Origin of the sequence: Barnesiella intestinihominis YIT 11860 (assembly GCF_000296465.1) — a bacterium.
GTDB classification, from domain to species: Bacteria; Bacteroidota; Bacteroidia; order Bacteroidales; family Barnesiellaceae; genus Barnesiella; species Barnesiella intestinihominis.
In genome coordinates this window covers 853,015-898,589 of the sequence record NZ_JH815203.1, presented here as the reverse complement: position 1 = coordinate 898,589, position 45,575 = coordinate 853,015, and the positions used below count along the sequence as shown (strand labels likewise).

The following is a 45,575-nucleotide window of genomic DNA, read 5'->3' as shown; positions in this document are numbered from 1 at the left end:
ACTCCATAGGAGGAAGACATCAAGGGGTATTATGGATTTTTGTTTATAATAAAAACTCTTTTTTATACGATTAAATTTGTTCTATCGGTAAAAGATAAGCTATGAGGACACGATTAAATAAAACGCTTTGTATGATCTTGATGGTGACATTGCCTATTGTAGCGCATGCGCAGGACGAGGAATATTTAGTAAATAAGATGCCCGATATAAGTATGACGTCGCCATTGTCTTCCCAGTTCAACAGATTTGAGTTCTATCCGGTGTCCAAAGCGACAGGGGTAGTGGATATCAGCATTCCTTTATTCTCGATACCTATGCCGGACGGCGGTTCACTGCCGTTCAGTATAGCCTATCACGCATCGGGAATCAAAGTGGAGGATCCAGTGGGGATTCTCGGTTACGGGTGGAGTTTGTTGCCGGGACTGCGAGTTACACGAAAGAGTTTCGGGAAAATAGACGAAATGTGTAAACCGGAGAAAATACCGGATAATCCCTATTTGATACACCCTGATTCTGTCGCTTATTGGGCTTCACCGACAACGGATTTTGAATGGTCGTGGGGCTATGACGGCGAGCATGATATCTTTACTGTAAATACATTGAGCGGGAGTTGCAGTTTCATTATCGAGACGAAAGCCAATGGTTACAGCGTACGTCAAATTAAACAATCACCGTTGCGGATAGAGGTCATCGGGTTAAAACACAGGCCGATCGTGGGATTTAAAGTGACCGATACAAACGGGGTGGTTTATTGGTATGGTGATAGGGTGAACGAGCCTCGAAATTTTGTGGTTTGTACGATCACCGAGAATCCGTTAGATGTAGCTTATGTGTTGCGGAAAATAACTTATCCCACGGGGCAGGAGATATTGTTTCATTATAAACCGGTAACAATAAAGTCATTTGCCCGATATCACAACGCTACATTTGTTAAGGCTGAACTTAGTTTTGATTTTGAACATAAGAGTATAAGTGAATTTCAACATGTTGAAAATTATAGGATGAGTTATGACAAGGGTTTGACATCGATCGAGTTCCCTTTGGGGCGTGTGGAATTCAGTTATAATAATAACCCTTCGCGAGCTGAGATATTGAAGCAAATAAAGGTCTTGAACAAGGATGCGAAAGTTATCCGTCGGGTTGATTTTTATTCCGACCTGACAACCGATTTGTTGGGTTCGGTTTCGGTAACCGGCGATGGGACTTATCGATTCAGCTACAATACGCAGTCTTTTGAGAATGTTTATGCGCAAGACAAATTCGGATATTATACCGGGGAGGTGAATGCTGGGATAAATAATTTGTTCCCTCGGTATATTGTACAATTATTAGATAGTATCCAAAGTGTCGGTTGTGGAGATGGGCATTCCGAAGAATCAGCTATGAAAGCGAAGATATTGGAGAAAATTGTTTACCCGACAGGCGGTTATACGACTTTCGAGTACGAAATGAATCGAGCATTGAGCGTGTCGGAAATGACTGGCGATTCGACCGATATCACTTGCGGTTTACGTATCAAACGATTGAGTCAATATGATCCGAGTTCGGGTCAAGAGATAACCAAAAGTTACAAATATGGCTCCAATGAATCGGGATATGGAAGTATTATCGTGAATACATCGGACTGGGGATATGTCTCGGAAAGGACTCAGAAAGTGATCAATATAGTTGATCCTATCGAGAATCCGGAAGGATCGGGAGAGCCTTCTGTATTAGACGCTCATTGGGTAATCGTGAGTGAGAAAAATGCCAATATTACATTGTTTAACGATAATTGCATGGTGTGGTATGACGAGGTGGCGGAATATACGAGTACCGGAGGGAAAACTGTCGAACGGTATGATTATTTATACGACCAATCCAATGCATCGGGAAATAAGGCCATTTATTGGAGTGCTCTGATCGATACTCCGCATCTGATAGACCGCAAAATATACAAGGGAGATCGATTGCAGGAACACACTATTTATAAATACGCCGATAATAACCAGTATATACAGGGTATTCTGGTGAATACAAAAACTTTGTTCGTGGGTAGAACAGGTAAATGTGGGAGTGGACATAATGTATATTGTTTTTCGAAGGCGGCATTTACCGATATATTTAAACCGAGTGTGCTTTATGAAAATACTTCGAGCTCTCAACAGATAGATTATGAAGTGATTGCGTATCCTATTTATGTGGGGTTACAGCATTTGGATTGGACGATAACCAAGCGTTATGACGATAGCGGCGGAACGTTTTTCGAAACGGCGGAATTATATACGTATGACGATCGGGAACGGTTGTTCAACGTGCGGGAAAAACGGGTATATACCAGCGAGGGAGACAGTGTCGCATCGAGGTATTATTATTCATCGGATAATTATGCTGGATATCCACAGCTTGTGAGAGAAGCGATGGAAGCCGGCAATTGCATCACTTCGCCTATTGTGCGAGAATATGTGAAATACAAAGGCGATATCGAGTATGATAAAATCTATACCGAACAGATTCTATACGGAAAAGTAAACAACGATACGTCTGTTGTGCGTCCTGTATCGTATTTTTATCGTGATGGAGGGAACAATGCGTTTGAGAAACAGAGTGATTATACCTATTATGATTCGGGAAAGCTGAAATCAAAAACGGGATTGGATAATCTCACTACCATTTACTTGTGGGGATATAGTTATCAATACCCGGTGGCAGAAATCAAGAATGCCTCTTGGGAGCAAGTAGAGAGTATCATAGGGGATGCCGAGGCTTTCGCTGCGGCTGAAATTCCAGACGGAATGTTGCTGGCCCGATTGCGTACGGAACTGCCGTCGGCACAGGTAACCGTTTATACGTATGAGCCGCTGGTGGGAATTACCTCTTCGACCGATCCTCGGGGGCATACGACTTATTATGAGTATGATGATGTGGGGCGATTGGTGCGTGTGAAAGAGGGGGAGAAAACTACGACATTGTATAAGTACCATTATCGGAATGAATAGAGCGATGAAACGGATAAAGAGAAATGTTATGAATATACGTGTTTTATTATGTACGGCCGGTATTGCAGCTGTACAAGTTTTGTCGGCAATAGAATTGACAGCCGACAGCAACCGGCTGGAAGCCGGGGAGGCATTCGTCAAAATGCTGGTCGAGTACCAAGAACCGGGCAGGGCCGGAACGAAATGCCGGTGGGATTTCCGAGGAATGCAAATCCTTTCGGAGCAACTTCCCGTGGAGTATTTTATTCCGGACAGTTCCCATATGGATATTCTTTGTGGTCGCGAGGGGCGTAACCGTTATTATTACCGGCAAGGAAGCGATAGCCTGTGGTGTGTGGGACATGAGAATGCGACTTTCTATATCGATTATGCTCGTCCCGAACTTTTGTTGCGTTATCCTTTCGCTTATGGCGATTCTCTGACGAGTCGTTTCGAAGGAGCAGGACGGTATGGGCAGCGTATTCCTCTTTTCGTCGGGGGAACGACGACTGTCATAGCCGATGCCGAGGGTGAATTGAGGTTACCGGGAGAGACTTTTGGAAACGCCCTGCGGGTACATACCGCCCGCCGATATGTGAGGATATGTGAAGACAGCTTGTCAGTGAGTGTGGATACGTATGCTTGGTATGTGCCGCAGAATCGTTATCCGGTGTTCGAGAGCGAGACTTCCACGCTGCATGGTACACAGGCCGATACGATACTCTCGGCTGTATCGTTTTACTATCCGCCCGATTATCTGAGTGGGGAGAGTGACCGTAGTGTCGACGATGAATCGATTGAGGAGGAGATCCTACCGATCGAGAGTGTTTTTACCGAGGCGGAGTATCTGCCCAATCCGGTGGAAAGTGACTTGACGATAAAATATAAACTTACTCGTTCGGCTTCGGTGTGGTTCACTTTGCACAGTAGCGCGGGAATTTGTCTGAGACGGACACCGAGTCGTGAGGAAGATGAGGGAGAGTATTCTGTGCTGGTTCCTATGTCGGGGTTAATGCCGGGGGTGTACACATTGTATGTTCATGTGGACGATAAGGTACTTTCTGTAAATATTATCAAGGGGTAGTTTGGGCGGTTGTCGTAAAAATGAGATACTATTTTTGTAAAAACTTTCGTCGAACCCGAAAAATGTATTATATTTGCCACCGTTTTTACGGGATCGACCCGAGGGAGTGATGCTCGAGTGGTTGAAGAGGCACGCCTGGAAAGCGTGTATACGTCAAAAGCGTATCGGGGGTTCGAATCCCCCTTACTCCGCTGGAAAGCCGTTGCAAGTTTTTTGCAGCGGCTTTTTTTGTAAGAGGAACTGGTTTGTTGCGGTGGTAGAAAATGGATCAGTCGATAATTAGTGGGGCTTCTTCTTTTATATACTCTCCCCTTTGTTTCTTCGGTAGTTTTCTTATATTGCTTCGCAACACGGGGAAGAAAGATTAAAGGTATTCAATATCGCTTCTTGAAATCAATTAACTAATATCTTAACCCCTCCGTCACTTCGTGCCACCTCCCCTATCGCACATACGTGCGCAGAGGAGGAGGTTAATGCCTTTCTGTTGAATTGTCTTTGCTTTTTGCTCCTGCTTCGATTTTATGTGCAACACTCCCGTAATGCTACGGGACACGGCAGAGGAGGAGGGGAAATACTTTTAACGAATATCTTAACTCTTCAATATATATCTTTTGGGGTGGTGGGAGCTTGAACATCTATTAAACTAAAACGGGCAGGGAGCTGTTCTTTTTGGATAGATGGGGATTTTAATGTCCCGGTTTGTATGGAATGGAAGATATTTGTGTATATTTGATTTTTCGAATATAGGATATGACTCGATGTGAGGAATAGGAATATCGGTTTTGTCTTGTTTCTATTTTTCCCTTGTCGGGTTTTGAGGTAGGAAATCGAATAAAGAAAATTAAATTTTGAAGATATGAGAACATTATTATTGTCTTTTGCAATCGTGGGATTACTGTGCGGTTGTTCGTCCAAGTCGGATTATGGTGAAGCTAGGGGAATTGTATGTGATGCTACCATGAATACGGTTACTATTGTTACCGACGACAATGACACGTTGTCGTTCAGTACGGTCGCTACCGATAAAAGCGGGGTCGACGGATTGCTGCTGGGCGATACGGCCGAGATTACTTACCGGGGAAAGTATGAAAAGGGAATGGGGGCTTTGAAAATGGTGTCTTATCCGCAAAGAGCGTTACTCGGTGGCGACCGAGACGAGCATGGTTGCATAGGCTCTGCCGGATATGTGTGGAGTGAGGTGTCGCAGGATTGTATACGGGTGTTCGAGAAGGGTATCCGCACGGAGTCGGTTCGAGGGGATAACCGTTCGGTCTATATCGTCTTTTCTCCCGATTCGTCCCAAGTGGAATTGTTTTTCTCCGACGGGCAACCGAATGAGATTTTGGAGCGGCGGACGTTGCCTTCGGGTGGTTTTGCTTGGAATGTGGAGGACGACGATACGAAGAATGTGCGTTTCATAAATGGTTTGTGGACGATCGAACAGCGGGGTGAGGTCATATATTGGGAAGATAGTGCAGCTGCCGACTCGTCGTTGGGCGATTGGCAGGAGCGGACTTATGAGGGGGTACTGCCGGCAGCCGATACACCGGGTATACGTTACACTCTGACGGTGCGTAATCGCGAGTATAGCGGGGACGGGACATTCGTGCTTGCAATGACTTATTTGGAGGCCGAAAACGGGAAGGACGAGACCGTGACTTATACCGGTAGGCGGTTCACTCAACGCGGTTCGGCCGATGACAAGGATGCCGTAGTGTGGCAACTGGTTGCCGACGATGGTACTGTTTTTAATTTCCTTGTGTCAAAAGAGGGTACAAGTCTTACTTTGTTGAATGATAAATTTGAGAAGCCGCAGAGCGGATTGAATTATACGCTTCGGTTGGTGCAGTGATGAATCGGGCTTCATGCCCGATAAAGACGGAATCCCTTTTTCCCGTTTTTATTCAACCCCTCTCCTCAGAAACAACAGTTTCTGAGGTGTCTCCCCTATATTGCTCCGCAACACAGGGGAGAAGTGTTAATGCCTTTCTATTGAATTGTCTTTGCTTTTTGCCTCCTGTTTCGATTTTATGTGCGACGCCCTGTAATACGGGACACGGCTGGGGGAAAGGGGGAATAACCAACTAATGTCTCATTGCATGTACAAAAGGGGGCAATGATTTTTTATCATGCTCTCTTTTTGTTTTATTATATTCTTCTTTAAATATTGTTGAAATATGAAAAGTTCGTTATCTTAGCGACACTTAAACTTGTGCGATGAGGCGATTGAAAATATACGAGGAGAATCCCAACGCTACGGAGATAGGAAAAGCGGTGGAGGTGTTGCGCGAAGGGGGTATTGTGATTTATCCTACCGATACGATTTATGCGTTGGGCTGTGATGCTTTGAACGTGCGTGCTGTGGAGCGGATTTGCCGGATTAAGGGAATCAATCCTCAAAAAGTCAATCTGTCGATTATTTGTCGGGAATTGAGTTGGGTGAGTGAATATGCCAAACTGAATAATTTGTATTTCAAGCTGTTGAAACGTAATTTGCCGGGGGCTTTCACTTTTATATTGCCTACGAGCTCGTCCCTGCCTAAGATTTATAAAAACCGCAAGACGGTGGGGGTGCGTATTCCCGACCATGCCATTACGTTGGCGTTGGTCGAGGCGTTGGGCAATCCGTTATTGACGACGTCGGTGTCTGTTGACGATGAGGAGCCTGAATATGGGACGGATCCGGAGTTGATAGCTGAACGTTATGAGTCGGTCGCCGATTTGATTATCGACGGAGGCGAGGGTGGTACGATACCGTCGACTACGGTCGATTGTACGGGAGACGAGCCTGTGGTGTTGCGCGAAGGTAAGGGCGATTTGCAAGAATAATCTATGTGGATTTGTTAATTTGTTGGCTATTAGATGTATAGCTGTTTTTAAATTTTGCTTAAAAGAATATGCAAAGTTTATACAATTTTAATTGAGGAAATTTTTCCATAATATGGAAATAGTTGTAAATTTGCGAAACATAGAGAACAAGAAAGGTATTATCATATATTAATTTTAAAATCAAACAATTATGTCAAAAGTATCGGTTATCGGAGCTGGAAACGTTGGCGCTACTTGTGCAAACGTGTTAGCATTCAGAGAAATTGCAGACGAAGTCGTTTTGCTCGATATTAAAGAAGGTGTATCGGAAGGCAAGGCTATGGATATGATGCAGGCTGCTGTAACGGCAGGTTTCGCATCGCGTATCAAAGGTGTGACCAACAACTATGAGGCTACCGCCAATTCGGATATGGTTGTTATCACTTCGGGTATTCCCCGTAAACCGGGTATGACTCGCGAGGAGTTGATCGGAGTAAATGCCGGCATTGTGAAGTCGGTCGTAGAGAATGTTTTGAAATATTCTCCCAATGCTGTTATCTTGTGTGTAAGTAACCCGATGGATACGATGACTTATTTGATTCATAAAGTATCGGGTCTTCCCAAAAACCGTATTATCGGTATGGGTGGTGCTTTGGATAGCTCTCGTTTCAAATATTATCTGAGCCAAGCGTTGAATGCCAATCTGTCGGAGGTAGAAGGTTTCGTAATCGGTGGTCACGGCGACACGACTATGATTCCTGTTACTCGTTTCGCTACTTACAAGGGTATTCCTGTTACCGAATTCCTGAGCGAAGAGGCTTTGCAAAAAGTTGCTGCTGACACGATGGTGGGTGGCGCTACATTGACCGGATTGCTGGGAACGTCGGCATGGTATGCTCCGGGTGCTGCTGCCGCTTCGGTGGTAGAAGCCGTATTGGGCGACCAGAAACGTATGGTTCCTTGCAGCGCTTTGCTGGAAGGCGAGTACGGGGAGAAAGACCTCTGCATAGGCGTACCTTGTGTATTGGGTAAAAACGGTATTGAAAAAGTGGTTGAGTTGAAATTGAACGCTGCCGAGAAAGAGGCTTTTGCCAAGAGTGCTGCTGCCGTTCATAAAACTAATGCTGCTCTTGCCGACGCTTTGAAATAAAATTCGATCTGTTTGAATATAGAATGCCGCTCGATATGAACGTATATCGGGCGGCATTTTTTTTGCATGACTTCGAGAGAGGATACTCTTATATCGCTTTATGACACCCCGTAATGCTGCGGGACACGGTAGGGGAGGAGTGTAGAAATCTTTTGACACTATCTTCTTCTGTTTTTTAACCCCTCCGTCACTTCGTGCCACCTCCCCTATCGCACATACGTGCGCAGAGGAGGAGGTTAATGCCTTTCTATTGAATTGTCTTTGCTTTTTGCTCCTGCTTCGATTTATGTGCAACACCTCGTGGTGCTGTGGGGAAGAAGTGTAAAATCTATCCTTCTACCTCAAAAGGAGAATGCCCTTTAACTCCCTCACCTATACCCTGCGGTATGTAGGGCATTCACACACTCCTCCCCTGTGTTTTGCAACGCAAAATATAGGGGAGGAGTGTGTGACGTGACGGAGGGGTTAGATTTTATTAAGAATCTATTAAACAGTGTTTTCAACCCCTTACCGAAGAGTCTGAAATGTGGTTGTCGAACAAGAAATTCATCGCTAAACTTTATCGCCAATCTTCCCTAATTTCTTGCCGAATCCCTTCAATACCTTTTATTCAGTTTACTGTATCATCACTTTCTGTACAATGCGTTCGCCCCGGTCGTTCGATAGGGTGACGATATACGCTCCGGGCGAAAGGGTGGCGGTGGGAATCGTTACTTCTCCCGCCTCGCCGTCCAAGTAGGCGCACCACGCCAAGCGGCCGGTCATCTCGGTGAGCTCGGCCAATCGATAGCCTGTGCCCGGCAAGGTCACAATCAGGGCATCGGAGGTATGGGCGATACGCAGAGAAGAAGATTTATTTTCGACGATACCGCTTACACATGGATCGGGCGTAAAATCATGTTCTGCCAACACTTCGTAGGAATATTCTCCATTTACTTTCTGATACAATAGGTAAAACGGAGGTGTTATACATGTCGTATAGTCCATATAGAATTGAGCCAAAGGATATTCATTGATTTCACCCAATCCGACTACCCATGTGTTGCCGTTGTTCCAAGTGATAGCCTTTCGTTTTTGCCCGTCCACGACTATCGAGTCTATACCTATTACTTCAAATCCCGAATAGGGATCGAGTTCTCCATAAGGGTCGTTTTTCCGGTACATGCGGTCGCCACACCGTTTCCGACCCGGTATTGCATTCCAGTCATCGCCATCTTCGGGTCGGTGATAATACGACCCTTCGTCCATGCGCAGGGTGTCGCCTACTTCCAGCGTAAAATCATACAGGAGTTTATCTACATATTTCCCATCTATACTATCGAGCACGTAGACTTTTTGGTTTTCCTCCCGCACCAGTACCAACTTTTGTCGTGAAACGGATTCATCGAAATCGCAACCTTCGTAACGATACAGCCAGTAATAGACGTTATCGTTCATATAAACGCCTTCGGAATTGAAAACATTTGCAGCTAAATGATATCGGGGAAATATCGTTGTCCCGCTTGGGGCTGCATCGTAATAGGTCCAATCGGCTTCTTTGATAAAGGGAATGTAATTGCCGTCTATAAACGGGTCTACTATGGGGAGTCCCCAATAAGTAGATGCCTTAAAAACAAAGTCTCCGTTCACTCGATAGTAATGCATATCATTTCCACAGGGACAGGTAGGTATGCCATAAAAGGTATGAAAAGGCAGGCTTTCCATATCTCCTAATCCTTCCACCCACGAATAATAGCCTTGAAACGATATGCGTTTCCGAGATTTTCCTCCTATGGTTATCGTATCTACATTCGAAACGACGACTTCTATTTTCTCCCCATGCCGAGAGAGCGGAGACTCGGCCTCGATTGTCCATGTATCGCCTTTCTCCAAAGTGAAATCATACCACGGCCATTCTTTCTCGCCGTCCATAAAATAGACTTTTTTATTTTCTTCCCGCACAAAAGCTATGAGGGTCTGTTCCGAAGATGCAGAAGAATCTCCGGTGAGGGAATACAGACCTTTGTAAGTCTTCCCGTTCATGTTCGTTTCGCCTTGTATCCTATAATGGGTAAATCCCGAAACACTGCCCCAGTTATAATTATAATAACCAAAATCACAATCTTTCACGTAAGGGTCATATGCATAGGTGTCGCCACAAGCCCCCTTGTTCCCGTACTCATATTCGCCGGTGACAAGATTTTTCACATAGGACAAATATATCCAGACATTGCAATCTGGAACACATGGCGCTATGGTGAAGGCGGCGACCAGCCAATCATTTTTCAAACCGCCGATCCCTTCTATTACGTCATGAATAAGATATTCTAACCTTTTACGATAGGTCGAACCCACTTGTATTGTATCTACATAACGGACATCTATCTGCATATAATCCAAAGCCGAACGGCTATATAAGATAGACATATCTCCTTTTTCAAGAGAAAAGTCATAGATTAATCGTTCTTCACGGTTATCGCCGGTTATTTCCCGATAGTACACTTTTTTGTCATTTTCCCTTACTACCACGTAGCAGGGGGTATTCTTTTGCAATCCGCAGGTCGTGTACCTATAAAATTTTTTATATGTCGTTCCATCGATTATCGTGTCGCCTTTTATCTGACAGCGGTAGTCGCCCAGATCGCCGGTGTATCCCCATTCCACTCCTTCACGAACCAAAGGGACATATTCATATTTATCATCTAAATTATCATTCGGTCTTTGCCATTCATTTTTACCGGTGGCAGTATTTTTTACGTATTCGAGTTTATTCTTGGTCTTTTCGTCAAACTCCGAAGTGATTTGATAGAACGGATACAAAATGTTATATCCGGTTTCGGTACTTCCGATTCCCTCGATACATTCTCCTCTTTGGTTTTCCAGTTTTATCATTTTCCTGTATTTCCCGTTTACTAAAATAGAATCGAGGCTTTCTACTTTCATGCCGAAATACCCCGGTTCTGTATGCCATGCCTGCATAATGTCGCCTACTTGTTTTACATTAAAATCATAAATGGGAACTTCTTCGGCATCTTTCGAGTACAAGCGATAAACAACCTTATTCTCTTCCCGGGCATAACCGGCAATTTTATAACTATCCGGATAATCACGGCTACTATTCCCCAGTTGCTTATATACTTTACCATTTATAATTTCCTCGCCAATGAACCGATAAATCTCACCATTTTTATACCCCCACTCTATTCCCTCCCGTACCAAAGGGACATACTCGTATTCCTGTGCTTGCAAGACGCTACCGCTCCATACTATCGACACGGCAATCAACAATAATAGTCTTTTCATATTTCGGTTCCTCCCTATATTATTTAAATTCTACATTTGCCCCAATTTTTGCTTCGAAGCCTTTTTGTATCATTATCTCTCCCCCGGCATCGATTCGCAACGAGCCACCGCGCTCCACTGTTCCACCGGAGATTGTTACATTTCCTTTACACTCGATTATCAATGTCGCACCGTTCTCTATGATTACCCCTTCGTCTATCCATACATCTCCACCGGATTCCAACGTGAGAGTTCCCGATTTTAAAACAACGTCTCCCTCCGTCCGGTTCGTATCTACCGCTTGGCCGATGTGGACGTTGTTCACGTGTAAATATTGTGAAGAACGTAGCGTGTCGTTTTGCAGGTATAGCGGGGCAATGTATGGTATGGCATTGTGCTTGTAAACCGTCACTACACTGTTGGGAGAGACTCCATTGAAGGTTACGCTTGCTCCCGTCACAGTTTTTATTTCGGGTAATCCGTTTATTCCAGAGGTTATTGCCACTTTACTGCCGTTCAGTCCATTACCGGCTACTGTAATCGAACTGTTCGAACGTGTAACCGAGATATCATCATATACCGAAGGGATATCGGTCCACATCTCGAATTCGGGACAGCCGATTAAACTGTGGGTCAAACTACACCAACGTGAATATTTGTTATACGCAAAACTTACTTTTGAAAAAGCCTCCGCTACACCTATTTGATTATTACCTTCTTTTATTTGTTCTACGAATTTTTTTTCTAATCTCACAGAGGAACCAATCCAACCGCTTCGAGTATTACCCAAAAAGGCAGGACCTCCATATAAGCCGGCTACCGTAAAGGAACTGCCTATGTTATATGTTACATTATATTGTTCATATATGTCGAATGGTGTCACATCGCAGGCTGTTGAGTAGGCTATGGCCGGATAGTCTTGATTCGTTAAATTATTTAATCCATTGCTTTCTTCAAAAACATGATGACAAGTTACCCCTTGTACTGCAAGAATCCCCCAATAAGGATATTCATGGTTTTTATGAGACTTTGTACCGATACCGCCGGGATTACCGTGTCCATGCCAACTGAAAAAACCGTATCTCTCATTCATTTCCGTTATTACTTCCGAACCGCTCGGAAATGTAGGATTTTCCGTATTATATGAAGGTTTTTCTTCAAAAATAGTATATTGCGGGAAAATCGGGCTAAAATTAGAAGATACAGAATCCGCTTCATGTATACCTTGTAATTCATCACATTGATGATAAAAAGCCTTTTGCAGATAACTGTAATCGCCATTGCCGGGGTTGCGCTCATACCGTATCAGTTTTTCGGTATAGTTTGCAATCTCCTGCCGATTGGTGCATAACAATCTACCCACAAAAATCTCCGGAGCATAATCCATAGTATACATTTCACTACTTTCAAATTCCCCATACAAAGAATCTCCATCGACATTCCAATTTCCATTAAAATCACTAAAATACAAATCAGAAGGAATAGGCCAATCAACATAAATACTAGAATCTTGATTTTGTGAATCCTTTATTGTTATGCTCCGTCTTCCCGTTCCATATCGAATGGGCAATACGGTATAATCGCCCGCTAACAAGGCGTAGCGGAGAGAGCCGGAGTCGTAGGTATATTTCAGATAGGCTCGCAGTTTACCGGCATCATCGTCGATGTTAGAGACCAAATCTCCCCCTTGAAAATCGGGACACGCTAAGATATCCTCGATACAAACTACTCCTGCCGAGTATCCTTTTTGCCGTTTCCACCCGATGAGGCGATCGAAAGCCGGAGCTAATTCCCGATTTGTCACAACGGTATATTCGAAGTCGGGTAAAGTAGTAACCGTGCGGGGCGAGGCTGAACGGGTCGCTGTCGCAGGGGCGAACCCATCGATCTGAGCGGGGTTGACGACTATTCGTTTCGCCTCCTCTCTTCCCCATCGAACGTTATTTCTGCCGGTTGCTCTGCGGGATATCGCCCGAAGGCGCGATGGGTTTTCGGAACCTGCGTTTTTCACCGAATAATCGAGACGAACGGTCACGGAATTACGAAAGAGGATTTCACCATCGGTCGGAGCGTAACTTATCGGCCATACAGCAACGGTGACGATGTGGTTGTCACCGTCGAGAAATCCTTCGTCTACCACTTGTACCGGAACAGCCGGCCAATATCGGTTGTTGCTATATACCGTGCTGTCGGGGGAAACGAACAGTTGCTCGCTTGTATTCCTGTCGGAGGGAATAGGCGGCTGGGTCGGATAAACCGGTAGCGTATACCGAGTCGCAGTTGTGGTCTCTCCCGTAACGGAAACCGTGAAATCGGTAGCATCACAAGGAACGGAAAATCGCAAATAGTGTACAGGCAGCTCGGGCGTACCGGCTGCGGACTGTGTCCACAAGTCGGGATATCTGAGTCGAAGGTAAGAGTCGCCATTTTCACTAACCGTGTCGGTTGTCAAAAGGTGTTGGTCGAATGTCGCCGTATAGCTGATTTGCGCATTGGCTGCCGAGATGGAGAGGGCAAACAACAGGGCGACGACCGTATGCCTCAATCGTGATATTATCGGTTTCATGAGTGTTGCCTCTATTTGGTCAATATCATACGTTTACTGTCTATCTCTTTCCCATCGGCCACGAGGGAGTAGATGTACATTCCTGCCGAGAGCTCCGAGCCTTGCAAGGTTACTTTTCCTTCACCTCGGTCGGCGATTTCCATGCGGCGTATCTGCTCGCCTTGCAGATTGTAGATATATAGATCGGCCTGTTGTGTCTCGTAGGGTAGGGCAAAACGTATGACGGTGGTTGCACTGAACGGATTGGGATTGTTCTGATAGAGGGCGGGAACAATAGCACTTTCCGACTCGACTGCGGTATTGCGTCGCTCGGACTTGCGGAGTGCGCCGCCTATGGGTGTTCCGTCCCGCAAGGCTGCCAGATCTTTTTGCAATTCGGTGATGACAGTTTCTTGCGAGTCGACTTTTGCCTGTATTTCATTTAAGGAGTTAACAATCAGTGGAATCATGCCTATATAGTCGACATACATGTATCCTGCTGAATCGGTACGCACTAATTCTGGATAAACCTCTTTTACCTCTTGTGCCAAGAATCCGAAATGGGTACGGGCATTTTCTTTTTTGTTTATTTTTATGTTGTTTGTTCCGACAGGAGTTTCCTTGTTCAACTGATAACTGATTCCCGAGAGTCGGAGTAATCCCGAGAGTGTGTTGTTTAGCGGTTGTATGTTTTTTTTGAAACGACTGTCAGATGGTGAATAAAAATAACCGATAACATCAACATTTAAGAATTGTATCATCGAACCATAATTGGCATTGTCATAGAGAACTACGTCTCCCTCGGAACTTGAAAAGCAGAATCCTTCACGGCCATATAAATGGAATAACGATGGATTTTCCGAAGTTATATATCGTCCGATATAAACATCATTTACAGGGTTACTTACCGAATTATAAAATGAAATACGGGCAGGGGCTTTTTCGTTTTTGGGGAAAAGGTTCAAAGTAGAGGAGCCCATAGAATTTGAACCATATCCACCTATTGAAATTTGTCCATCGTTTTGGATTTTCATTTGTCCCATTACGCAGAAAGAAAAACTGTATACTGCTATTACAAAAAAGAGGCGATTTGTTTTCATGATATTTTCGATTAAGTATTAAATTTTAGTTTATTCCAATGAGGTTATTTCGTTTAGAAACGATGTAAATATAATTGATTTATTTTTGATTTATTGTGTTTTTTATTATGAAAATATATGTTGTTAACAATAATTATATATAGAACTTTTAAGGGAGAGTATTGTGTATTTAGGAGTTGTGATTGTAGGGTTTACCCTCTTGCCTTGCGGGTACTCCACACCTATATATTGTGTGGCAAAACATAGGGGAGGAGGGTGAGATGTATTTCCCTTTCGCTTCTGCTCCGATTCTATATGTGACACCCCGTAATGCTGCGGGGTACGGCAGGGGGAGAAGTGAAAATCTATCTTTATGCCGAAACGAGAAGTACCACTTTCAATTCTCTCCCCTCCTTATCTCATTTGTGATGAGCTGTGGGAGAGGGGGAGGTCTCATTCTGTTTTCGTTATTGAGGGATTGGAAGTAAAGATAATTCTTACTGATTTCTTATTGTGTCGAGGTGGTGGGCCTGTTGCGGTGTTATGAAAAAAGCGAGGCCGCCCTAAAAGTTTTATGGACGATCTCGCTTCGCTGCTCCGCATGAGCGGTTGTCTTGTTGTGGACAGCCGTTTGAAATTTTTTCAAACGGTTGTGTTTTACGTTTTTATATTTCGTGTTTTTTCCCGAATGTGAAATTTATGCCGAAACAGAAATTGGCTCGGGCATGATTGATGGGAATGAACTGTTTGGAATATTTGGTGGCAAAATAGTCTGTGCCGAAAAACAGGTTGAAGCCGGGTGCGCATACGTTGAGAATGGCTCCCACGGAGCTACCCATATTGGAAACGGAGCCGTTGAGGGTGATGTGGAGCGCCGATAACGGGCGGAAGTTCACGGCGGCCATACCTTCGGCATAGGTGCGATGTCCGCCGAAGCGAGTCGTGGAAAGTAGTCCGAAAGAGATGTGATTGTCCAGAATGCTATATTCTGCGCCAATGCGCATGGTCGTGCGTAACGAATTGGTAACGGATTGGCTATCGGATTTATAGAATTTTGCCAGCGCTTCCAAATCGTCTCCTAACTCGTCGGCTTTATCGTCGAACGGGTTGTTTCCTTCTTCGTCGTCTTCGGCTCCGATATTGTCGAATCCTGTGTATCGGAATTCTTTGGTGGGATCGGTTTCTCCACGAGTGAGGTTGTTCCATTGCATGAATCCGATGTCGGTAAGGGCCGCAGATAAGGTGAGGTTATCGATCAGCTCGTAAGTCGCCCCTAAATCGAATCCCAGTCCGAAGCCTGCCACACCGAAATCTCCGGTGTCGTAGTCGGTGATTTCTCCGGTCTCGGGATCGGTCTCTAATTTCAGGAGGGAAGAGGCTTGTATATGTCCGGCTTGTTTGATGAACCATTCGTCTTGGGACATGGATATATCCATGCGATCTATCCTTGCTTCGGCATGTGCCGCACCTACCAGCACTTTTACTTTGGCTCCAACTCCCAATTTGTCGTTAATGTCCCGAGCGTGTCCTAATGCGAGTTCCACGTAATTGTCGGTCGAAACCGTGATGTTACTCATGTCGTAACGGGTAATCCCGGTTTCTTTTTGTCCGGTTTTGAGAAATTGGAATATTTCTTTGGGCATATATGCTCCCGAATAACTTTTGAGGGCGAGGTTGAACGTGTTTTGTCCACCCCATGCCCAGAATCCAAAAGAGATGATGTCTAATCCCAAATCGAGTTCGACGGTATTGTTGGGAGTGAGTTTGCCGAGAAAGTCGTCGGCGGGGACACTGGGGTGGAGGAATGTGACCAATTCGTTGCCTCTCGGATAGAGGAATGTCCCAAGTCCTAAATTGGAGTTCACTCCTAAATAGAAATTGCCGAGTGCAGGAAAACTGACGTATCCGTTGGGCGTTTTCAGGGCTGGATTAAGCTGGTTGCGTTTCGTCATCTTTTCCATGAAATAGGAAGAGTTGAGCGTTTGAGCCGACAATCCCATTGTCAAAGCGATGCCTATGCATACGCTCAGTATGTATTTTATATTGTGTTTCATTGCTTTCTGGTTTTAATCTATTACAAATCGTCTAAATCCATTTGTGCTCCATCGGGAAGTTTCGCCGACATGCGCACAACGATGAATTGGTCGGGGCGGAGGGTGACATCGTTATTGCCATCACTGTTGACTCCTTCGATTTTTATCGATAGTTTGTCGAGTTCTTGAAGGGCTTTATCTCGCTCTTCTTTGATGGTGATTTTTACGGCTGTGGATTGTATCGTGCCGTTTCCATTCGGAGCCGCTTCGATTTTTACGGATTCGGGTAACGTAATGCCTGATATAATTTCCCCGGCTTCGTTGCGAGGTTCGACAGAAAGCGTGAGATCCACGGGAATGGCGTTGTCGACAACGGCAGAGATTTCGAGGTGTTTGACTTTATCGGTGATATCGGCCAAGTCGCTGCTGAGGTCTTCTATCGTGTCGTTATAGAAAATTCGAAGGTTTTCAAATTCTAACGGAACGTTTATGTTGTAATCGATGTTTATGTTGTAATCGTTTTTCCCTAATGAGATGGCTTGGTCGTCGTTTTCACTTTCCACTTCTACTTCGGTTACTTCTATGTCGATCTTGTCGGGAATCGTGTGGAGCAGGGCCGTGAGGGAGCCCGATGTAATTTCGGGAGAGTTCTTGGTGATCGTGAAGTCGCTTTTTTGTCCTCCGGCTATTTTTAATGCCAGACTCACCACGTTGTCATTTACCACGTCTCCGTTTTCGTTCAACGGTGAAATTCGGAATTTCGTGGATATAGGCGCTTCGATGGGGTTCTGTACAGAGAGGCCGAGAGAAAGATCTTTTACTTCCAATGCTGTTCCTTCTTCTTTGAGGAAATCGGGTAGGTCGGATAGGGATACCGATGTATTTATGTCTACATTGGGCACTATGGTTCCTGCGACTTTATCCACCCGTATTTGCGGAGTCGGCAAAGTGAGATTGGGTTGGATATTGATTGTCGTGTTTTCGAGATCGTCGGCTCCTACGGTTTGTTTGTCGGCATAAATTTTTCCATTGATTGCAATTTCGTCGGTCAGAATCAAAGTCCCGTTTTCTACTATGGGATTTGAGAATCCATAGACGGTAATGGGAATGGATATTTTACCGCTACCTTGACTTAGTTCGACTGTCTTGGAGATGAAAATGGAAGAGCCGTCGCGAACGATTTCGTTACTAGCTTCTATGTCGAAATCGAGTACCTGAGGAAATTTCAATTCGACACCTACTAAGTAAAGTCGAGGTAAGAAAACGGGCATTCCCGATATTGTAATGTCGAGTGTCGTGTGAAGTGTTTGTCCGTTATTATCGGTGACTTTTATACTTTTTACCGCTTTTACCTCTGTCGGTATTTCGGTGTTGATGTTGAAGTTCTCTGTCGTGTGTATATCTGCTTCGAATTCCACTTCTATATCCGGGACTTCCAATCCGGGTATATCGGGTATTTCACCGGTCTGGGTTTCGAAACGTCTTGTATAAGGCTTAAAGTCGGGAGCGAAGTCGTCTATCACGACGGGATCGATAGCGTCGATATTTTCGGAAATATTATCCGCTTTGTTAATTACGTATTTTCCGTCGATGACATGGAGAACGTCCCCTTCTTCAATCATACGGCTGAGCCGTATCGTGTCGGTTTTGCCGATGGGCAAACTCAGATTACCTCCTACACTGATTTCCAAATTGATGTCTTTGTTTAAGTCATAATCGTTATCGATACACGAGAAAAGACCTAACAGTAACCCGGAAATCAAGCTACTTGTAGCAAATTTTGTAAATTTCATAAAGTGTATTAAATCGATAGTTTATTATATTTTAACATATTAACCCCTTTCTTTCCGTCGCAAATGTATCGCTTTTTTCTCAATATTCTATATATTTTTACAGAAAATAGTTATTATATTCTATTTATAGAATATTCGTAAATTTTTGATAGCCCTTTCACTGTCTGGTTTTTACTCTTTTCCTCTGTGCTGCGTTAGCGGTATGGGGAGGGGTGGAAAGGGGGCATAAGATTTTTGACTTGTAAGGTTTAATTCTGTCACTACCGTTGCCGGTATTTTCTAACCCCTCCGTCCTTGCGGACACCTCCCCTATATTTTGCAGGACAAAACACAGGGGAGGAGTTTAAAAGTAGCCCTCTATTCATTGCAGATAGGCAGTGGAGTGTCACCACCTCTATATTTTGCTGGGTAAAACACCCCGCAATGCTACGGGGCACGGCAAGGGAGGAGTTTTAAGTATCTCCGATAATGGAAACTGAAATACCACGTAAGGCTACGGGAAACGGCAGGGGAAGAGAATAAAAATGTCTCTGCGAATGTTCTTTTTCCTCCCTACCTGCGGCAAGAGTTAAAAGACTATTCCCACTAAGAAGCTGTTTTAAATTTATAGAGAAATAATATTATCATTGCAAGCAGGTATGTTCCGGCCATATTGCGCCCCTGTCTCGCATCTTGAATTCCTTGATTTTTGTCAATAACCCGCTATTGACTACATATCTCGGACTCCAATCAGCTTCAACATAGGTCTCAATCTGTTTCGGAATAAATTTAAAATAGCTTCTAATTCTCGACTGGTTTCCATGTCCCTTTTCGACACTTTGTCTCATATCGCGTGTTCAGGCGTTGAGACGGCTTTAAAAAAACAGGGCTGTTTCAACAGTAGAATGAAACAGCCCTGCGCGGAACAAGCAAAAGGATTATTTGATTATGATCGTTTGTGCCGGTGTTCTCGCAATTATTTGCGGAGCATACAGACATTGTATCGTGGATAGTCCTTGTGTATATTCTCCGGGTCGGTCGACATCGAGCTCATAGGAGATAACATAGGTCCCTTTCGGTAAGAAGTCGAAATAGAACCGAGTTTCGGTATTTTTTACTTCTTCGTAATAACAGATACGTTCCCTGCATTTATATCCCGAAAGTTGTTCTGTCGGTTCGAAACAAGCCGCTCTCGAATCGGTGAGGCATACGAATTGCATATCTCGTCCGACGGAGATGGTGAGCCGTATGGCTATGCGATCGCCTGTTTTGAGCGTGACGCGGTTGAGCGGTACATAGGTCGCCGATTGCACTCCTTGTTGTCTTACCACGATTTGCCGTGAGAGCGCGAGGTCTTCGACCGATGCGGAAGTTACGTTTTTGACATCGTCGTAGTATTGCCAGTACATTGCGCCCCACGAGGGTTGTTCATGATCGGTGGAAATAACAGCTTTGGCGGCAGCCGCAGAGATTTCGTTACCGGACAATGTGTATTCCGTCAGTCCCAAAAAAGGTTCTTCGGGACTGTTTTTCATTTCCTGTCCCCCCCAAACGATCGATGTTTTATTCTCGTCGGGAGCAAGCCAGTCTGTTCCGCCTTCGAGCAGAGCGTATATGGCTTCGAGCGTAGAGGGTACGGCTCCCCAGTCGTTGGTTTGTTTTTGGGAGAGCAGCCATTGCCGCATGGCATCCAGTTCGGAGGTTACGGGCTCGATTTCGGAGAATGCGTTGAATAGGGCACATTGTTCTTGTACAGCACTGTTGTTGTAGTAATAATGAGAGCGATTGTTGGGCCAGTACATGCCTTTGGCTGGCTGACTGACGGCATATTGCCGCAGGGACTTCAAGATGTCTTTTGCGTCTTCGACAAAGCCATATCTATAAAGGGCTGTGGCGGCATAGGCTTTTTCTATCGTAGAGAGGTTGACCCAATATCTTAGTTTTTCGACCATCTTTTTATGCAGGTCGAGGGTTTCCCCGGCCAAAGGTATATCTCTGTATGAAGAGCGTACATAGAGGTAGCAGATATCCTCATAAGAGAGGTTTTTATCTGGGTTCTTTTTTTTCTGATTTACAATCATTTTGTCGAGGTATGCGACGGCAGAAATTTGCATTTCTTTTATTTCACTTTCATCAAGAGGAATACCTAATTTTCGCAGTCTCGAAAAGCCTTCCAATGTATTTATAGAAACTAAGAAATTAGTTTTCATACCACTAAACCAGCTCCAACCGCCTTCGGTAGTTTGCAGATTGTGGAGTTTGAGTATCGCCTCTCGGGTGAGTCGTTCCGCCCGGTTTTTGTCGAAGAGCGTGGACAACTGTTGCATTCGTTCGGTTTGGTTGTCTGCCTCCAATACCCACGGGGTGGCCGAGAGCAATACTTGTTTCAGTTCTTCGTTTTGAGCCAACAGCGACGAGAGATTCTTTCCTCCCGTGGCTTTCCATGATTCGATGGCTTGTGCAATGCGGGGGTTGGAGTTCGCGAGCATTACTGCCACGCTGTTGGAGAAGAGCGAAGCCATTGCCGAAATCGCATCATCGCCGGTTAAATCGGCCAACGGCGGCAGGGCTTGTACCGCATACCACACCGGATTATCACAATATTGCAGAACCATGCGATAGTTTTCTACCGTCGGTGATTTCATTTTTTTGTCCATGCCGGACCATGTGATCGAGGTCGAGTGTTTGCCTCCGGGGATATAGAACGGCTTACTGTCGGTTACCAGCACTTTTGCGGGCAATACGGGCAGTATCTGTTGTTCTCCATCGCTGTGTTGCAGGGTGGATGCTTTTGTGCGGAAGCCTAATACTTCGATTCCTTCGGGAACGGAGAAGCTGTAATCGACCGTGCGGCTTTCTCCGGCATCGACGATGAAGGCGAATTTTCGAGAGTCGGAGATTTTCTCGGTATAAGGATCGAACAATTCGAAAAGAATGGTTCCTTCCTGCACCTTGTCCGTGCGGTTTTGTATGGCTGTCGATACGGTGACTTCGTCTCCCTGTCTGACAAATCGCGGCAGATTGGGCGATACCATAAGCGGTTTACTCGATATGGTTTGTGCTTCGTATCGTCCCGTGAAAAGGTCGCTTGTGTATGCCAGCGCATAGAATTGCCAAGTCGCATTTTCATTGGGTACAGTGAAGGAAACGGAGACGTTGCCGAGAGAATCGGACATCAGGGTGGGATAGAAGAATGCCGTACCTACCTCGCTTGTGCGATAGGAGTCGGCAGCAGATTCTTCTGTCCCGGCGACATCGGCGATAGAAATAGCCTCATTTTCGACAGCAACTTCTTTTCGGGCTGAACTTAGTTCCGTTACGACACTTTCTTCCAATACCGGTTGTTCTCCAATTACTTCACGGAAATCTGCAATATCGTATCCCTCGCTTTGTGCCGCGCTTCGTGCCATCAGAGGCCTTGCTTTACCGTACCACAGCAATCCGAAGTTGAGAAACTCGGTGGAGCTTTCGATCGGACAATAGGAGGACTCAGCAAAGTCGTAGACACGAATCGAGTAATTGTGGGTATATTCTGTTCGGGGAATGGTGGAGATACGCAATGAGGGGATCGGTGTCGGCACATTGAAATTCCAGCGATGGGTGCGAATGGCCTGCATGGAAGCGTCGAACATCTCGGTCATGAATCGTGCGCTCACGGGATTCCCTTTGGAATCGGTTATCGAGAAGGTCCAGTTTTCAAGGCTGCCGGGTAGCAATTTATCCCTGAAAGAGGAGGTCTTGATGTCGAGTTTTTTATCGGGAGCGGCCGTGCGTATAGTCGCTTGGGCGGTTGTCATTTCCCCTTCTTTGATCGTGAGCAGACTGATCGTCGCCAATCCGCCGAAAGAATCGTCGAATTTGAAATCGATTGTTTTGCAGCGATTGTCGAGCTTTATCATTTTGGTTTCGATCAAGCTGTCGGGTGTATAAACGGAATAAAAGACATAGGCATTTTTGAAAGAGCTTCCTATGGGAATTTTTACCGTTTCGCCTACTTCGGCGGTCAGTTCGGTGCGGGGAAGCCATAATCCGGCAAAGCGGGGAGGCCGTTTGTCTTTATCGCTGTACAGCACGAAATTAGTTTCATTGCGAATGATACGCCCTGTTTCATCGTCGCTAAATGCCACGATACGGTAGGGCCCCGATTGCCATTTGGTAAAATCGGGATAGACAGCTGTCCCGTCGGCTGCGATGAGAACTTCGCCGACTTGCATTTTTATTTTGAGGCTGTCGAGATTTTCTTCGTCGGAGTCGTATAATGAATAGAATACGAGGCGGCAGGCCCGTTGTATGGTCTGTCCGTTGAGCGTATGAATTTCGGCCTTGATTTGTCCTGCCGATTTATATTTGTCGATGTATTGCGGTGCGGAAATAGAAATGAAATAGGGGGAATCGCCCACTTGTACCGAAACGGATTGCTCTACCGTTTCGCCCGTAGGTGCGGTTATGGTCGCTGTGACGGTGTAGATATAGGCTTGTTCCTTATTGATATTTTCTTCCGAAGACTCTCGTTTCGGGGTGAACGTGATGGCAAAGTTACCCGCTTTGTCAACTACCGAGGAACCAGAAGCGATTTGTTCATGGGGGAGATAAAGCCGGAAGAACGGGTTCGTTCGGCGGGAAATCGTGTATTCGACTTCTGCCCCGTCTTGTGGAACTCCGCTGTAACTGACTGCGCTACCTTTTATCGTGAGCGGTTTCCCAAAACTCGTTCCCTCTTTTACGGGGTCGAATTCGACCTTGAACATCGGTAACTTGTATTCGGCTACCGAAATGCTGAGCGCATTGGCCCAAGACCCATCGACTTGTATGGTATAATTCCCAAGCATGTTACCTTGCGGTACTACGAACGAGCCGTTGAACTGTCCGTATTCATCGGTGGTCACTTCGAGAGTGGACAGTGTCCGTGAAGAAGGATCGATGAATCGTACCGTACATTTCTCACGAGGTATCACGCGACTTTCTTCCGTATTGTTGACGTATCGTATTCCCGAGAAATAGACAGTCTGCCCCGGACGATAGAGCGAGCGATCGGAGAAAAGAGCGGTCTTTTTCTCTTTGTCGTATCGGTCCCAATAGCCTGTGTAAGATAAGTCTGCAAGAGGTGAATAACCGTCTGTCGGAGTGGATATTTGGGCGAACGCATAATATCGGGTATCGTTCGTGTCGATTATACAGAGTCCATTCTTATCGGTTTTGAGCCGGCTTGTCTCTTTGACTTGCTCATAGCTTCTGTTTTTTGCTGTATAAACCGTGACATCGGCATTTTGTATGGGTTTACCGGTTTGGGCATCGACAGCGAGCAGTTCCACGCTTTTTTCACCTGCACTGCGGACAATGGTTTTTATGCCCGATACCGTGTAGTTTACAGTCGAACTACCGGGTTTCCCGTCGATGAGTATTTCCACGACGTAGTATCCGGGAGCAAGATGGGGAAAGGCGATCTTTTTTTTGTCGGGAATCAAAGAGAGTGGCCGGTTCAGTCCGTATTTGTGGGTATAAACGCAGTTACTGCGATCCCAGTCGTTTTGTTGCGGCCGGTATTGTTCTCTGGCATAGAACGACAGCGTGTCGGGTTGCCGATAGATATTTACGGTGAGTGTATCGACGTTGCGGAATGAGAGTTCTACGCTATCTGTTTGACCCGGATAAGAGATGTTGGGCAGATTGAAAGATGCTTCTTTCCCGGTGAGTCCGTTGCGTTGATTTTTGAGTGCGTTTATTCGGCGATATTTCGGAAAGTCTTTTATCCATCGGTCGCAAATGTCGAGGGCTTGTTTGGCGTCGTCGTATTTCCCGGATTCCCGTAGTTTCGAGACCAGAACGGTGGCGATTTCGACCGAGTAGGGTTTCGCCCGGTAAGCGTCCAGAATCGTTTTTAATTGACCGATGTAGTCGTAATAGGCCGAACTTTCATCGTAAAAATAGATATTTTCGCCGAGGTATTCGAGCCGATTCAGATCCCACATCATAAATGGAGCGGATAGTTCATCGGCGGCATGGAATTTCAAGGCATCGGCGTAGAGTTGCAAAATGCGATTGTCCTTGACCGTTTTGCCAGAAGATACAGCGGTTGTAAATTCTTTTGCCGGGGAAAGAAGTTTTTGGCGGACAAGCGGTTGTATTCTGCTATATTCGTCCATTCCCTCGTATATTTCTATGGCTTCGTTCAGCACGAAGTCGTAAAGTGTAGGGCGGAAGAGCGAGTCGGTTCCTATGGAAAGCGCCTCTCGGTAACTCTCGACCAGCGTGTTTTGTAAGGCTTCGGCCGGGGCCGTGGCTTGTGCGAGGAGCGTATCTATTTTTTCGGTAAACATGTTTTTGCTCCAAGACTCGACGGGTAACGAGAAATCGTCGATTTCGTCCCGCCAGCGTATCTGGTAATTTCTGTCGAGATAGAGATTGTACATCTGAGCTGTTAACAGCCGTAGCAAACTTTGTTCGACAGGGTTCCCGGAACGATCGGCGAGAGCGGTTGTCTTATCGATAATCGCCGGAAGGCTGTCTCTGTCGATGAGGAGTTGTGCCGCAGATTGTTTGACAAGTGCGGCGATTACAGCCGGAGCATTTTGTTGGGACAGTGCTTTTTTCAAAGCGACCGTTGCCGAGTCGACGGCCGCTTTCGGTGCAATCTTGATTTGTTCTTCGGTCGATAATTTTTTCTTCATAGTATTTACGTTTGTCGTGCTTACCAGAGCATTTGCCCCGATGATGGCCCCTAACGAAAGGAGGGCTGTCACGATGATCCATATTCCTTTTTTCATGTCTGAAAGTGTTAATATGTTGGGTATTTATAAATAAATTTTACTTAATAGTATATATTTGAAAGACGGTTTTTGTTTTAGGAATGCTGCATGAGATTTTCTTTTTTCCCATCTATTCGGTCGACAATGACGGCAATGGCTCCGTCGCCCGTGACATTGCAAGCGGTTCCGAAGCTATCCATCGCAATATATAGCGCTATCATGAGGGCTTGTGCCGTTTCGTCGAACCCCAGCATGCCTTCAAGTATGCCTAACGCCGCCATAATAGCTCCGCCGGGGACTCCGGGCGCTGCGACCATCGTAATGCCGAGCATGAGTATGAACCCACTGAAATCTGTCGTATTTACGGGCATGCCGCTCATCATCATAATCGCCATAGCACATGCCGTGATTTTCATCGTGCTACCCGATAGATGTATGGTGGCGCATAAAGGAATAACAAAGGTGGCAATGTTTTTGCTCACTCCGTTTTTAATGGTTTGAGCCAACGTGACCGGAATGGTCGCTGCGGAAGATTGCGTGCCGAGCGCGGTGGCATAAGCGGGAAGCATATTTTTCAATAATCGCAGCGGATTTTTTCTCCCGATGATACCGGCTAAGACGAATTGAACGAGCAGCAGAAGAATGTGTAAGATGAATATGACTACGATGATTTTGACAAAAACAGAGATAATCGAGGCGACTTGTCCCGAAACCGTCATGTTGAGAAATATCCCGAAAATGTGTAGCGGCAATAACGGTATAATGACTTTTGTTATGAGCAAGGAGACAATGTCGCGGAAATCGGCGGCGGCCATTCGCAGGGTGTCGCCTTTGACTGCGGATAGTCCCAATCCAATACAGAAAGAGAGCAGCAGGGCGGTCATGATGTCGAGAGGGGCAGGCATCTCGACTGTAAAATAGGGCTTTAACGCCATGTTACCGGGGTTGTCTATTATCGCCGCTGTGTGTGCGGATTCGGTAATCAGTTCAGGGAAAACAGCTCTTCCACTGAAATAGGTGAAGAATCCCGAAAATATGGTGGAACCGTAGGCGATGGCCGCCGTGACGAGCAACAACCGTCCCGCGCCTTTCCCCAAATCGGAAATGGCCGGGATAATCAGTCCAATGATAATGAGCGGAATGGCAAAGGTGAGGAAATTGCCGAACAGCCCGTTGAAGGTGACGAATATACGTGCGACGGGAACGGGCAGGAACTGTCCCAGCGCGATACCTGCCGCTATGGCGATGAGGACTTGCCACAGGAGGGAAATCCGAAATTTTTTCATAACGCTGATGCTTTTAGCAAAAATAGGAAAATATTCCCTTTTTGTCAAGGAAATGCAGCGCTATCTTTTACAGAAGTACTCGATCTTAATCGATGAAAAGGTCGACCGAAACTATGTCTGTGCGGATATTCTCGGCAGAAGCGTATTGCCGTAGCAGCCCCGTTGTGAAGGCTATGGTTTCGTCGAGAGGCATTTCTTCGCCATAAGCATTGATTATAACGAACAAGTTTTTGGTGTCGAGCGTTATTTTAGTCCGTTCCTCGTCGCTGGTGGGCGTGCCTATACCTCCTTTATCGTCGCGGTAAACCGGGAGCCCTTCGATATTGAGAACGCCCCGGCCAATACCTCGGAAGATTTCTCCTTCTTTCCCGACTCCCAAGACGAGAGTGTCTCCTTCGATACGATCGGCATCGAAAGCCCCGATGGAGTATCCCGAACGGACAGAGACCAGATTGATGAGATCGACCAACGTATCGATGCGATAGATTCCCAGACCTCTGATAATGCGCCTGCAAAGGGCCTCGGAGGAAACTCGATACCGATTGGGGTCTTTACCGAAAGACCGATAGGCTTTTCGTGTGGCTTGTATAGCGGGTCGTTTGTTTATTTCGTCGATTTTGTAGGCGGCTGCGATGCGGGAGGCTTCGTCGTCTATTTGTTCCCACAGACGAGGATCGGTTTCGGTGTTGGTTACTTGTGCTCCGATGATACCGATTTTCAGGCCGGGGCAGACCCGTGCAAAATTGTTTTCGATACGAATGGTTTTCATGCGTTTTCGCTCTTTTGGATAAAAAAGATATTTCAAAATTAGCGAAAAATTACATTATTGTTGTTTTTGAGTTATGTTTTTTTCTTTTAATATATTATATTTGCATACGTTGCGAAAGCGGGTTGCACTCGGCATATTCAGAAGAATTTGTTTCTGATTGCGTTTGCACCTTCTTGGCATGTATTGAAAACACAATTAAATTTTGATGATATGAAATCACTACATCTGTCGCCCTCGGGCGCTCTCAAAAAGGGTTGGGAATTGACCAAGAAGCATTTTATCGTTATGCTCGGTCTGGTTTTGGGTTATATGGTTTTATTGTGGGTCATCAGCTTGCTCAGCGGAGCTGATACAACTACGTTTCGCTATTGGATTTTGTATTTAGTGAATCTGGTTTTGTCTGTGTGGGTCAATGCGGGATTCGCTAAAATTTTATTGAATGCATACGATGGGGAAGAACCTTCGTTCTCTGTATTCGGAGAATTACTCCCGAAATTGGGCGGACTCATAGGGGTGAATGTTATTGTTGCCGTTTGTTATTGTATTCCATTGGTGTTGGGCTTTATCGTTTTGTTTATCGGAGCGGGAGCAAGTGCGGTTTCTTTTAATTTAGCCGATCCTTATTCATTCGGACATTTTATGGGACAGGCATTCGGCGGAGTGACGGGTATTCTGTTTTTGGTGCTGCTTTTGGTGTCTTTTTATATTGCTTTGCGGCTGATGTTCGCCGTTTATGCTTACGTCGAAGATTCTTCTATCGGGGTTATGGGTGCGGTTCGTAAAAGCTGGACGATGACACAGGGAAACATGTGGACTATCCTCCTTTGTATTTTGATGATTATCGTTCTGAATTTATTAGGGCTCGTAGCTTTGATTATAGGTGTATTCGTAACTATGATTATCACTATGTTCATGACGGTAGCTATGTATCGCCAGATTAAAGAGGGTGAGGAAATAGTAATCGTGGAGGAATAACGGATTGTCGTTTCTTCGATATCTTCTCGATATTTGCGGCACATTGGGAGAGAGGTTGATGCCTTGATACGTTTCTCCTATTGTGGATATTTTTTAACCCCTCCGTCACTACGTGCCACCTCCCCTATATTACTCCGCAACACCCCGCAATGCTGCGGGACACGGCAGGGGAGGAGTTTTAAATATCTTCGATAGAGAAAACTGAAACACCCCGCAATGTTACGGGAGATGGCAGAAGAGAAGGAGTAATATCAACGGCAGCAACAAATAGGGTATGCACCTCTTCCTCTGCTCATCGTAGATAAGATAGGGGAGGTGTTTTGCGACATTCTTTTATCGCGTAATTTGCCGGTAAGACAAGACGTATTCAACCTTCTCCTAAGTATCGAAGCAGGGGAGAAGGATAAATGCAATTCATTGCGTTCGCTAAAATTTATGTTTATTTTCCCCTTTGATTTTCTACTTGATGTCCTGAGATAGGGAAATGGGGTTATCATACAAGAAAAGCGGTCAATTCTTTGACCGCTTTTCTTGTGTAAGTATAATATATATAGTTTGTTAATTTATAACCGGGAATTCGATAGTTTCACTTATCTCGTTCCAGTCCTCGATAGAGAAGTCGCCGGGCGTTTCACCGGACATGATTTCTCCCAAAATGATGTTGAGAGTCAGTTTTGTGTTTTCCGAAAGGGTCGAACTTAAATTTTTGGAGAGTTTATGTTCGCTACCGTCTTCCAATGTAATGATCAGTTCCAAAGGAGGATTCTCGGCGGAGGGGAACAGCATGACCGTAGCGTTGCTCATGATTGTCCCGTCGGTAGAACGTTCCAGATTAAATTTTACTGTTTTGGTCTTGTTTTCAGTTTCGGCTGTATAGAAGTTCATCTTTTCGGCAATACCTCCGATACGAGCTTGAATGTTTGTAATCATAGGGCTGAAAACTTCGTTTTGCTTCATTTTTGCAATTATTTTAAGTCCGGCAGTTACACGCGTCAATGAAGCCTGTAAATCTTCTTTTCCTATTTGTGCCGGTTTTACAGCATGCACTAAATCATATACGGGCATGTAAGTATTATCGGTATTGGCCCTTAATCTGAAATATAAATTGGAAAGGTCAACTCCTTGCGTTATGCCGGGGGAGTTAATGGCCGGTGTATTATAAATGGGGTCATCGTATTTCGGAGTTCCCCAATATACCATATTGTATGTTCCCAGAGGAAGATGGAGCGGTCTATTGTATTCTCCATATACATGCCCGTCTAATATGGTATAGTATCCATTGAATACAGTTTTATTTCCGTTGATAAAGTTCCCGTAATAAATGGAAGTTTCGGCATTACACGGATAAATTTCGAGAATACCCGTAAACGGGTTTTGGTTAAGAGGGTCGGCGATACGGGCTCTTACTTCGGGGGTTACCAGTTGAGTCTCTTCCGGCGGTGTGGTGTTACTGTTTACATTGTCATCGTCTTTACAAGCAGAGAAGAGGACGAGAAAGGAGATTGCTCCCAACAAAAGTTTTTTCATAATGTTATTGTTATATTTTAATATTTGAGTCAATATGACTGAATCTATTTATATAACAATGAGGAAGAATTTTTGTTTTTATGGGGGTAAAGAGAGAAAAGGGGGCAATTTGATTTATCCGTCGATAATCGGGGTTTTTGATAAGATATCGAGAGCGATGACTACTGTCATATAGAGAATGAGACAGCCGATGATTCCATAAAGCCAACGGGCTTTTCGGCGGGAAAGTCTCGATGTGAGCATGCGGCAGTTCTTGCTGTTGAAGAACCAATTCCAGTCGGCTATCGCCGCACAGAGGGACAGTATGCCCGATATGAGAAACAGGCATAGAACGATGAGTGCAGGAATGAGTGCCGGAGTGTCGTTCATTGTGGTAGAGGGTTCAACATTTTTTTCCTGAGTATATTTCTCCTATTTTTCCGATACCTCGCTTGGCAAGAAAAATATAGGATTGGAGTTTCGGGGCGATACTATGATTTTCAGATGTCGAGTGTAATCGACCGGGCTCCGTTTTCGGTCTCGGCGATATGGACATTTACACAATCGTAGGGGAGCAGCTCTTCGATTTTGTCGGGCCATTCGATGAAGCAGAGAGCCCCGCTGGCGAAATAGTCTTCGGCTCCGAGGTCATAGGCTTCTTCGATTTTGTCGAGCCGGTAGCAATCGAAGTGGTAGATGAGTTCGCCGGTAGTAGCGGACCGGTATTCGTTGATAATGGCGAATGTGGGACTATTGACGGGGTCGTCTACACCGAGTTCTTCACAAACGGCTTTAATGAAAGTCGTTTTTCCGGCTCCCATGTTGCCGTGAAAAGCGAATACCGTATTGTCGCCCATGAGCTTAATGAATTGGCGGGCTGTTTCTTGTATTTGGTCGAGATTTTTTATCGTAAGCGTGTGCATGAGTTTTTATTTTTTTGTGAGTGTTATCAAGGGAATCATCATTTCTTCCATAGAGATGCCTCCGTGTTGGAACGTATCTTTATAGTACCCTACGTAGTAGTTGTAATTATTGGGGTATGCAAAGAAGTCGTGGTTCGTGGCGAATATGTAGGTGGAGCTGACGTTGGGCGACGGCAGTCCGTATCGTTCGGGTGTTTTGATTTCATATACCTGCTTGGGGTTGTAGCTGAGCGATTTCCCTACTTTATACCGTAAGTTGGTATTGGTATTTTTATCGCCGATTACTTTGATGGGGTTATTGACGTGTACCGTCCCGTGATCGGTGGTGAGAATGATTTTAAAATCTTTTTCGGCGATTTTGCGGAAGAGGTCGAGCGCCGACGAGTGGCGGAACCAAGACTCGGTAATGGAGCGGTAGGCGGCCTCCGAGGAGGCGAGCTCACGAATCATTTTGGATTCGGTGCGAGCATGGGAAAGCATATCGACGAAATTGAGCACGCAGACATTGAGTTGGTTATTCTCGATTTGCGGGAAGTTTTGAATGAGTCTTTCGCCGAATGCCGATTCGTTGATTTTATTGTAAGAGAATGTATATCGTTTGCGGAACCGGTCGAGCAGTGTCTGAATGAGGGGAGCCTCGTTCAGGTTTTTTCCTTCTTCTTCGTCCTCGTCTACCCATAGGTCGGGGAACATGCGAGCTATCTGGTTGGGCAGCAAACCGGAGAAGATAGCGTTGCGGGCATATTGCGTGGCTGTGGGCAGGATACTGAAATAGAGGTCTTCCTCGGCCGTAAAGTATTCGTTAAGCAGAGGTTTGATTACTCTCCATTGGTCGAAACGGAAGTTGTCGATGAGTATGAAAAATACTTTCTCCCCGTTGTCGATGAGGGGGAAGACTTTGGTTTTGAAAAGTTCATGGCTCATCAAGGGATGCTCGCCTCCGGTAATCCACTTTTCGTAGTTTTTCTTGACGAATTTGGCGAAAGCGCTGTTGGCTTCGGTCTTCTGCATGGTGAGCAGTTCGTCCATATCGCTTTCGGCTTGTGTGAGTTCCAATTCCCAGAACACGAGCTTTTTGTAAACTTCAAACCAGTCGTTCCAAGAATAGGAGTCGTTTATCTGGCTGCTAATGTGTTGGAACTCCTGTCGATAGTCGCTCGATGTCTTTTCCAAGATGATCTCTTTGTGGTGGAGATTTTTCTTTATGGAGAGGAGAATCTGATTGGGATTGACCGGCTTGATGAGGTAATCGGATATTTTGTTTCCGATGGCTTGGTTCATGATGTTTTCTTCTTCGCTCTTGGTGATCATGACGACGGGAATCTCGGGATTTTCCATCTTGATCTGGCCGAGGGTATCGAGCCCGCTCAATCCCGGCATGTTTTCGTCGAGGATAATGAGGTCGAAGGTCTCATGAGCTGCTTTTTCAAGCGCATCTCGTCCATTCGATACAGTTGTGACTTCATATCCTTTTTGTTGTAGAAAGAGGATATGCGGTTTCAGTAAATCGATTTCATCGTCGGCCCAAAGTATTTTACCGTTTTTCATAAGGCTCTGTCGGTTGAGGATTGTTTTCAAGGAATAAGAAATAGTCTTCGAAACTGTATCCTTCGAGCAGTTTCTTGAAGTTATCCTCGCTGATCATTACGGGTCTTACTCCCGGCGGATAACGGAATGTTTCGCTGTTATCGAGAACCCGACGATAGTGGGATAACTCGTCAAAGTTATTAAATCCTTTGACAACTAACATACTTATTTCGTTAAAGGTCATTATTTCGAGGTCGAAATCTTTAATGACGAAGCTGGTGAAGTTGTGTTTCGCCACGTCGAAGAGTAATTGATTGGACGATACGCTGTCGGTCGCATAGACCAGAAGCAGCACGTGCGGTGCATTCAGGTCTTGTGTGAACGTTGCCTGAGCGGTATCGTTCGCCAACGTCGTCGTATCGTTGGTGAGCCGTGCCTTCCAAATCATTCCCCGCATGTTCCCGCTGCCTTCGGCAACCTGACGTCCCTGAGCGACTCCTTTGAGCATTGTGGTCGCCATAGGCGAAACGTCGGCTTGCGGGTAACGTTCGAGCAGATCTTTCAAGCCTGCTTTGAAATGGTCGTACTGTTTGTCACCGATGTAGGCCAGCGCATCGAGGAAAAGGAATTTGGGCATAAGCGGCGAGAGCGGATATTTTTCTTTCATGAAAGTCGTGTTCCCGTGTACCGTTCTGTTGTCGTTTTCGAGATAAGCGGCATAGGTGGCTTCGTAAATAGAATCTTGGACAGTGCTCATGCGTCGCAGATTATCCAAATAATGCGGATCGGCCATAGCTTGCGCATAGGGGCTTTCGGGGAATACAGAACGAATCTTATCCCGGTATATCCCTGCGGTGACGACATCTCCGTTACGCATGTACATGAGGTACATGTTATAGTATACGTCGAGTCGGTAGGGGTTCTCGGGGAACCGCTCTTCCAATAAGTTGAAGTTGGCGATGGCCGCCGGGTAGTCTTCGAGTTTGTTTTTGAGGATAATACCCATGTTGAACAAGCCTTCGGCAACGACTTCGTTCGATGTTTCCATTGCCTCCGGTGTCATAGGTATTTGTTTGAGGTAGAATTCGGGTTTATGAGGATCGTCGGCCGCGTCGGATTGTATGCTGTCGGGGTTTTCTTCATCGGGGAGAGAATTGTCGGCCAAATCTTCGTTTTCACTGTTTCCCGATTGCTCGGCAAAGTCGCTCATGGAGAATCCCGATTTGTTGCGACGACGCCAGTCGTCTTCGAGTTTTCGGCTACCCCAAATCCGTTGGAATTCGGTTTTACCGGCAGAAACCATAGGCTTGTTATAGAAATACCATGATTTGTCCCCAGAGAGAATCGTCGTATTTTGTTTGGCCGAGTTGTCGTTGTTGAACTGAGGCCCTTGTTGTTGGGCGAGATATTCTTCTCGCTGTTGTGCTTCGGCCTCTTCTTTTTCTTTTTTGATGAGGTTGTCGATGATTTTTTGTATGGCTTTGTTCCGGTCGTCTTCGCTCATGGCCGCCAAGTTTTGCAAACTGTCTTGCAGCTCGACATTTTGTGCATAGACAACCAGCTCGTCGAGGACGGACGATCGTCGGGAGAGCAGGTCGTATTGGGGATAGTCTTCTTTCAGTTGGGGAATGGCTTCGGCATAGCACGGTTGGGCATCGACATACTCTCTTCTTTCGAAATAGAGATTGCCGAGCGTGATTTGGCAGATGGCTTTTTCTATGCCGTTGCGAGTGCTCTTTTGATTTGCCAAGCGGTAGTTTTCCATCGCTTTGAGCGTGTCTTTGCGGGACAGGTAGAGATTGCCGATGGCGTAGTATATTTGATCGAGATATTCTTTGTTACGATCCCGGGAAGCCATACGGGTGAGTTTCTTTACTTCTTTCGAAATATCTTTCCCCGAATAGACTTCGGTTTGTTTGATCCGAGCATTGAATTCGGTTCGATAGGGTGGATTCATGCCGATGACTTTTCCGTATGTCTGGTATGCTTTCGTAGGATTTTGTGTGGCTGCATAGAGTTGCGCCAGCAGGAATGTCATTCGGATGCGTTGTTGTTTGCTCGAAGCAGACTTAATGGCCGTTTCGAGAAAAGGAATAGCTTTTTCGTATTCCCCTTTGTGAACAAGGTAATCGGCATTGACTGTCGCAAACCAGTTGTTTTGGGATTCGGGCAATTTCTCGTTGTTGATTTTGAGCAGTATATCTTCCGCTTCGTACAACCAGCCCATAGCGATGTAACACCGAGCTTGCCAAATGCGCGACTCTGCTACCAAATCGGGCATCCAAGTGAAATGGCGGGATATATAAAGGAAAGTCGCGGCGGCTCCGAGGAAATCGCCTTTGTAGTATTGTGCTTTTCCCATAAGCCTCCATGCGTTGTGAATAAACGGGTTGTATTCGTCCCGTTTCATATACTCCCGGTATTTGGGATCGCTCATTTTTTTAGAATTTCTTTTCGGCCTTTTCTTAATGGAATGCAACTGTATGGCTTTCTGGCATTTCTCGATAGTCCGATCGAAACTTCCCGATGGTTGCGGGTCTTTGGGATTTGCATAGGCTTGTGCCGGATGCATGAGCAGGAGGTCCGTGAAATTATCCTCGTATCCTTCTTCCATCTCTTTGAGTTGTTCTTTGTAATTTTCTATTCCGTTGAAATAGACGTTGTAGCGGGTGGTAAAGCTATGGTAAAAACGTGTCACCGCCGTATTCTTTTTCGTGGAACAAGATACGAGTGTAAGAACAATAAATAAACCGATAGTATGTAGTATTCTTTTTTTCAATCGATGTTATAGGGATAATACTCCATTTTTTAAACTGAATTTTTCCTGTTTTATTGCTTTTTACCGGTTGCAGAATGTAGGTAGGAAGCTATAATTTTTACAACAAAATAGGCGATTATCAAGGTAAATACGATGGTTGCTCCCGCAGGGACGTCGAGCCAATAGGAGAGTAATAGTCCTCCTATGCCGCAGAGGAGATTGATTGCTCCCGACAGCCAAACGATATTTCGGAATTTGTGACAGAAAAGTTCGGCGATCATTTGCGGTAAAGAGAGTATGGAGATGAGGAGCATGATACCGACCAGACGAATGGTAAGAACCACGGCGGTCGCCACAAAAAATGTCATGATATAGTTGACGAGGCGTGTCTTGATACCGCGGGTGTGGGCAAAGTCGGCATCGAAAGCCGTATATACGATGGTCTTGTATTGCAACACGGTGTAGAAAATCAATAATGAGGCAAAGGCCGCAAAGATGAATATATCCGTGCGGGTGATGGTGAGAATGTTTCCGAAAAGAAATTCCGTGAGCCCCGGTGTGTAGCCGGGTGTCATGAAAATAAAAATGATCCCGATTGCCATGCCTAACGCCCATACGACCGCTATGGCAGAGTCTTCACGAACCGATTTGCCCCGAGACAGCCATTCGACTCCCAATGCGGAAAGGATAGCGAAAACAAGAGCCGAAAGCGTGGGATTGATGCCGAGGTAATACCCTACACCCAAACCACCGAAAGATGCATGGGTTATGCCCCCGGTAATAAATAGCATGCGGCGTGCGACGATGTATGTGCCGATGATGGCACTTGTTATGGAAATGAGTAGTATCGCCCACAAAGCATTTTGAAAGAATGTATAATTGAGAATGTCTATCATAAGCAATTATTTGTCGATCGTTCTTTGTTCATTGACAACGAGCAGTATTTCGTCTCGCAGTGACTCGGGGACGGCGATTTGTCGTAATTGCAAACTGCGTACCCACCCCGGCACATCTTCCGGTCGTAGCGTATAGAAAATTTCCCGAAAGAGTTCTATTTGTTCGGGTGTATAGCTGTCGGGTTCGATTCCTTTCCAAGCATCGAGCTCTTCGTCGTCGTAGTATTCTATTGTTTTGCTTACTCCGGCGAGCAGGCTGTCGCGTTCGCAAACGAGATGCCGTCCGCAACATTCTTGCGGAGGTTCTTGAATTTTGGTTTGAACTATTTTATTAGTTTTTTCAACCTGTTTTTTTAAATCCAGTCGATGGAAATAGTAAGTAACAATACCTAAAAGTATGATGGCAGAGATGAGTATAATCATAATCGTGTTCCTTCTTTTTCGTCCTTTTCAAGCGAGAAGCCTGCTTTACAGAGGTCTTTCCAATAGTTGGGGTATGATTTATCCACTACCGAAATGTCTTTAATCTTTATTCCCGGGAAGAGAAACGAGGCTGGGGCAAATGCCATAGCCATGCGATGATCGTCGTAGGTTTCTATGACCGGTGCAACCTTCGGAGCGATAGATTCTCCGTTCCATTCGAGTGATCTGTCCGAAGATATTAGTTTATATCCTAATTTAATAAGCTCATTTTGTAGGGCAGATATGCGATCTGTTTCCTTTATTTTAAGGGTTTGCAGCCCTGTGAATTTGAATGGAAGCCCTATTAAACAGCAAGTTACGACAAGGGTTTGGGCCAAGTCGGGTTGCTCGGATAGGTCCTGTTCGTATAATGAAATGCTTCTATCCGATTTTCTTAGTTTTGTGCCTTCCTGAGAAAACAGGCTGGAAACACCCAGCGGTTCAAAAAGTGCAGCTATACGGGCATCACCTTGAAGGCTTTTGTTCGAGAGATTCGGCAGGAATATGTCGGCTTCGGGTGTGAGCGCCGCAATTTCATACCAATAGGAAGCTGCCGACCAATCCGGTTCTATTCGGAATTGCTTCGGGCAGTATCGGCCGGCCGGAATTCGTATGGTATTGTTGGAGCGGTGTGCCTCTATACCGAAATAAGACATCATTTCGAGAGTCATTTCGATATAAGGCGTAGAAACTATTTTGCCTGTGAGGGTCAGCTCCAATCCGTTTTGCATATAAGGTGCTATCATGAGTAGTGCCGATATGTATTGGGAGCTGACATTGCCCGGTAGAGAAAGCTCTCCGCCTCTTAGTTCTTTCCCAAAAATTTGCAAAGGGGGGAATCCTTCTTTGTCGAAGTATCGGATATCTGCTCCCAGAGAGCGTAGAGCATCGACCAGTATTTTTATGGGGCGTTGTTTCATTCTCTCGGAGCCCGATATGATACATTCGTAATCTCGTTTTTGAGCATAGTAGGCCGTGAGAAATCGCATGGCTGTTCCTGCTCCGTGTATATCGATCGAACTGTTTTTTTCCGTGAAAGCCTGTTTCATGACCCGTGTGTCGTCACAGTCGGACACGTTGGTTATCGGTATCGAATCGTCGCACAGGGCGTTTATGACGAGTGCCCTGTTGCTGATACTTTTGGATGCCGGCAGTTCGACTTCTATGTGGCAGTCGTGTGGAGCAAAGACTTTGTAATTCATTTGTTCGCTGTGGGTTTTGTCGCAAAATTAGCAAAAAAAGAGGAATGGTATGTATCATTTCTTTATTTACCGATGAAGTATTTCTCACAAATCTCTCTTTTCAGCATCTTTTGTTTTTGTAGTCTCTTTTATTTTTTGTCGCATGGAGGAGAAGGGCGGATAGTTTCCTTGATACGTTTCCTTTGTTGCAGATATTTTTTAACCTCTCCGTCCTTCGGACACCTCCCCTATATGGCTGCGCCACACCCCGCAATGTCACGGGACACGGCGGGGGGAGAGGATTGGAAGTGGTGTTTCAGTTTCGGTATAAGGATAGCATTGTGCACTTCTCCCCTGTTCGTATGGTTGCGTCACACCCCGCAATGCTACGGGGCACGGCAGGGGAGGTGTTTAAAGTAGCCCTCTACTTGTTCTTACTACGCTTAAACTAAATAAAATATGAGAGGATAGGGCAGATACTTGGTGGTTAAAAAACGTTATAATTGAATATATTTCCTATGGAAAATTGTTTTAATGGAAAATAGAGAATATATTTGTTGTGATATTTCTTGTAGAATATATTTCTATTGGAAAATAAATTAAGAACTAAATAATAAATTTGAAAAATGAAAATGCTGTTGAAACGTTATTGGCTCCCGGTCACAGGTATTCTGTTAGGTGCTTTGGGCGGTTATCTTTATTGGCGGTTCGTAGGTTGTGCGACGGGTACGTGTCCTATTACCTCTTCTCCTTTTGCCAGTACGGTTTGGGGAGCAGCGATAGGAGGATTGTTTGTAAGTTCATTCAAAAGAGAAAAGAAATATGATTAAACGAGTGTTGTTTTTGACGGTGGGTATACTATCGCTTATGCTTGCCGCCTGTGAAACGAAAGCGATAAATAATGGTAAAAAAGAAAATAAAATGAAAACGATCGAATTGACAAAGGCTGATTTTTTAAAGAAAATAGTGGATTATGAAAAAAATCCCGAGGAGTGGATATATTTAGGAGATAAACCGGCGATTATCGATTTCTATGCCTCTTGGTGCGGACCGTGTAAAATGGTGGCTCCGATATTGGAAGAGCTGGCTGCGGAGTATGACGGGCAGATTTATGTTTATAAGGTGAATACCGAGCAGGAACAAGAGTTAGCGGCATTGTTCAATATCCGTAGTATACCCTCGTTTTTGTTTATTCCCATGAACGATAAGCCTCAAATGGCTATGGGGGCGATGTCCAAAAGTTCGTTTAAAGAGGCAATCGATGGTGTATTATTGAAAAAATGAGTAATTTTATGCCTCTTGTCGTAGATAAGAACCGTTGTCCGCAGAATCATCGTTGTCCGTTGATTTCGATTTGTCCGCAACAGGCCATCAGCCAGACCGGTTTCGGCTTGCCTCGTATCGATTCGGATAAATGTATCGAATGCGGGAAATGTGTCCGCCACTGTGGTATGAAAGCTATATATCGATTGGAAGATAAGTATGGAACCATTTTGTAAGATTCGTGATTTTTATAGAGCGATAACCGATTTTGAAACAAGATTTGAGAAGAGATACGGGCTTTGCCTGAACGAAGGGATGCTTTTGTGTTGCCTTCGTCAAGAACCGAGGCTCTCTTCGGGAGATATCGCCAAGCTGTTGGGGCTTACTCATTCCAATACATCGAAAGTGATTCGTTCGGTAGAAAAAAAAGGTCTCATCGAACGGATATTGGGCGATGACGACAAACGCCAGATGTATTTTTCTTTAACTCAGGAGGGCGAACGTTGCCTGAAAGAGCTCGAATGTTGCGATGTCGAAATTCCCGATGTGTTGAAAAAGATATTATAGTTGTGTAAAATTTAGAAGCTGTTTTAAATTTATTGAGAAATAATATTATCATTTCAAGCAGGTATGTTCCGGCCCTATTGAGCCCCTGTCTCGCATCTAGAATCCCTTGATTTTTGTCAATAGCCCGCTATTGACTGCATATCTCGGACTCCCATCTGCTTCAACATAAGTCTCAATCTGTCTCGGAATAAATTTAAAACAGCTTCTGAATTTGATTCGGATAGAACGTTTGACCCCAAGTGGAGATTTTTACCACTTGGGGTTATTATTTGTATATAGTTTGGGCGATATGCCGAATATATGTAACTAAATAATAATATATACATTTAGTTTTGTTGGATATTTAAAAAATATTAAAAGTCTGTTCGAGAATTATGATTTCTTTATTTTTACAATAAAATTATATTATAACACGAGGTATATATGAAAAAATTATTGTTTACTCTTGCCATTTTGTCGGGAGGGGTATTGTCTGCCGCTTTTGCACAGACAACATCGAGAATCCTTCCAGATGAAGCCCGAAATGTTAAGAATGATCCTGTGCTTGTCCGGCAATTTTTGGAAAAGTCGAGGAATTTTCAGAAACGGCAAATGTCTTCTGAAAGTGCTTTTCAACAAGTTCGTCCCTTGATGCGTAAAAAATCAGATGTAATTATCGATGCGGCTCCTTCTCTTTCGAATCTGAAATTGAACGGAGCTGTCGTTTATGATGAGAATAAAGATGTTAATACTTTCGGACTCTATTCATTTTCGGCCCAAGCTCCGGTAACCCGGAAAGAAGTGACTCTTATTCCTCGCTTGTCTGCGAGCGGCGGAGCGATTTATTCCGATGGAAAATTATACGTTTATGATTATGCCATAGATTATGGATATGTGTCGTTGAGTCGTTATGCTGTTTATGATGCTGTGACCGGGGCAGAGCTCGATTATAAAAGTATGGGTTATTCGTTGGGGCCTGTTTATCGGAATGCGGCAGTGAGTTGTGCCAAAGACCCGGTTACCGGCAAGGTCTATTGCTGCTCTTATGGTTATAACGAGAAGACAAAGGAGTTGTGTTATGTACTTTCTACATGGAATCTCGAAGGTATGTCCAAAGACAGTATAGCCCTTTTGTCGAAACCGATGCAGGTAATGGCTTGTGACTCTAACGGAAAACTTTACGGTATTTCGGCCAGTACGGCTACCGAGGGAAACAATGGCGGTATCTTGTATGAAATCAATAAAACAACGGGTACACTCCGGGAGATAGGAGATACACAAGTGTCTCCCAAATATACTCAGTCGGCTGTAATCAACACTTCTGACAATACGTTTTATTGGTTTGCCAATGAAGAAGACGAGGCTGCGAATCTTTATACGGTCGATTTGACAACAGGAGAAGCCGCTTTGGTCGGAGCGTTACCTTATGGAGATCAAGTCGTGGGGGCTTATATTCCCGACCCCGAAGCTCTTGATGGAGCTCCTTCGGGACCAGAGAATCTGTCGGTCTCTTTCGAGAACGGTTCCCTTTCCGGTACTGTATCTTTCGATATACCGTCCGAGACATACGATGGAAATGTTTTGAACGGTGATGTGACATATAAAGTTTTGGGTAATGGCGATGTGTTGGCTACAAGTGTCGCGGCTGCCGGGACGAAGGTTTCATGTCCTGTGACCGTTCCGTCATCGGCCATTTATAAATTGGAGGTCGTTTTGTCCAATTCGGTGGGCGATAGTCCTAAAAGCGATATGACCGTTTATATCGGCAAGGACAGTCCTTTGGCGGTGAACAATTTGAAAGTGGTTCGGACCGGCGATGTAAATACGGTTTCATGGAATTCTCCTACGGGTACGAAAAACGGGGGATATATGAATGTGGACGATTTACGTTATAAGATCGTGCGTATGCCCGATAATGTTCAAGTCGTCACAAATCATGCCGACAGTGTTTTCTCCGACACATTCACGACCGAAGAGTTGGCTCTTTACTACTATGTGGTAACTTCTTATAACGATGGTATCGAAGGCGAGTCCGCATCTTCCAATTCGGTGAGTGTGGGAGATGCGTTACTACCTCCTTATTCACAGGATTTTACTGAGAAAAATTCTTTGGGATTGTTCACTGTGGTCGATGTGAATAACGATAATAAAACGTGGACTTATTCGAATGGTACGGTTCGGTATGCCTATCACATGAAGAATAATGCGGACGATTGGTTGATCACACCTCCTTTGAAATTGAAGAGAGGCTATATGTATGAATTTTCATTCGATACGTATGTGTTGAGCGCTCGTTCCGAGGAAAAGATGGAAATCAAGATGGGAACGGCTGCCACGGTCGAGGCGATGAATACCGTCATTATGGAAGAGCGCACTTATAACAATACGAGAACATCGCCCAAGACCGAGTCTTTCTCGATCATGCCCGATGCCGACGGTACGTATTACATCGGATTCCATGTGGTAAGCGATGCCAATAAGGGAAATCTGACCGTCGATAATATTAAGGTGGGAGAGCCCATGTCTATTCATGTTCCGGGAGAAGTAGAGAATCTCACGCTTATCCCCGGAGCAAAGGGCGCATTGTCTGTTACAATCGGGCTTACAGCCCCGACAAAGAATCTTGTGGGCGGAGATTTGACCGAGTTGACAGCCGTCGATGTGAGACGTGGAGAGACTTTGGTCAAGACGTTTGAATCCCCGGCAAAAGGGACTGCACTTCAATTTGTGGATAATGGGGTCGTTTCCGGTTTGAATATTTATAGTGTGGTTGCACGCAACTCGTTTGGAGAAGGGGCTGTTACGACCGATACCGTATTGGTTGGCATAGATGTTCCGTTGGCGCCTCAATCGGTAACTTTTACCGATGAAGGGAACGGTTCGGGCTTGCTTTCTTGGGATAAGGTTTCCGAGACGGGGGAAAACGGCGGATATGTAAATCCCGAGGAAGTGGTTTATACTGTATATGATGCCGATTCGAAAGTGGTTGCCGACGATGTGACGGGCGACCGCTACGAGCTTACTTCGTTGAATAGCGAGATGCCGCAGGTGTTGTCTTATTTCTCGGTGACCGCTAAGAATCAAAAAGGAGAATCGGAGCCTGCGCAATCCAACTCGCGGTTAGTAGGACCTTCATATCCGGCTCCTTATACCGAGTCGTTTGCCGATGCGACAATTACCAATGGCCCGTGGACAACCGAACTCCTTGCCGGAAAGAGTTATGATTCCGATTGGACTCCACGAGCAGACCAATCACAGGATAACGATGGAGGAAGTGCCGACTTCCAGGGATATGCCGCCGGTGCTTCTACCCGTATTTACAGTCCGAAAATCGATATTTCGGCAGTCGATAATCCCCGTCTCAACGCTTGGATATTGATGCCGACCGGGGGTGTGAGAGTTCGTTTCCAAATTTCGGACGATTATGCCGATTGGCACGATGTGGATACTATCGAGGTCGCCGAAGAGTGGACTCGTGTGAATATAGACCTCGCGTCGTACAAATCCAAAAATTTGCGGATAGCCTTAGTGGGAGAGTGTCTCGAAGATTTCAATTTTGCCTATGTGGATCATATCGAAATTCGCGGTTATTTAGATAATAATCTTCAAGCGACAGGTATTACCGGACCAGAGAAAGTCAATTTCAAGGAGGAGGCTAAATATGTCGTATCGGTTTTGAATGAAGGCGTACGGGATGCCTCGCAATTTACGGTTTATTTGACCGATGAGGAATTTAACGTATTGGCGACGAAAACAGTAGAGTCACTGGCTGCTCAGAGCTCTGTGAATGTGGAAATATCCTATACGCCTTCTATCGAAATGGCAGGCTCGGAATTGACGGTTTATGGTGTCGTGGGTTATGATTCAGATGAGGAACAAGACGATAACCGTACGAAAACCGCGGTCGTGACCAAAGTAAAAGGTTCTTCTTATCCCGTAGCGACCGGATTGACCGGTAGCAGTGAGGGTACAGCCATTAAACTTGCGTGGTCGGCTCCGTCGCTATCCAAACCGGTAGCCGAGGTTGTAACCGATGGTTTCGAGGATTATGACCCGTTTACCATCGATGGTTTCGGGGCTTGGACGGTAGCCGATGTCGATGGGGGGAATACTTATGTATTCGGAGAATCTCAATCTTGGCCTAATGCCGGACAACCGCAGGCGTTCATGATTTTCGATATGAATTCCGAGCATATAGCTGGATTGGGTGTCGATGAACGATTCATGATGGATAGTTCTCATGGTTCCAAGTTGGCGGTATGCTGGTCTTCCGATCCTCAGACGACCGATCTCGGTCACAACGACGACTGGCTTATCTCCCCTCGTCTTGCCGATGGCGGACAGACCGTATCGTTCCAAGCGAAGGCTTATGATTCGAGCTTTACGGAATCGATAGAAGTATATTATTCGACAACGGGCAATGCTATCGAAGATTTTACGAACAATTTGGCTAAGGTAAGTTCTGTGCCGGCAGATACGTGGGCTACTTATACTTACGACTTGCCTGCGAATACCACCTATTTTGCCATACGTTGTGTATCGGCGAATGCATTCTTATTGGGTATCGACAATGTGGTTTATAAACCGCAACCGGTTCTTCCCGAAGGGTTGGCTGTGGAGAGTTACAATGTATATCGTAACGGGGAGCTGTTGGATAATACGGCTGCGACCGAGTTTACCGATAACGCTCCGTCCGACGGCGATAATGTTTATGCCGTATCGGTAGTTTACAACATGGGTGAATCTATATTGTCGGATCCGTGTACGGTGGGGACTTCGGGTATAGAAAATAATTCGATGGATAATATTCGCGTATACGAGGAGAATGGTACTATCGTCATTCGTGGTGCAGAGGGCAAGCGAGCCACAGTCTCCGATATGTCCGGTATCGTATTGCATAACGATATTTGTTCCGATGTCACGGTCATTTCGGTAAGCAGAGGCGTATATGTAGTTAAGGTAAACGGGAAAGCGATCAAGGTGATCGTTCGTTAAGGTATTTGTCGTGCATAAGAAAGGAGCCGCGACCGAGCATTCGGTCACGGCTCCTTTCTTATTGTGTTATATCGGCGTGCGGAAGAGCGAGAAGTTCACGCTCCCGTAACTACGGTGCTGGTCGAATAGGGGGTGAGTGGAAAAGTCATTGTTTTTGGAATGTTCGAGAACGAAGATTCCGCCCGGTTTCAAAAGACCTCTCGATAGCACTTCCTGCGGCAGGGTTTCCAACCGGGGCAGATCGTAAGGCGGATCGGCAAAAATGAGGTCGAATTGTTGCCGGCAGCTTTGTACGAACTTGAACACATCTCCCTTGATAGGAGTCAGATTCGGGTCGTTGAGTTGTTGTTGGACTTTGCGGATAAAATTGTATTGTGTCGGATAAATTTCCACGCATACCACCCGGCTGCATTCGCGCGATAATAATTCGAAACTGATGGCTCCTGTTCCGGCAAATAAATCAAGGGCTTCAATGCCCTCGAAATCGATCAGGTTTTCGAGTACGTTGAAAATGTTCTCCCGCGCGAAATCGGTCGTCGGTCGAGCTTTTATATTCGTAGGGACGTCGAAGCGTCTGCGTCCGTATTTACCGCTAATAATTCGCATATTGATTCTGTTTTTCCATTTTTCTTGCAGTCTCGGCAAAGATAATATAAGGTGGGAGAAAGACAAAGCGAGCGGGTTTACTTTTCTTGTCGGTCCACTTTGTATGTTCGTATCCGGGGGTAAAGGCGATGGGATAAGAATATTGGTTAGCAATTATCGTGTCGAATGCGGTTAATTGTGTCGGATAAAGTATAGCTTCCCAAAGTTTCTTTCTGTAACATAATAATATAATAGAATTCGTATTGAAACTGAAAAATGAAACGGACGATTTTTTTCTCCATGAGCTTTTCTCTATATTTGCGGCATTCGCCGCCAATATAAGATGCAGCTCGGCATAGCCAAGTCGGAAATGAGATTTCGGTTTGCCTTTGCGCTCACCTTTCGCTATATTTGTAGAATATAGGATGTGGTTCGGCATAGTCAAATCGGAAATAAGATTTCGGTTTG

Annotated in this window: 29 protein-coding genes, 1 tRNA gene and 1 pseudogene; 13 read left to right on the top strand and 18 right to left on the bottom strand. The window is 45.3% G+C overall.

The genetic code is table 11. The annotated features are described in order from the left end of the window. Positions 1-101 precede the first annotated feature (101 nt). The 7 genes and pseudogenes from HMPREF9448_RS03670 (at position 102) to mdh (ending at position 7,999) form a co-directional block, all read left to right on the top strand. Positions 102-2,978: an RHS repeat domain-containing protein gene (locus tag HMPREF9448_RS03670; protein ID WP_157260327.1), complete on the top strand. Its 2,877-nt coding sequence runs from the start codon at positions 102-104 to the stop codon at positions 2,976-2,978. A gap of 28 nt (positions 2,979-3,006) precedes the next feature. Continuing rightward, on the top strand, positions 3,007-4,041 hold the full coding sequence (locus HMPREF9448_RS03665; RefSeq protein ID WP_008861239.1) for a hypothetical protein: 1,035 nt from the start codon (positions 3,007-3,009) through the stop codon (positions 4,039-4,041). Positions 4,042-4,144: 103 nt separating this feature from the next. After that, positions 4,145-4,232 (top strand) — tRNA-Ser (locus tag HMPREF9448_RS03660). 665 nt (positions 4,233-4,897) lie between these two features. After that, a pseudogene (locus tag HMPREF9448_RS14805) lies at positions 4,898-5,503 on the top strand (copper resistance protein NlpE); the annotation flags it as partial. A gap of 30 nt (positions 5,504-5,533) precedes the next feature. Further along, positions 5,534-5,893, top strand: a complete 360-nt coding sequence (locus HMPREF9448_RS14800; protein ID WP_229042437.1) for a copper resistance protein NlpE N-terminal domain-containing protein — start codon at positions 5,534-5,536, stop codon at positions 5,891-5,893. 365 nt (positions 5,894-6,258) lie between these two features. Continuing rightward, positions 6,259-6,870: an L-threonylcarbamoyladenylate synthase gene (locus HMPREF9448_RS03650; protein ID WP_008861237.1), complete on the top strand. Its 612-nt coding sequence runs from the start codon at positions 6,259-6,261 to the stop codon at positions 6,868-6,870. Between the two features lie 190 nt (positions 6,871-7,060). Next, on the top strand, positions 7,061-7,999 hold the full coding sequence (gene mdh / locus HMPREF9448_RS03645; RefSeq protein ID WP_008861236.1) for a malate dehydrogenase: 939 nt from the start codon (positions 7,061-7,063) through the stop codon (positions 7,997-7,999). 615 nt (positions 8,000-8,614) lie between these two features. Here the strand turns inward: mdh and HMPREF9448_RS03640 are convergent. The 8 genes from HMPREF9448_RS03640 to HMPREF9448_RS03605 all read right to left on the bottom strand — a co-directional run bounded on the left by HMPREF9448_RS03640 (position 8,615) and on the right by HMPREF9448_RS03605 (position 27,490). Further along, positions 8,615-11,281, bottom strand: a complete 2,667-nt coding sequence (locus HMPREF9448_RS03640; protein WP_008861235.1) for a hypothetical protein — start codon at positions 11,279-11,281, stop codon at positions 8,615-8,617. 19 nt (positions 11,282-11,300) lie between these two features. Then, the gene (locus HMPREF9448_RS03635) at positions 11,301-13,826 is read right to left on the bottom strand and encodes a C25 family cysteine peptidase (protein ID WP_008861234.1); all 2,526 of its coding nucleotides are present in this window, start codon (positions 13,824-13,826) and stop codon (positions 11,301-11,303) included. Positions 13,827-13,837: 11 nt separating this feature from the next. Beyond that, the gene (locus tag HMPREF9448_RS14595) at positions 13,838-14,905 is read right to left on the bottom strand and encodes a tail fiber domain-containing protein (RefSeq protein ID WP_008861233.1); all 1,068 of its coding nucleotides are present in this window, start codon (positions 14,903-14,905) and stop codon (positions 13,838-13,840) included. A 644-nt stretch (positions 14,906-15,549) separates the two neighbouring features. Beyond that, entirely contained in the window at positions 15,550-16,938 is a 1,389-nt protein-coding gene (locus tag HMPREF9448_RS03625) for a DUF5723 family protein (protein ID WP_008861232.1), read from the bottom strand. Between the two features lie 20 nt (positions 16,939-16,958). Then, on the bottom strand, positions 16,959-18,710 hold the full coding sequence (locus tag HMPREF9448_RS03620) for a hypothetical protein (RefSeq protein WP_008861231.1): 1,752 nt from the start codon (positions 18,708-18,710) through the stop codon (positions 16,959-16,961). Positions 18,711-19,627: 917 nt separating this feature from the next. After that, entirely contained in the window at positions 19,628-25,453 is a 5,826-nt protein-coding gene (locus tag HMPREF9448_RS03615) for an alpha-2-macroglobulin family protein (protein WP_008861230.1), read from the bottom strand. A gap of 77 nt (positions 25,454-25,530) precedes the next feature. Continuing rightward, entirely contained in the window at positions 25,531-26,721 is a 1,191-nt protein-coding gene (locus HMPREF9448_RS03610) for a dicarboxylate/amino acid:cation symporter (protein WP_008861229.1), read from the bottom strand. Positions 26,722-26,806: 85 nt separating this feature from the next. Continuing rightward, entirely contained in the window at positions 26,807-27,490 is a 684-nt protein-coding gene (locus HMPREF9448_RS03605) for a B3/B4 domain-containing protein (RefSeq protein ID WP_008861228.1), read from the bottom strand. Positions 27,491-27,700: 210 nt separating this feature from the next. Here HMPREF9448_RS03605 and HMPREF9448_RS03600 point away from each other — a divergent pair, with 210 nt between their 5' ends. Beyond that, the gene (locus HMPREF9448_RS03600; RefSeq protein ID WP_008861227.1) at positions 27,701-28,465 is read left to right on the top strand and encodes a glycerophosphoryl diester phosphodiesterase membrane domain-containing protein; all 765 of its coding nucleotides are present in this window, start codon (positions 27,701-27,703) and stop codon (positions 28,463-28,465) included. 558 nt (positions 28,466-29,023) lie between these two features. Here the strand turns inward: HMPREF9448_RS03600 and HMPREF9448_RS03595 are convergent. From HMPREF9448_RS03595 to HMPREF9448_RS03560, 8 genes are all read right to left on the bottom strand, one after another. Beyond that, positions 29,024-29,992 (bottom strand): FimB/Mfa2 family fimbrial subunit, encoded by a 969-nt coding sequence (locus HMPREF9448_RS03595; protein WP_008861226.1) that lies wholly within the window; start codon positions 29,990-29,992, stop codon positions 29,024-29,026. 114 nt (positions 29,993-30,106) lie between these two features. Further along, positions 30,107-30,361: an immunity 17 family protein gene (locus tag HMPREF9448_RS03590; protein WP_040295858.1), complete on the bottom strand. Its 255-nt coding sequence runs from the start codon at positions 30,359-30,361 to the stop codon at positions 30,107-30,109. 110 nt (positions 30,362-30,471) lie between these two features. Next, on the bottom strand, positions 30,472-30,894 hold the full coding sequence (tsaE, locus tag HMPREF9448_RS03585) for a tRNA (adenosine(37)-N6)-threonylcarbamoyltransferase complex ATPase subunit type 1 TsaE (RefSeq protein ID WP_008861225.1): 423 nt from the start codon (positions 30,892-30,894) through the stop codon (positions 30,472-30,474). 6 nt (positions 30,895-30,900) lie between these two features. Further along, a complete protein-coding gene (gene porX, locus HMPREF9448_RS03580; RefSeq protein ID WP_008861224.1) occupies positions 30,901-32,442 on the bottom strand; it encodes a T9SS response regulator signal transducer PorX in 1,542 nt (513 codons plus the stop codon). Beyond that, the gene (gene porW / locus HMPREF9448_RS03575) at positions 32,429-35,200 is read right to left on the bottom strand and encodes a type IX secretion system periplasmic lipoprotein PorW/SprE (protein ID WP_040295857.1); all 2,772 of its coding nucleotides are present in this window, start codon (positions 35,198-35,200) and stop codon (positions 32,429-32,431) included. The genes porX and porW overlap by 14 nt, the downstream gene beginning before the upstream one ends. A 50-nt stretch (positions 35,201-35,250) precedes the next feature. Beyond that, positions 35,251-36,075, bottom strand: coding sequence for a metal ABC transporter permease (locus HMPREF9448_RS03570; RefSeq protein ID WP_008861222.1), 825 nt, complete (start codon positions 36,073-36,075; stop codon positions 35,251-35,253). A gap of 6 nt (positions 36,076-36,081) precedes the next feature. Then, the gene (locus HMPREF9448_RS03565) at positions 36,082-36,498 is read right to left on the bottom strand and encodes a hypothetical protein (protein WP_008861221.1); all 417 of its coding nucleotides are present in this window, start codon (positions 36,496-36,498) and stop codon (positions 36,082-36,084) included. After that, a complete protein-coding gene (locus HMPREF9448_RS03560; RefSeq protein WP_008861220.1) occupies positions 36,495-37,739 on the bottom strand; it encodes a 3-phosphoshikimate 1-carboxyvinyltransferase in 1,245 nt (414 codons plus the stop codon). The genes HMPREF9448_RS03565 and HMPREF9448_RS03560 overlap by 4 nt, the downstream gene beginning before the upstream one ends. 605 nt (positions 37,740-38,344) lie before the next feature. Between HMPREF9448_RS03560 and HMPREF9448_RS03555 the strand changes: the two genes are divergently transcribed. From HMPREF9448_RS03555 to HMPREF9448_RS03535, 5 genes are all read left to right on the top strand, one after another. Further along, positions 38,345-38,548, top strand: a complete 204-nt coding sequence (locus tag HMPREF9448_RS03555; RefSeq protein WP_008861219.1) for a DUF6132 family protein — start codon at positions 38,345-38,347, stop codon at positions 38,546-38,548. After that, entirely contained in the window at positions 38,541-39,002 is a 462-nt protein-coding gene (gene trxA, locus HMPREF9448_RS03550; protein ID WP_008861218.1) for a thioredoxin, read from the top strand. The genes HMPREF9448_RS03555 and trxA overlap by 8 nt, the downstream gene beginning before the upstream one ends. An 8-nt stretch (positions 39,003-39,010) precedes the next feature. Continuing rightward, entirely contained in the window at positions 39,011-39,217 is a 207-nt protein-coding gene (locus HMPREF9448_RS03545; RefSeq protein ID WP_008861217.1) for a 4Fe-4S binding protein, read from the top strand. Then, positions 39,201-39,548: a MarR family transcriptional regulator gene (locus HMPREF9448_RS03540; RefSeq protein WP_008861216.1), complete on the top strand. Its 348-nt coding sequence runs from the start codon at positions 39,201-39,203 to the stop codon at positions 39,546-39,548. Before HMPREF9448_RS03545 ends, HMPREF9448_RS03540 begins: the two co-directional genes overlap by 17 nt. 423 nt (positions 39,549-39,971) lie before the next feature. After that, positions 39,972-44,522, top strand: coding sequence for a choice-of-anchor J domain-containing protein (locus HMPREF9448_RS03535; protein ID WP_008861215.1), 4,551 nt, complete (start codon positions 39,972-39,974; stop codon positions 44,520-44,522). 66 nt (positions 44,523-44,588) lie between these two features. Here the strand turns inward: HMPREF9448_RS03535 and HMPREF9448_RS03530 are convergent, their stop codons facing one another. Both HMPREF9448_RS03530 and HMPREF9448_RS14795 read right to left on the bottom strand, forming a co-directional pair. Next, entirely contained in the window at positions 44,589-45,128 is a 540-nt protein-coding gene (locus HMPREF9448_RS03530) for an RsmD family RNA methyltransferase (protein WP_008861214.1), read from the bottom strand. Further along, a partial coding sequence (locus HMPREF9448_RS14795; RefSeq protein ID WP_008861213.1) for a hypothetical protein occupies positions 45,115-45,575 on the bottom strand: 461 nt, incomplete at its 5' end. The genes HMPREF9448_RS03530 and HMPREF9448_RS14795, both read right to left, overlap by 14 nt.

Bases quoted from the DNA above. Each gene is read 5' to 3' on its own strand.
- HMPREF9448_RS03670 (WP_157260327.1), top strand. From the start codon at position 102: ATGAGGACACGATTAAATAAAACGCTTTGTATGATCTTGATGGTGACA.
- HMPREF9448_RS03665 (WP_008861239.1), top strand. From the start codon at position 3,007: ATGAATATACGTGTTTTATTATGTACGGCCGGTATTGCAGCTGTACAA.
- HMPREF9448_RS03650 (WP_008861237.1), top strand. From the start codon at position 6,259: ATGAGGCGATTGAAAATATACGAGGAGAATCCCAACGCTACGGAGATA.
- mdh (WP_008861236.1), top strand. From the start codon at position 7,061: ATGTCAAAAGTATCGGTTATCGGAGCTGGAAACGTTGGCGCTACTTGT.
- HMPREF9448_RS03640 (WP_008861235.1), bottom strand. From the start codon at position 11,281: ATGAAAAGACTATTATTGTTGATTGCCGTGTCGATAGTATGGAGCGGT.
- HMPREF9448_RS03635 (WP_008861234.1), bottom strand. From the start codon at position 13,826: ATGAAACCGATAATATCACGATTGAGGCATACGGTCGTCGCCCTGTTG.
- HMPREF9448_RS14595 (WP_008861233.1), bottom strand. From the start codon at position 14,905: ATGAAAACAAATCGCCTCTTTTTTGTAATAGCAGTATACAGTTTTTCT.
- HMPREF9448_RS03625 (WP_008861232.1), bottom strand. From the start codon at position 16,938: ATGAAACACAATATAAAATACATACTGAGCGTATGCATAGGCATCGCT.
- HMPREF9448_RS03620 (WP_008861231.1), bottom strand. From the start codon at position 18,710: ATGAAATTTACAAAATTTGCTACAAGTAGCTTGATTTCCGGGTTACTG.
- HMPREF9448_RS03615 (WP_008861230.1), bottom strand. From the start codon at position 25,453: ATGAAAAAAGGAATATGGATCATCGTGACAGCCCTCCTTTCGTTAGGG.
- HMPREF9448_RS03610 (WP_008861229.1), bottom strand. From the start codon at position 26,721: ATGAAAAAATTTCGGATTTCCCTCCTGTGGCAAGTCCTCATCGCCATA.
- HMPREF9448_RS03605 (WP_008861228.1), bottom strand. From the start codon at position 27,490: ATGAAAACCATTCGTATCGAAAACAATTTTGCACGGGTCTGCCCCGGC.
- HMPREF9448_RS03600 (WP_008861227.1), top strand. From the start codon at position 27,701: ATGAAATCACTACATCTGTCGCCCTCGGGCGCTCTCAAAAAGGGTTGG.
- HMPREF9448_RS03595 (WP_008861226.1), bottom strand. From the start codon at position 29,992: ATGAAAAAACTTTTGTTGGGAGCAATCTCCTTTCTCGTCCTCTTCTCT.
- HMPREF9448_RS03590 (WP_040295858.1), bottom strand. From the start codon at position 30,361: ATGAACGACACTCCGGCACTCATTCCTGCACTCATCGTTCTATGCCTG.
- tsaE (WP_008861225.1), bottom strand. From the start codon at position 30,894: ATGCACACGCTTACGATAAAAAATCTCGACCAAATACAAGAAACAGCC.
- porX (WP_008861224.1), bottom strand. From the start codon at position 32,442: ATGAAAAACGGTAAAATACTTTGGGCCGACGATGAAATCGATTTACTG.
- HMPREF9448_RS03570 (WP_008861222.1), bottom strand. From the start codon at position 36,075: ATGATAGACATTCTCAATTATACATTCTTTCAAAATGCTTTGTGGGCG.
- HMPREF9448_RS03565 (WP_008861221.1), bottom strand. From the start codon at position 36,498: ATGATTATACTCATCTCTGCCATCATACTTTTAGGTATTGTTACTTAC.
- HMPREF9448_RS03560 (WP_008861220.1), bottom strand. From the start codon at position 37,739: ATGAATTACAAAGTCTTTGCTCCACACGACTGCCACATAGAAGTCGAA.
- HMPREF9448_RS03555 (WP_008861219.1), top strand. From the start codon at position 38,345: ATGAAAATGCTGTTGAAACGTTATTGGCTCCCGGTCACAGGTATTCTG.
- trxA (WP_008861218.1), top strand. From the start codon at position 38,541: ATGATTAAACGAGTGTTGTTTTTGACGGTGGGTATACTATCGCTTATG.
- HMPREF9448_RS03545 (WP_008861217.1), top strand. From the start codon at position 39,011: ATGCCTCTTGTCGTAGATAAGAACCGTTGTCCGCAGAATCATCGTTGT.
- HMPREF9448_RS03540 (WP_008861216.1), top strand. From the start codon at position 39,201: ATGGAACCATTTTGTAAGATTCGTGATTTTTATAGAGCGATAACCGAT.
- HMPREF9448_RS03535 (WP_008861215.1), top strand. From the start codon at position 39,972: ATGAAAAAATTATTGTTTACTCTTGCCATTTTGTCGGGAGGGGTATTG.
- HMPREF9448_RS03530 (WP_008861214.1), bottom strand. From the start codon at position 45,128: ATGCGAATTATTAGCGGTAAATACGGACGCAGACGCTTCGACGTCCCT.